Source organism: Arthrobacter sp. 01L42 (genome assembly GCF_056400005.1).
The window spans coordinates 1-50,578 of the sequence record NZ_JBFTSL010000028.1; the positions used below are offsets into that span (position 1 = coordinate 1).

General features: G+C 66.9%; 50 protein-coding genes. 24 read left to right on the plus strand and 26 right to left on the minus strand.

Annotated features, from left to right (window positions below):
* The 3 genes from AC1DN2_RS19620 to AC1DN2_RS19630 all read left to right on the plus strand — a co-directional run.
* On the plus strand, positions 1-131 hold a 131-nt coding region (locus tag AC1DN2_RS19620; RefSeq protein ID WP_476850002.1), incomplete at its 5' end, for an integrase core domain-containing protein.
* Positions 132-318: 187 nt separating this feature from the next.
* A complete protein-coding gene (locus AC1DN2_RS19625; RefSeq protein WP_476851616.1) occupies positions 319-639 on the plus strand; it encodes a hypothetical protein in 321 nt (106 codons plus the stop codon).
* 599 nt (positions 640-1,238) lie between these two features.
* A complete protein-coding gene (locus AC1DN2_RS19630) occupies positions 1,239-2,132 on the plus strand; it encodes a potassium channel family protein (protein WP_476851617.1) in 894 nt (297 codons plus the stop codon).
* Positions 2,133-2,327: 195 nt separating this feature from the next.
* Here AC1DN2_RS19630 and AC1DN2_RS19635 read toward each other — a convergent pair whose 3' ends face one another.
* Positions 2,328-2,708 (minus strand): VOC family protein, encoded by a 381-nt coding sequence (locus AC1DN2_RS19635; RefSeq protein WP_476851618.1) that lies wholly within the window; start codon positions 2,706-2,708, stop codon positions 2,328-2,330.
* Between the two features lie 373 nt (positions 2,709-3,081).
* On the opposite strand from AC1DN2_RS19635, the gene AC1DN2_RS19640 reads away from it, so the two are divergent.
* From AC1DN2_RS19640 to AC1DN2_RS19650, 3 genes are all read left to right on the plus strand, one after another.
* Positions 3,082-3,564 carry an SRPBCC family protein gene (locus AC1DN2_RS19640; protein ID WP_476851619.1) on the plus strand — a complete coding sequence of 161 codons (483 nt, stop codon included), beginning with the start codon at positions 3,082-3,084 and terminating at the stop codon, positions 3,562-3,564.
* A gap of 209 nt (positions 3,565-3,773) precedes the next feature.
* On the plus strand, positions 3,774-4,853 hold the full coding sequence (locus AC1DN2_RS19645; RefSeq protein WP_476851620.1) for a glycerophosphodiester phosphodiesterase family protein: 1,080 nt from the start codon (positions 3,774-3,776) through the stop codon (positions 4,851-4,853).
* A gap of 170 nt (positions 4,854-5,023) precedes the next feature.
* A complete protein-coding gene (locus AC1DN2_RS19650) occupies positions 5,024-6,268 on the plus strand; it encodes a flavin-containing monooxygenase (protein WP_476851621.1) in 1,245 nt (414 codons plus the stop codon).
* Positions 6,269-6,408: 140 nt separating this feature from the next.
* Here the strand turns inward: AC1DN2_RS19650 and AC1DN2_RS19655 are convergent, their stop codons facing one another.
* Together AC1DN2_RS19655 and AC1DN2_RS19660 are read right to left on the minus strand one after the other, a co-directional pair.
* Positions 6,409-6,828, minus strand: coding sequence for an ester cyclase (locus AC1DN2_RS19655; protein ID WP_476851622.1), 420 nt, complete (start codon positions 6,826-6,828; stop codon positions 6,409-6,411).
* A 478-nt stretch (positions 6,829-7,306) separates the two neighbouring features.
* Positions 7,307-7,717 (minus strand): ester cyclase, encoded by a 411-nt coding sequence (locus AC1DN2_RS19660; RefSeq protein ID WP_476851623.1) that lies wholly within the window; start codon positions 7,715-7,717, stop codon positions 7,307-7,309.
* A 265-nt stretch (positions 7,718-7,982) separates the two neighbouring features.
* Between AC1DN2_RS19660 and AC1DN2_RS19665 the strand changes: the two genes are divergently transcribed.
* Positions 7,983-9,047 (plus strand): sigma-70 family RNA polymerase sigma factor, encoded by a 1,065-nt coding sequence (locus tag AC1DN2_RS19665; protein ID WP_476851624.1) that lies wholly within the window; start codon positions 7,983-7,985, stop codon positions 9,045-9,047.
* Between the two features lie 25 nt (positions 9,048-9,072).
* Here the strand turns inward: AC1DN2_RS19665 and AC1DN2_RS19670 are convergent, their stop codons facing one another.
* The 7 genes from AC1DN2_RS19670 to AC1DN2_RS19700 all read right to left on the minus strand — a co-directional run bounded on the left by AC1DN2_RS19670 (position 9,073) and on the right by AC1DN2_RS19700 (position 16,143).
* Positions 9,073-10,434: an MFS transporter gene (locus AC1DN2_RS19670; RefSeq protein ID WP_476851625.1), complete on the minus strand. Its 1,362-nt coding sequence runs from the start codon at positions 10,432-10,434 to the stop codon at positions 9,073-9,075.
* 88 nt (positions 10,435-10,522) lie between these two features.
* Positions 10,523-11,332 (minus strand): alpha/beta fold hydrolase, encoded by an 810-nt coding sequence (locus AC1DN2_RS19675; protein WP_476851626.1) that lies wholly within the window; start codon positions 11,330-11,332, stop codon positions 10,523-10,525.
* A gap of 79 nt (positions 11,333-11,411) precedes the next feature.
* Positions 11,412-12,014 carry a class I SAM-dependent methyltransferase gene (locus AC1DN2_RS19680; RefSeq protein WP_223915647.1) on the minus strand — a complete coding sequence of 201 codons (603 nt, stop codon included), beginning with the start codon at positions 12,012-12,014 and terminating at the stop codon, positions 11,412-11,414.
* Positions 12,015-12,097: 83 nt separating this feature from the next.
* Positions 12,098-12,865: an amino acid ABC transporter ATP-binding protein gene (locus tag AC1DN2_RS19685; protein ID WP_275959779.1), complete on the minus strand. Its 768-nt coding sequence runs from the start codon at positions 12,863-12,865 to the stop codon at positions 12,098-12,100.
* A complete protein-coding gene (locus AC1DN2_RS19690; RefSeq protein ID WP_476851627.1) occupies positions 12,862-13,881 on the minus strand; it encodes an amino acid ABC transporter permease in 1,020 nt (339 codons plus the stop codon). Before AC1DN2_RS19690 ends, AC1DN2_RS19685 begins: the two co-directional genes overlap by 4 nt.
* A 6-nt stretch (positions 13,882-13,887) precedes the next feature.
* On the minus strand, positions 13,888-14,790 hold the full coding sequence (locus AC1DN2_RS19695; RefSeq protein WP_028277463.1) for an ABC transporter substrate-binding protein: 903 nt from the start codon (positions 14,788-14,790) through the stop codon (positions 13,888-13,890).
* Positions 14,791-14,868: 78 nt separating this feature from the next.
* A complete protein-coding gene (locus AC1DN2_RS19700) occupies positions 14,869-16,143 on the minus strand; it encodes an alpha-hydroxy acid oxidase (RefSeq protein ID WP_476851628.1) in 1,275 nt (424 codons plus the stop codon).
* A gap of 149 nt (positions 16,144-16,292) precedes the next feature.
* On the opposite strand from AC1DN2_RS19700, the gene AC1DN2_RS19705 reads away from it, so the two are divergent.
* Positions 16,293-17,906: a PucR family transcriptional regulator gene (locus AC1DN2_RS19705; RefSeq protein WP_476851629.1), complete on the plus strand. Its 1,614-nt coding sequence runs from the start codon at positions 16,293-16,295 to the stop codon at positions 17,904-17,906.
* A gap of 37 nt (positions 17,907-17,943) precedes the next feature.
* On the opposite strand, the gene AC1DN2_RS19710 is transcribed toward AC1DN2_RS19705, so the two are convergent.
* The 3 genes from AC1DN2_RS19710 to AC1DN2_RS19720 form a co-directional block, all read right to left on the minus strand.
* On the minus strand, positions 17,944-19,320 hold the full coding sequence (locus AC1DN2_RS19710; protein ID WP_476851630.1) for a diacylglycerol/lipid kinase family protein: 1,377 nt from the start codon (positions 19,318-19,320) through the stop codon (positions 17,944-17,946).
* A gap of 69 nt (positions 19,321-19,389) precedes the next feature.
* The gene (locus tag AC1DN2_RS19715; protein WP_026538519.1) at positions 19,390-19,725 is read right to left on the minus strand and encodes a cupin domain-containing protein; all 336 of its coding nucleotides are present in this window, start codon (positions 19,723-19,725) and stop codon (positions 19,390-19,392) included.
* 98 nt (positions 19,726-19,823) lie between these two features.
* Entirely contained in the window at positions 19,824-20,141 is a 318-nt protein-coding gene (locus tag AC1DN2_RS19720) for an acylphosphatase (protein ID WP_043436330.1), read from the minus strand.
* A 230-nt stretch (positions 20,142-20,371) separates the two neighbouring features.
* On the opposite strand from AC1DN2_RS19720, the gene AC1DN2_RS19725 reads away from it, so the two are divergent.
* Positions 20,372-20,647, plus strand: a complete 276-nt coding sequence (locus tag AC1DN2_RS19725; protein ID WP_476851631.1) for a YegP family protein — start codon at positions 20,372-20,374, stop codon at positions 20,645-20,647.
* 20 nt (positions 20,648-20,667) lie between these two features.
* Here the strand turns inward: AC1DN2_RS19725 and AC1DN2_RS19730 are convergent, their stop codons facing one another.
* Both AC1DN2_RS19730 and AC1DN2_RS19735 read right to left on the minus strand, forming a co-directional pair.
* A complete protein-coding gene (locus AC1DN2_RS19730; RefSeq protein ID WP_476851632.1) occupies positions 20,668-21,606 on the minus strand; it encodes a hypothetical protein in 939 nt (312 codons plus the stop codon).
* A 15-nt stretch (positions 21,607-21,621) separates the two neighbouring features.
* Positions 21,622-22,413 (minus strand): hypothetical protein, encoded by a 792-nt coding sequence (locus AC1DN2_RS19735; RefSeq protein WP_476851633.1) that lies wholly within the window; start codon positions 22,411-22,413, stop codon positions 21,622-21,624.
* Between the two features lie 218 nt (positions 22,414-22,631).
* Between AC1DN2_RS19735 and AC1DN2_RS19740 the strand changes: the two genes are divergently transcribed.
* Both AC1DN2_RS19740 and AC1DN2_RS19745 read left to right on the plus strand, forming a co-directional pair.
* Positions 22,632-23,879, plus strand: a complete 1,248-nt coding sequence (locus tag AC1DN2_RS19740) for a mechanosensitive ion channel family protein (protein ID WP_476851634.1) — start codon at positions 22,632-22,634, stop codon at positions 23,877-23,879.
* 147 nt (positions 23,880-24,026) lie between these two features.
* Positions 24,027-25,901, plus strand: a complete 1,875-nt coding sequence (locus AC1DN2_RS19745; protein WP_476851635.1) for an alpha-glucosidase — start codon at positions 24,027-24,029, stop codon at positions 25,899-25,901.
* A 304-nt stretch (positions 25,902-26,205) separates the two neighbouring features.
* On the opposite strand, the gene AC1DN2_RS19750 is transcribed toward AC1DN2_RS19745, so the two are convergent.
* A complete protein-coding gene (locus AC1DN2_RS19750; protein WP_476851636.1) occupies positions 26,206-27,003 on the minus strand; it encodes an alpha/beta fold hydrolase in 798 nt (265 codons plus the stop codon).
* Between the two features lie 201 nt (positions 27,004-27,204).
* Positions 27,205-28,128 carry a pullulanase X25 domain-containing protein gene (locus tag AC1DN2_RS19755; protein WP_476851637.1) on the minus strand — a complete coding sequence of 308 codons (924 nt, stop codon included), beginning with the start codon at positions 28,126-28,128 and terminating at the stop codon, positions 27,205-27,207.
* Between the two features lie 344 nt (positions 28,129-28,472).
* On the opposite strand from AC1DN2_RS19755, the gene AC1DN2_RS19760 reads away from it, so the two are divergent.
* A complete protein-coding gene (locus AC1DN2_RS19760) occupies positions 28,473-29,300 on the plus strand; it encodes a CPBP family glutamic-type intramembrane protease (RefSeq protein ID WP_476851638.1) in 828 nt (275 codons plus the stop codon).
* A gap of 27 nt (positions 29,301-29,327) precedes the next feature.
* Here the strand turns inward: AC1DN2_RS19760 and AC1DN2_RS19765 are convergent, their stop codons facing one another.
* The 3 genes from AC1DN2_RS19765 to AC1DN2_RS19775 all read right to left on the minus strand — a co-directional run bounded on the left by AC1DN2_RS19765 (position 29,328) and on the right by AC1DN2_RS19775 (position 31,997).
* Entirely contained in the window at positions 29,328-31,058 is a 1,731-nt protein-coding gene (locus tag AC1DN2_RS19765) for a SulP family inorganic anion transporter (RefSeq protein WP_476851639.1), read from the minus strand.
* Between the two features lie 227 nt (positions 31,059-31,285).
* A complete protein-coding gene (locus AC1DN2_RS19770) occupies positions 31,286-31,711 on the minus strand; it encodes a DUF302 domain-containing protein (RefSeq protein ID WP_476851640.1) in 426 nt (141 codons plus the stop codon).
* Positions 31,712-31,739: 28 nt separating this feature from the next.
* Complete coding sequence (locus AC1DN2_RS19775) at positions 31,740-31,997, minus strand: metal-sensitive transcriptional regulator (protein ID WP_476851641.1); 258 nt, start codon at positions 31,995-31,997, stop codon at positions 31,740-31,742.
* Positions 31,998-32,187: 190 nt separating this feature from the next.
* On the opposite strand from AC1DN2_RS19775, the gene AC1DN2_RS19780 reads away from it, so the two are divergent.
* Both AC1DN2_RS19780 and AC1DN2_RS19785 read left to right on the plus strand, forming a co-directional pair.
* A complete protein-coding gene (locus AC1DN2_RS19780) occupies positions 32,188-33,597 on the plus strand; it encodes an MBL fold metallo-hydrolase (protein WP_476851642.1) in 1,410 nt (469 codons plus the stop codon).
* Between the two features lie 96 nt (positions 33,598-33,693).
* Positions 33,694-34,998, plus strand: a complete 1,305-nt coding sequence (locus AC1DN2_RS19785; RefSeq protein ID WP_476851643.1) for an MFS transporter — start codon at positions 33,694-33,696, stop codon at positions 34,996-34,998.
* On the opposite strand, the gene AC1DN2_RS19790 is transcribed toward AC1DN2_RS19785, so the two are convergent.
* The 4 genes from AC1DN2_RS19790 to AC1DN2_RS19805 form a co-directional block, all read right to left on the minus strand.
* Positions 34,995-35,438, minus strand: a complete 444-nt coding sequence (locus AC1DN2_RS19790) for a universal stress protein (protein ID WP_230007318.1) — start codon at positions 35,436-35,438, stop codon at positions 34,995-34,997. The genes AC1DN2_RS19785 and AC1DN2_RS19790 overlap by 4 nt on opposite strands.
* Before the next feature lie 538 nt (positions 35,439-35,976).
* Positions 35,977-36,741, minus strand: coding sequence for a sulfite exporter TauE/SafE family protein (locus AC1DN2_RS19795; protein WP_476851644.1), 765 nt, complete (start codon positions 36,739-36,741; stop codon positions 35,977-35,979).
* Positions 36,738-37,346 carry a rhodanese-like domain-containing protein gene (locus tag AC1DN2_RS19800; RefSeq protein WP_476851645.1) on the minus strand — a complete coding sequence of 203 codons (609 nt, stop codon included), beginning with the start codon at positions 37,344-37,346 and terminating at the stop codon, positions 36,738-36,740. The genes AC1DN2_RS19795 and AC1DN2_RS19800 overlap by 4 nt, the downstream gene beginning before the upstream one ends.
* Before the next feature lie 153 nt (positions 37,347-37,499).
* Positions 37,500-37,802, minus strand: a complete 303-nt coding sequence (locus AC1DN2_RS19805) for a rhodanese-like domain-containing protein (RefSeq protein WP_476851646.1) — start codon at positions 37,800-37,802, stop codon at positions 37,500-37,502.
* 235 nt (positions 37,803-38,037) lie between these two features.
* Between AC1DN2_RS19805 and trxA the strand changes: the two genes are divergently transcribed.
* Together trxA and AC1DN2_RS19815 are read left to right on the plus strand one after the other, a co-directional pair.
* Complete coding sequence (gene trxA, locus AC1DN2_RS19810; RefSeq protein ID WP_230007315.1) at positions 38,038-38,403, plus strand: thioredoxin; 366 nt, start codon at positions 38,038-38,040, stop codon at positions 38,401-38,403.
* A 302-nt stretch (positions 38,404-38,705) separates the two neighbouring features.
* Positions 38,706-39,680 carry an aldo/keto reductase gene (locus tag AC1DN2_RS19815; protein WP_476851647.1) on the plus strand — a complete coding sequence of 325 codons (975 nt, stop codon included), beginning with the start codon at positions 38,706-38,708 and terminating at the stop codon, positions 39,678-39,680.
* Positions 39,681-39,769: 89 nt separating this feature from the next.
* On the opposite strand, the gene AC1DN2_RS19820 is transcribed toward AC1DN2_RS19815, so the two are convergent.
* A complete protein-coding gene (locus AC1DN2_RS19820; RefSeq protein ID WP_476851648.1) occupies positions 39,770-40,831 on the minus strand; it encodes an adenosine deaminase in 1,062 nt (353 codons plus the stop codon).
* A 48-nt stretch (positions 40,832-40,879) separates the two neighbouring features.
* Between AC1DN2_RS19820 and AC1DN2_RS19825 the strand changes: the two genes are divergently transcribed.
* Positions 40,880-43,495 (plus strand): excinuclease ABC subunit UvrA, encoded by a 2,616-nt coding sequence (locus AC1DN2_RS19825; RefSeq protein WP_476851649.1) that lies wholly within the window; start codon positions 40,880-40,882, stop codon positions 43,493-43,495.
* 294 nt (positions 43,496-43,789) lie between these two features.
* Positions 43,790-44,440 carry a transglycosylase family protein gene (locus tag AC1DN2_RS19830; RefSeq protein ID WP_476851650.1) on the plus strand — a complete coding sequence of 217 codons (651 nt, stop codon included), beginning with the start codon at positions 43,790-43,792 and terminating at the stop codon, positions 44,438-44,440.
* A gap of 118 nt (positions 44,441-44,558) precedes the next feature.
* Here the strand turns inward: AC1DN2_RS19830 and AC1DN2_RS19835 are convergent, their stop codons facing one another.
* Positions 44,559-45,086 carry a hypothetical protein gene (locus AC1DN2_RS19835; protein WP_084476203.1) on the minus strand — a complete coding sequence of 176 codons (528 nt, stop codon included), beginning with the start codon at positions 45,084-45,086 and terminating at the stop codon, positions 44,559-44,561.
* 305 nt (positions 45,087-45,391) lie between these two features.
* On the opposite strand from AC1DN2_RS19835, the gene AC1DN2_RS19840 reads away from it, so the two are divergent.
* The 6 genes from AC1DN2_RS19840 to AC1DN2_RS19865 form a co-directional block, all read left to right on the plus strand.
* Positions 45,392-46,288 carry an MSMEG_6728 family protein gene (locus AC1DN2_RS19840; protein WP_230008990.1) on the plus strand — a complete coding sequence of 299 codons (897 nt, stop codon included), beginning with the start codon at positions 45,392-45,394 and terminating at the stop codon, positions 46,286-46,288.
* A 127-nt stretch (positions 46,289-46,415) separates the two neighbouring features.
* The gene (locus tag AC1DN2_RS19845; RefSeq protein WP_476851651.1) at positions 46,416-47,363 is read left to right on the plus strand and encodes an SDR family oxidoreductase; all 948 of its coding nucleotides are present in this window, start codon (positions 46,416-46,418) and stop codon (positions 47,361-47,363) included.
* 37 nt (positions 47,364-47,400) lie between these two features.
* Positions 47,401-47,790: a DUF1622 domain-containing protein gene (locus AC1DN2_RS19850; protein WP_476851652.1), complete on the plus strand. Its 390-nt coding sequence runs from the start codon at positions 47,401-47,403 to the stop codon at positions 47,788-47,790.
* 40 nt (positions 47,791-47,830) lie between these two features.
* Positions 47,831-48,619: an isocitrate lyase/PEP mutase family protein gene (locus AC1DN2_RS19855; protein ID WP_476851653.1), complete on the plus strand. Its 789-nt coding sequence runs from the start codon at positions 47,831-47,833 to the stop codon at positions 48,617-48,619.
* Between the two features lie 172 nt (positions 48,620-48,791).
* Entirely contained in the window at positions 48,792-49,481 is a 690-nt protein-coding gene (locus AC1DN2_RS19860; RefSeq protein WP_476851655.1) for a YqjF family protein, read from the plus strand.
* Positions 49,482-49,589: 108 nt separating this feature from the next.
* The coding region (locus AC1DN2_RS19865) for a DUF222 domain-containing protein (protein ID WP_476851654.1) at positions 49,590-50,578 on the plus strand (989 nt) is incomplete at its 3' end.

A 50,578-nucleotide genomic window follows, 5' to 3' on the forward strand; every position in this document is an offset into this window, starting at 1 on the left:
CCTACCGGCAGATCTTCACCAGCAGCAACCACCGCCAAGCCGCACTTGCGCCCTGGCTCCAGCACTACAACACTGAACGCATCCACACCGGCATCGGAACCACACCCATTACCCGGGTGTCACCAACCTGATGGCCCAGTACACCTAGGGCGCTGCGCGACTGAGGTGACCGGCATAGGACAAGTGCCGTCCACGTTTCCTTCGGGAACGCGGACGGCCCTCTTCGTTTTGAGCACCTCGCCGGGCTCGGCCCCTTGTGTGTTCACCCCAGGTCCAGCTCCCCTTTGACCTGCAGTCCCACCGAGGAGGCCGCGGTGAGTGGACCGAGGAATCCCTGGCCGCCTTCGCCAACTCGGTGAAACTCGGCGTGACCACGCCAGACTCGAGACCCACCTGACCTCCGGCGGCAAGGTCATCGTCTGGCACGACGACACCATCCAGGCGGACAAGTGCTTGGACACCGCGCCGGCCGCGCCGGGCGACGTCGACTTCCCGTATATCGGCGACCGGGTGGCCGACCTGTCACTCGCCCAAATCAAGACCCTGGACTGCGGGTTCACCCAGCTCAAGGGATACCCGGAGCAGGACGTGATCGAGGAGGGAAAATGCATTTCCCCGTGGCAGCGTCGAACTGCATAATTTTGGCGTAGATGACCATGGTTTTTCCGGAATGGCTGTCAGGGCTTTTGACTAGAAGCGCCAAATCGCGCTCACTAAGCTCTTTCGCTGCGTCGATTTGAGCCTGCGAAACCGCAGACCGGCTCTTCGACTCAAGCTGTGATTCCGTGGACGACGAACGCACGCTCGACCCGATAATTGCGCATCCTGCAAAGAGTGCGAGCACGACGGCCAAGAGAACCAGCCCGACTCTTCGCTTCTTTTTCTTCGGTGGATACGGCGTAGCGGAGAAGGGCGACGTGGAACCATAGGCGCCGTGAGTTCCAACCGCAGGTTCATCCACCCAGAGCTGCCACCCTTCTGGCGGCGGGCCCCCGTGACTGTAACGGAAACTGCCACGGCGACTGTAACGGCGACTGTGACAGCAGCTGCCGTACCTGCCTCCACGGCCGAGACAGCCGTAATTCCGGCCGCACTTGAAGGCATGCAGGACCCAGGCGCCGCCGTCGACGTCGGCCAAGCAGCATAACAGGGGAACCCGCCCGTCGGGGGCAATCCTGCGGGTCCGCTGCCCGGACCGTGCGGCTGCTCCCCAAAGAGTGCGGCCTCTAAGATGAGGCATGGACTTCGAGGACACGCTCTGGACGGTTTTGGGAGCCGGGCTGGTTCTGCTGATGCTCGTCGACGTCTTTCGTACACTCCTCTATCCGCACGGTTCCGGTCCTCTGGGCCGGGCGATCATGCGCGGATTCTGGCTTGTATCGAGAAAACTGCGGGGCCGGGGTTCCTTCATCGCAGCACCCTTGGCGATGGCCGCTGTCATTGGTGCCTGGGCAGGCTTGGCGGCCATCGGCTGGGCTCTGCTATACCTGCCCCATCTGACGGACGGCTTTGTTTACGGAGCCGGGGTTCCAGTGCGGGCCGACTTCGCCGAAGCCCTCTACATCTCCCTGGTCACTCTTTCCACCGTGGGGTTTGGCGATATCGTGGCAACGCAACCACTGCTCCGGCTGGTTGTCGCCCTCGAGGCCGTCACCGGATTCGGCTTGCTGACAGCAACGGTCACTTGGATCCTGCAGACTTTCCCGGCCCTGAACCGCCGCCGGGCCCTGGCCCACCAGCTGACCCTGTTCCGGGAGGCTGCAGGTCCGGCAGGTGTCTTGGCCATGGATCCCAGTCACGCTGCCGGGCTGTTGGAGGCAATTGCCGGAAACGTGGCTACGGTGAGCATCGACCTGCTTGCGTTCCACGAAACCTACTACTTCCGTGAAATTGAGCAGCGCGGCTCCCTACCCGCCACGGTGGCCTACGCCCAGGAGCTGGCATCCCAGGCCCAGCGCAGCGAGAGCCCTGAACTGCAGTTCGCCGGACGGATGCTCCACGCGGCGCTGGACGGACTCGCGGAGGTCCTCCGAGGCAAATTCGGCCATTCCGGAGCCACCTCTTCCGATGTGTTCGACAGCTACGAGCTGCACCACCGGCACCGGCGGCCGGGGGAAGGGCACACGAACTAGCGTGCGGACAGCCGCTACCGAGTACCCTGCCGTTCTGGCCGCGCTCTTTTCCCTGTCCAGCGGTGACGTCTGGCTCGAGGCCGGCCAGCCGGGCGCTGAAACCGGATCCCGCCTTGGTGGCGGGGTCCGGTTCTCTCCGGCTTAGTGGCCGGTGGCAGCGATGCTGTGCGTCGTTGACCGGGGTCAGGCTCCGGCCTACGCGCGCTGCGAGATGTTGAAGATGTTGTCCTCGCTGTCCAGGAACCAGGCTGCCTTCCCCCAGTCAGCGGTGGCGACGCCGTTCTCCGTCTTCAGGCCGGGAAAATCGTAGTCTTCAAAGACGACGCCGCGGCCCCGCAGTTCTTCCATCTCGCGTTCCAGATTGTCCGTTTCCCAGCCGATCTGGGTGTTCTTCGCGGTCCCGGCATTCTCTGTCTGGTAGACAAGGAAGCGGGTTCCCTGCCCGCAGCTGTACATGACGCTGCCCTCCTCCATGGATTCGGAGGGTTCGATTCCCAGCTTGTCCCGGTAGTACTCCTTCGCCCTGTTGATGTCCTTCGCGGGGAGGACAGCGATGATGTTTGAATCCTTGAACATGATGATTCCCTTCAGTGCGTTGATGACCGCAGCGATGGCGATGCTCCCCCGGTTTCGGTCCCCGGAGTACCTGTCCGGGGCCCGTGACCGCCCCTGCGCCGAGCCGGGGGCAGCCACCTGGGACTCTTCAACGCCGCGCCACCCATCACCAGCGTGAGGGGTCCCCGAAGTTATGTGGCCATTATGGACCGATTTGGTCTTGCGGAAACAGGGGTCACTGGCATTGGGCTGAAGGGACGCTCTTCGAACAGGGAGCTACAAGGCGCCGGTCCAACAGGGCGTGACGGAAGGGAGGCTGCTGACGCTCGCGGCGTGACGGGCGGCGGCCGCCGGTCCACTTCCGCCGGTGGCCGCACGATGTCAGAGTTGAAGGATGAATGCGGAGTCCGTTAATGAGGGAACCGGGAATCAGGAAACTGGCGGCCTGGTCCTGAACCTGGAGTGCACGCTCGCCGCTCCCCCGGAAGAAGTCTTCAGGATGCTGACGGAATCGGTCGAACTGGTGAAGTGGTGGGGTCCGCACGGCTTCATCATCCCTTCAGCCGAAGTCAACCTCACCGAAGGCGGCCGCTACCGATTCAGCATGACCCCACCGGACGGTGAACAGTTCCACCACTCAGGCGAGTTTCTGGAGATCGATCCCCCTTGGCGCCTGGTGTACACCTTCCGCTGGGAGGAACCGGCGCCGGATGACCGGGAGACCGTCGTCGACCTTTCACTCGGGAGTACCGGCACAGGCACGCGCCTGGTGCTTTCGCAGGGACCGTTCCTGACGGACGAACGCCTCGAACTGCACCGCAACGGGTGGACGGAGTCGTTCGAGAAATTGCAGGCGGTCCTGGGTGGCGGCACCTAAGGAAGCCTGACCCGCTGCGGAGTACCTGCAGGGTCATGACCCGTCCGGAACACGAACGGTCTTTCGCGTCTCCAGGCCCGTCACCCTGCCCGGTTTCCTCGTGTTCACTCCCGGTCCAGCTCCCCGCACACAACAGTCCATCTCACCTCCCTACGGTGGTCGGGTCGCCGGCACGACGCCGGTAACGTCACCCGGGAGGAACCATCACCATGCGCACACCCCTGACAGCCGTGGCCGCCGCCGCGCTCATCGCCTCGCTGGCGAGCCCCGCCGTCGCCGCTTCAAACCCCGAAGCCGGCTCGCCGTCGTCGAACGCCGCCACAACAAAGGCCGCGGAGGCAACAACGGCAATCAAGACCAACGAGAGCAACGGCTCCTTTGACCTGCAGGCGCACCGCGGCGGCCGCGGCGAATGGACCGAGGAATCGCTGGCCGCGTTCGCCAACTCGCTGAAGCTCGGCGTGTCCACGCTGGAACTGGACACCCACCTGACCACCGACGGCAAGGTGATCGTCTGGCATGACGACACCATCCAGGCGGACAAGTGCCGCGACACCGCGCCGGCGACTCCCGGCGACGCGCAGTACCCCTACGTCGGTGACCGGGTCGCCGACCTGTCGCTCGCGCAGATCAAGACCCTGGACTGCGGGTTCACCCAGCTCAAGGGGTTCCCGGAGCAGGACGTGATCGAGGGCAACCGGATCGCCGAGCTCAAGGACGTCTTCCAGCTGGTCCGCGACGCCGACGCCAAAAAGGTCCGCTTCAACATCGAAACCAAGGTGGAAGACGGGAAGTCCGGCGGCGAGGGCATGGTGGCCCTGACCAAGGCCGTCGTCACCGAGATCTACACCGCCGGGATGGCCGGGCGCAGCACCGTGCAGTCGTTCGACTGGTCCTCGCTGAACCTGACCAAGAAGATCGCCCCGCAGCTGCCGCTCGTCGCCCTGTCCAGCGGCGACGCCTGGCTCGAGGTCGGCAAACCCGGCGCCAGCCCCAACCTCGGCGGCATCGACATCGACACCTACGGCGGCTCGCTCGCCAAGGCAGCGGCTGCCCAGGGCTACGACGTCATCTCGCCCACCTTCAGCTCCGTCACCCCGGGCATGATCAAGGAAGCCCACGAGCTCGGCCTGCCGGTCATCCCCTGGACCGTCAACACCACGGCGGACATGACGCGGCTGATGGACCTCGGCGTGGACGGCATCATCAGCGACTACCCCACCCGGCTGCGCACGGTCATGGAAGAGCGCGGCCTGAAGCTCCCCAAGGCCTACCCGGCTATGAGCTAGCACCTCGATAGACGGGGCGGCCACAGAAGTGGCCGCCCCGCCGTCGTCAAAACCCCTACGCCTGGACCCTAGACCCGGCGTAAGCTCCTCGCATGGAGGCCTCCGCGGGCCAGGATTCTCCCGGGATCGCGCTCCTCCCGCATGTGCACTGATCGAGGTGGTGGGCGGAGATGGACGCTGAAGTGGACACGCTCGTTGTGGGCGGAGGCCAGGCGGGTCTGGCCATGAGCTACTGGCTCGACCTGGCCGGCGTCGCGCATCAGGTACTGGAACGGCGCGCCGCCCTGGGCGGTGCCTGGCAGGACCGGTGGGATGGGTTCTACCTGAACACCCCGAATTTCTCGCTGTCGCTGCCGGGCATGCCCTTCTCCGGTCCGGACCCGGACGCCTTTATGCCGCGCGATGCCGTGGTGGACTATTTCCGGCACTACGCGGAGGCCATCGGCGCGCCGGTCCGCACCGGCTCGGACGTCACGCGCATCGCCGCCGCGGACAGCGATGCCTTCGATGTGGAAACAACCCAGGGCAGCTGGCGCGCGCGCAACGTGGTGCTGGCCACCGGCGGCTTCCAGAAAGCGAAAATCCCCGCGTTGTCCCCTCGGCTGCCGGGGCACATCGTGCAACTTCACACCGACGAGTACCGCAACCCGGGCCAACTGCCGGACGGCGCTGTGCTGATTGTGGGCACCGGCCAGTCGGGCGGCCAGATCGCCGAGGAGCTGCTGGCGGCCGGCCGCGAGGTCCATCTGGCGGTGTCCACCTGCCCGGAGGCGCCGCGCCGGTACCGCGGCAGGGACACCTTCTACTGGATGATGCAGCTCGGACTGCACGGTCCCGAGCACGGGCTGAACGGACTTTCCGTGGAGCGGCTGCCCTCACCCGCGGCTCGGTTTGCCTGCAACCCGCTGTTGTCCGGCGCCGACGGCGGCCATGACATCCACCTGCGGGATTTGGGCCGCCGCGGCATCCGGCTGCACGGCCACCTGGACGCAGCCGACGACGGCGACCTCGTCTTCAGCGATGACCTCGCCGAACGCCTCGCCACCATTGAGGCCGGCTTCAGCCAGCGCCTCCGACCGATGCTCGATGCGTACATTGCCGCTGCTGGGATCGAAGCGCCGGAGGCGGAACTCCGGCCGGCCGACGACTGGGTTCCCTCAGAGCCGGCGCGGCTGAACCTGGCAACGGAGGGCGTGACGTCCGTCCTGTGGGCCACCGGATACCGGCTCGACTTCGGCATCCTCGACATCCCCGTACTGGACGAATGGAACTACCCCCGCCACAGCCGCGGCGTCACGGACTACCCGGGCCTCTACGCCGTGGGCCTGCCGTGGCTCACCGGGCACAGCTCGGCGGTCGTGGCCGGTGTGGGACGCGATGCCGAGTACATCGCCGGGCACATCGCCGGGCGCTGACAGCACCTCTGATCGAACCGCCGTCGACGTCGAACGGCTGTCCGCGTTTCCCTGTGGGGAACGTGGACAGCCTTTTTATTGAGTGCTGATATTGCGTGTTCCGGCCGCGATCGCGCCGGCCCTGTTGTTTGTCGCCTGGTTCAGGCAACGGCCACGGCACCAATCTGCTGCATGAGGCCCAGGTTGTCCGTCGTGCCCCAGTGCTCGGCCACTTTTCCGTCCTCGACACGGATGATGTCAGTGCAATCGAACTCGACGCTCTTGCCCGTTGCCGGGATGCCGGCCAGTTCCCCGCGATGCGTACCCGTGAGAATCACATGGCATGCCTCCAGGTTTCCAGCCATCACCTTGGGCTCGATCTCTTTGACCTTGATGTCCGGGAAAGCCGACCGCATCGTGTTCACGAAGAACTTGACGCCGTCCTTGCCCGGCGGTTGCCCGGGCAGGGCCTCTTCGTGATCCACATAGCTGTCCGCGGCCAGCTCATCAACGAGGGCGAGGTTTCCGCTCTCAATGACGTCCCTGTAAAACCGCTCAATCAATCCAACACCTTCAGACATTTCCGACTCCTTGTTGGCGCGAGACCGAATTTAGATCCCCCCAGCGCAGTGCCCCGGCAGCATGCACAGACCACCCCGGAGGGACCCCGCGTATTGACTCAGCAGGCAGGTTTGGCTCCGCAGGCAGGCATCAGCGATCCGCATAGAGCGCCGAGCAACAGTGTGAAAATTCGAGTGAGGAACGGGCGAAACGCCTCGTTAAGGCAGAAGATATTCCGGTGCTTCGAGGGTGTCAAGATGCCTCGGCCGGCGCCGCTCCCAGCCCTGCCGACGCCGTCACCCAAGAGCAACGCGGGGTCACTTTGCGCCCATCCCAGCTGCCGGGATGGGCCGTAAGTGACCCCGTGTTGCTGTTGGAAGGCAGCAGGCGCCGCACGCCACGTTCCAACCATCCGTTGCACATTCCCGTTTTATGCGCACGCCCGGAAAATACTCGACGCCTAATCGTCCCGGGCCAGCGAGAACATGGCGTCGGCTGTTATTCCGGCAGGGCTCCGATCTGCTGCATGAGGCTCATGGTGTCCGTGCTACCCCAGTGCTCGGCGATCTTACCGTCCTGGACGCGGACGATGTCGGTCCCGCCGAATTCGACCGTTTTGCCGGTCGCCGCAATACCCATCAGGTCGCCCTTGTGGGTGCCGGTCATCACAACATGGGCAGCCTCAAGGTTTCCATCGGAGAGAGTCGGCTCGGCTTCCTTGACCGAGATGTCGGGGAATGCGTTTCGGATGGCACTGGCGAAGAACCGTGCGCCCTCTTTGCCGGGCGGCTGTCCGGGAAACGCCGGTTCATGGTCGATGAAGTCGTCCGTGATCATTTCATCGACGAGGGCGAGGTTGCCGCCGGCGAGAACTTCCGAGTAGAAGCGATTGATCAACGTGCTGGACATTGTGGGCTCCTTCAGGTGCAAGAGACCGTTGTGGCTGTCCGCCGGCACTATCCATGGGCCCCGGCAGATGCGCCCGGGCTGAGCGCTGAAATTGATGGGAAACGGGGCGAATTGCCTCGTTAAGGCAGAAGATATTCCGAGGCTTCAAGGGTGTCAAGATGCGCTGATTACCCCCGTTTGTTGTGCCCGCCCCTGCCACCCGAATATTGTCACACCGGCCACGTAGTCTGCCTTCACGAGCATGAACCGTCCGGCAGGGGATGACATGGCTGACCCAATCCACGGGGCAATCGGCAGGGCACCGTCCCTGCCCGCGGCAGGTGCTTGGGTCCCTGAAGCGTTCGATTCGGATGACGCTGGCCGGGCGCAACATCTGCAAGCCGGTGGCGGGTTGACCGATGACGCCGTCGCTGACTACCTGCGCCGCCTGGGCCAATACGATTTGCTCACCGCCGAGCAGGAAGTGGAACTGGCGCAAGAAATCGAGGCGGGGCTATTCGCGGAACGGCTCTTGGTGGATGGCACATCGCGGCCCGGCCAGGATACAGCCGACCTTCGGACCATCATCCTTCTGGGCCAGCGTGCCGCCGACACGTTGTTCCACTCCAACCTCCGGCTCGTCGTGTCGATCGCCAAGCACTACACCCACCGGGGCCTCGACTTTGAGGACTTGATCCAGGAAGGAAACCTGGGACTCCATACGGCTGTCTGCAAGTTCGACTTCACCAAGGGTTTCAGATTCTCCACCCACGCCACATTCTCCATCCGCGGCGGCATCCTCAAGGCGCTGACTGAACAGGCACGCCTGATCCGGCTGCCGGGCAACGTCGTCGACCAGCTGCAGAAGATACGGTCAGCGCAACGGACGGCCGCCATGACAGGGACCGTCTGCAACAAGGAAGATCTCAGCCAACTGACCGGAATTCCAATCGGAAAGGTTGAGTGTCTGCTTTCCGTGGACCGGCCGGCCTGTTCCTTGGAATCGTGGGTGCCCGACGGCCGGGGCGGGACCGAAGCCCTCGCCGAACAGCTGTTGGTTTCCTCCGACCACGACGCAACCGATGCGCTCTTCCATCAACAGATGAAGGCACAGGTACACGCCGCACTCAGCACGCTCGAGGTCCGGGAAGCCCAGGTCATTGCGATGCGCTTCGGCATCACGGGCGGCGGAGCGAAAACCTTAGCCGCGGTAGCGGAAACCTACGGCATGACCCGAGAACGCATCCGCCAGATCGAGGTCACCGCGATGGAGAAGCTAAGACACCCGTCCCGGTCCGACGCCCTGCGGCAGTATCGGATTGACAGTCAGGGCCTATCCGGCGGGGAGTAGACGTCGGCTCGCGCAGCGCCGGACCTCAGGCCCGCCGCTCCCGCCACTGCAGCGACACGACAAGCACCACCGCGCCCAGCCCCAGCATCACGAACACCATCAGCCCCCAGTTCGCCTGCGTCACGCCGCTCCCGTAGAAGATGCCGATCAGCACGGTCGCCGTGATCGCGCCGAGGTAGCGGCAGGTCTGGAAGATCCCGGCGGCCACCCCGCGCTCCTCCGGCCGGGTGGACACGTACATGCCCTGGCTTGAGGAAATGGCGACCACGCAGTACGGAACACCCAGCAAAGCGGTCAGCACGAGCACCAGCGGGGCTGCGAGGGACACCGTCAGCAGCCACATCGCCGCAGACGCGACGAGGAGGAGCACGACGCCGGCGATCAGCACCCGCCGCACGCCGAACCGGTCGATCGCGCGGACCGCGAACGGCGTCCCGACCACCGAGATCGCGGCGAGCGGCAGCATCAGCAGGCCGACGACGCCGGGATTGTAGCCTCCCGCGGTCTGCAGCAGCTGCGGCAAACCGAAGAACGCGAAGTAGTAGACGCCGTTGAACAGCGCGAAGCCCAGGTAGACCAGCAGCAGCGGCCGGTTGCGGCCCAGCAGCCGCAGGTCCAGGAAGGGCGGGCTGAACCGCAGCTCCCGCCACGCGAAGAGCGCCGCAAGGGCCAGCCCGCCGCCCAGCAGCCACCACCGGTAGTCGGGCAGCACATTCAGCATCGCCATCATCACCAGCACCAGGGCACCGATGAAGGCCCCAATCCCGGGCAGGTCAGAGTCGCGCACCAGTTCCGACACCCGGCCGCGTTCCCGGGCACCGTCGGCCGGGGCAAAGCGCCGGACCACAAGGATCGCCAGCAGCGAGAGCGGGACGTTGATCAGGAACAACGCCTGCCAGCCCACCAGGCTCACCAGCAGGCCGCCCACCACGGGCCCGACGGCGGCCGCCGACGTGTTCGCCATCTGGATCCGGCCCAGCGGCCGGGTGGACTTCACGTTCGCCTCCCGCGCCAGCGCGGCGACCATGACGACGGCGCTCGGGTACGCCGTCGCGGTGCCGAGGGCCATGAACGCCCGCGCTACGCAGAGCAGCGCGAAGTTGGGCGCAAAAGGCGCGAGCGCGCAGGTCACGGCTACCAGGGCCATGCCCAGCAGGAACAGCCGCCGCGGGCCGAAGCGGTCCGCCAGCCGGCCCATCAGCGGCTGGCCGGCCGCGGAGGTGAGGTAGAACGCCGTGATCACCCAGGTGACCGTGGCGACGTCGAGCCCGAAGTCCTCGCGCAGCACCACCAGGGCGACAGCGATCATCGACGAATTCAACGGGTTCAGCGACGTGCCGAGGCTGAGGCCGGCGACGGCCAGGCCTGCACGGGGAGAGTTGCTCACGGCAACAGTCTGTCCTACGACGCCGGCCGAAATCGAACCGGACGACGCATGCCGCCGTCGTCGTCGATCTGGCGCCAGCCCTCCATGTCTAGCCGTTGTTCCCCGCGCTGACCGCCGAGGTGATGAATGACGTGACCATGCTGAGGACCGGGCCGGCGGGAACCAAGGTCTGCCCGTGGTTGCGGCCAGGCAGTGCCTGAAATTGGGCCCTGGGCATGAGCTGGGCCGCCCGTTCCGAGTCCGCATACCGAAGCGGGTCTTCCGTGCCGGCGAGCAGCAAGGTGGGGGTGTCCATTGTCCGAAGGACCGCCTCCGGGATTCCCGGTTCGTCCTCACTCCGCCGGAAGTAGGCGCGCAAGGCCGGGGGGTCGTTGGCCAGCAGCGCGGCGGCCGTCTGCGGATCCAGGTCACGGCCCGTGGCGATACTCCATTGGCGCAGAAATTCCGGCATGCCGCCCCGGTCCAGGGCCTGGTCATATCCGGGGAAGAAGATCGATTCGATTTGCCCGGCCGGGGAGCGGTACGTGCCGCCCGCAGCCGTAAATATCTTGACACGCTCGGGGCTGCTGGCCAGCAGTGAGAATCCGACTCTCGAGCCGGCAGAATACCCCACGTAGTGGGCTGCCTGCGCGCCGGCGGCGTCCAGGACTGCCACAACATCCCCGACGAGCAGGTCCATGCTGTAGGCATCTTGATGCTGCGGCTTGTCGCTGCGGCCGTGTCCCCGCAGATCCAGAGTCACCACGTGAAAGCGCTCCTGCAAGGCCTTCGTGTAGCCCAGTCCCCGCCAAATGGCACGGGACAGCCCTGAACCGTGCACCAGAACGATAGTGGGGCCGGCGCCCTGCTCCTGAAAGGAAATTCGGACACCATCCACGGCGTTGAAGGCATCACCCATAACGTACTGCTCCTCTCGGAGACCTCTTCGGTCGATCAGGTCAGGCGGAAGTCCTGCCGGATAAGGGTCTTGCCCGGCGTCAGGGTTTCCGGGCAATGACGTCGAAAATGTGCCAGTGCTTGGGACCGCGGAAGGATTGGCCGTCGGCATCGTAGATCTCGAACGTGAGGATATCCAGTCCCTCGAACAAGCCCCTGGCCTCCGCTTCGGTGTGGAAGTTCCATTCGGGAATGGCGGCCCAGGAGTCCCGCTCGCCGAACAGATTCACGGCAATGACGCCGGAAGGGCCCAGCGCCCCAAGCAGCATCCGCCAAAGCCGGGCGAAGTTTTCGGGGTGGACGAATGGCAGCGAATAGCTGGCCAGGATGAGCCCCGCCTCCGGGAGCGGCGGAAGGTCCTCGAACGGGCTTAGCTCGACGTCCAACTGTTCGGCGAGCGCCGCGGGCACAGTTGCGAGCAGCTTGTCCCGGGTGTCCGGCTGTGAATCGACGGCGAGGACCCGCCAGCCGCCGTCGAGCAGCGCCAGTGTTTCCTTGCCCGCGCCGCAGCCCAGATCTATGGCGCGGCGGCCGTTCCCCGGGCCGGCGAAGGCCATGGCGTCGAGGCACAGCGTGCGCACCCCACGGGTTGCCTGGGCGGCGTTGTAGTCCGCCCAGATCTTGCTGTCCGCGAGGCTGTCCACGGATTCAGTGTTGCACTGGCGCGGCGGCGAAGCCACCGCGCCAGAGAGGCCAGGGCTCACCGCCGCGCCGTCGACCCTCGGCGTCACAGCACCTTGGAGAGGAACGCCTTGGTCCGGTCGTGCTGGGGATCGCTCAGGATCTGGCGGGGAGCCCCGGCCTCCACCACCACGCCGTCGTCCATGAAGACCAGGGTGTCGGCCACCTCGCGGGCGAACCCCATCTCGTGGGTCACCACAATCATGGTCATGCCGCTCTTGGCCAGTCCCTTCATGACATCGAGGACCTCTCCCACCAACTCCGGGTCCAAGGCACTGGTCGGTTCGTCGAAGAGCATCAGCTTGGGGTCCATGGCCAAGGCACGGGCAATGGCCACCCGCTGCTGCTGGCCGCCCGAAAGGTGCGCCGGATAGGCGTCGCCCTTGTCCCCCAGCCCCACGCGCTCCAGCAATTCCATGGCCCTTGCCGTGGCAGCGGCCTTGGAAATCTTCTTCACCCGCATGGGAGCAAGAATGATGTTCTCCACCGCGGTCAGGTGCGGGAACAGGTTGAACCGCTGGAACACCATTCCGATTTCCTGGCGCTGGAAAGCAGCTTCCTTGAGCTTGAGTTCGTAGAGTTTCTCGCCTTTTTGGCGGTAGCCGACCAGCTGTCCGTCGACCGACAGCCGGCCGCCGTCAACCACTTCCAAGTGGTTGATACACCGCAGGAAGGTCGACTTACCGGAACCGCTGGGCCCCACGATGCAGAGAACTTCCCCGGGGTCGACCTCCAGGCTGATCCCACGCAGGACCCTGTTGGATCCGAAATTCTTGGAAACCTTCTCCGCAAGAACCATTGGCACGCCCGTCATCCCTTACCTCCAAAATCTGTGCCGAGCGGTGCACCCGGCGCGCCAGGTCCGGCCGTCGGCGCCGGTTCGGGCGCGGCGGGTGCCTTGCCTGTCTTAATCCGTCCGGTTCCGCGGGAGAACCGCTTTTCGATGAAGTGCTGCCCGACCATGAGGACGGAGGTGAAGAGCAGGTACCAGAGCGAAGCAACAATCAGCAGCGGGACGGGGGTGAACGTCACGGCTGAAATGCCGCGGGACACCCCGTAGAGGTCGATGCTCAATGGGATCGCGGCCACCAGGGAGGTGGTCTTGAGCATTGAAATCACTTCGTTGCCGGTAGGCGGAATGATGATTTTCATGGCCTGCGGAACCACCACATACCGCATGGTCTGGCCCCAGGACATGGCCAGGGCCGTTGAAGCCTCCGCCTGGCCCTCGTCCACGGACAGCAGGCCGGCACGCACGATTTCAGACATGTAGGCGGCCTCGTTCAAGGCCAGACCGATCACGGCGGTAATGAACAGGTTTGTGAAGATCTCGTTCGGGATGGTGACCCACGGCGTCGTGAACGGAATCCCCAGCGTGAACACCGGGTAGATCAGGGCCACGATGCCCCAGAACACCAACTGCACGTAGACCGGGGTTCCGCGGAAGATCCAGATGTACAGCCAGGCAATGCTCTTGAGCACCGGGTTCGGTGAGAGCCGCATGATGGCCAGCAGCAGGCCGATGACGATCGCGCCGATCATCGAGTAGATGGTCAGCCACAACGTCACCCACGCGGCCTGGCTGATCCGGCGGTCAAAAATGTACTTGCCCACATCCGGCCAGCCATAGTCCGAGCGCTGGGCGGCGTCCAGGACAAATACCGCCAACCCCAGCAGCAGAACCACGGCAATCACGATCCGCCACGGGTGCCGCAGCGGGATCGCCACGATCGCCTCCGCCGGCGAGGTGTCCGTGTCCTGCCCACCCCGGGCCCGCAGCTTCCTGTCAGGCTCCGACTCAATCATCCTGTCGGATTCCGGCTCGCTCATTTGCTATCACCCTTTGGCTGCCACGTTGAGAGTTGCTGTCTTGACGCCACCGGACTCGACGCCCCACTTGGACAGGATCTTGTTGTACGTACCGTCGTCGATCAGTGCCTGCAACGCCTTCTGCAGGACCGGGGTAAATTCGCTACCCTTGGCCACGGGCATCCCGTACGGCGCCACCTCAAAGGCGTCGCCGGCGGTCTGCAGCTTGTCCTTGGTCTTGGAGATCGCATACAGAGTCACGGGCGAATCGGCGCTCATAGCATCGACCTGCCCCACCACGAGGGCGTTGGTTGCCTGGTCCTGCGCGTCGTACTTGAAAATGGTGATCGCCGGCTTGCCTGCATCCGTGCAGGCCTTCGACTTGGCCGGCACCTCATGCGTGTCCTCATAGGTGGTGGCCTGGACGGCGACTTTAAGCCCGCAGGCGTTGTTCGGGTCCACATTCTTGCCCTTGGGCGACGCCCACTGGATGCCGGCTGAGTAGTAGTTCACGAAATCCACCTGCTTTTCGCGTTCCAGCGTGTCGGAGAACGACGACATTCCCATGTCATCCTTCCCTGCCTTCACCGCCGGCAGAATGTTATCGAAGGTGCCGATGTCGAAGTTGACCTTCAACCCCATAACCTTGCCCAAGGCGTTGGTGAGGTCCACGGACCAGCCTGCCGGTTCGCCGTTATCGTCCTTGAACTCGTTGGGCGGGTAGTTGTTGGCCATGCCGACGTTGAGCACGCCGGAGCTCTTCATTTTTTCCGGGAGCGAGGCGGCAATGGAGTCATTCTTTTGCACGTCGATGGCGTCAGCGGTACCGGATGCCGAGCCGGTGGCGGCGGGTTCGCTGTTGTTGACACAGCCCGAGAGCGAGAGCGCCGTGGCTATGGTGAGAACGGGAAGAAGGTATCGGGTGCGCATGGCTTCCTTAGCTGTTCAGGGATTCTCTAGGCTCCCGCAACGCTGCGGGAGGGCACTGCATGACTGCTTATTCAAAACTCAAGAATTTGTGTTTTCCGACGCTCTTGTCTCAAGAAGTTCTCCGGAATGACGAATATCCCGAAGAATTTCCCCGCCCCGGGCCTTCAACTCGGAAATACTGGAGACGCCCACTAACGTCATCGTACGCCGCAGTTCATCCCCGAAGATGTCGATGATGCGTCCGACGCCCGGTGAGCCGGCCGCCACCAATCCGTACAGGTAGGCCCGGCCGATCGAACAGGCATCGGCCCCCAGCGCCAGCGCCTTGAGGATGTCGCTCCCCCGGCGGATGCCGGAGTCCACGTAGATCTCGATCGAATCGCCCACCCGTTGCCGCGATTCCTGGAGGACGTCCATGGGGCTCAGCATGTGATCGAGCTGGCGGCCGCCATGATTACTCAACTGGACGGCGTCCAGGCCAATCCGGGAGGCCTTCGCGACGTCGGCCGGGTTGACGCAGCCCTTGAGTACGATTTTGCCGTGCCAGGCCTGCCGCAGGGCCTCAAGTTCCTTCCAGCCGCTGCTGGCATCCGAGTGGCCCAGGATGTGCTGCCACATGGTCGGGGTCACCACGGAGGAGGCGGCGGGGCTCTGCGGATCCAGGTTCGGGAAGCTGATGCCGTCCGACTTCAAAAAGTTGACCCACCAGGAAGGGCGCCGGGCGATGTCCGCGATGGTTGACAGCGTGAGCGCGGGAGGGGCGGTGAATCCGTTGTGGAGGTCCCGTTCCCTGGAACCCAGTGCCCGCGTGTCGACGCCGACAATCAAGGTGTTGAATCCGGCTGCCTTGCAGCGGGCCAGTTTGTTCTTCATCGCCTGGGCGTCGGAGGTGAGGCCAAAGTTGAACCAGCGGTCAAGGGACGGGTGGTGCTCTGCGATGGTTTCCATGGGCACGGTGCTCAGCCCGGCCAGCCCATAGGGGATGCGGGCCCGGTCCGCGGCGGCCGCGACGGCCAGCTCGCCCTCGGGATGGAACAGCCGGGTCGCCCCGGTGGGGGTCAAGGTCAGCGGCAGCGCGCTTTCTTCTCCGAGCAGGGTCGTCGTCGTATCGGGTCCGGACACCGGGCCCCAGCTGGGCATGAGGGCCCAGGCATCGAAGACGGCCCGGTTGCGGCGCAGCGTCACTTCATCTTCGGATCCCCCGTCGAGATAGTCGAAAATCCCGGCAGGCAGGACCTTGCGTGCCGCTTTCCGGAATTCCTCGACGTTGTAGGCGCCCGCCAGCACGCGCCGTTGGCGGGACAGGACGGGGGCCTTCACCTGGACGAGTTGCCTGGCTTCGCTGATTTTCAATGACGGCCTTCCGTTGAACTGTGCTGCGTTATGGTTCAGCGTAGGAAATGAAGCTCCGCATCACCATGGAGTTATCGACAAATTGAGGGGCCAATCATTAGTAGCGAATACCAAACGGCTTCCTGGGTGTCCCGGTGACGGCGCCGGAGGTGAAGACGCACGCGCTGCCTACCCTGGCCGACGTCGCCCGCTCGGCGGGCTCGGAAATACTCAGCCTCGTGGAAATGCCGTCAGATGACCGGCAGATTGTCGCCGGCTCGGTTCTCTACGACTCGACGGCGCGGCCCGCCAAGTTCCCGGGTGCCGTTGCCCTGGCCATTGGTTTGTCCCTTTCCGGGAAGCGTCTGGGCGCGAAAGTGCGGGAACTCAGCGACGCCGGGTACGTGGCGATCGTCTACAAATCCAACGGCACCTCGGACGAAGTCCTGCGGGCAGCCGCCCGGGACAACGGGATGGCGCTGTTCCGGGCCTCCGACTCGGTGCCCTGGAACCAGCTCGCGGAGATCATGGACGCCGCAGTGGTCCCGCACCGGCAATCGGGCCGGACCCTGGTGGACATCCGGCCCGGAGACCTGTTCGACCTCGCCAACACGGTGGCGGCCCAGGCCGGCGGCGCCATCGCGATCGCCGATCCCGAGCAGACGATCCTGGCGTATTCCACCCTCCCGGACCAGCCCATTGACGAGACGCGCCGGAGCTCCATCCTGAGCCTGCAGGTGCCGCATTCGTTGGAAACGGACAACGATTACCGCCGTGTCCATGCCGCCACCGATGCGCTGGATGTGGCCACGCAGGATCCCTCGCTCCGGCGCACGGCCATAGCGATCCGGGCCGGCGACTCCGTTCTGGGCTCGCTCTGGCTCCTTGAATTGGCGGACCACCACAACGAGGACGCCAACCGGATCCTGCGCGAAGCCGCCAACGTGGCCGCGCTCCACATCCTGCACAAACGGACCACCTACGTCTCGAACCTGACCCGCCAGATCGATCTCGTCCAGCCGCTGCTGTTCGATCCGAAACGCGCCGAACTGGCCGCCATCAGGCTCGGGATCTCGGCGCCGTCGATCCGGGTTGCGGCCCTGGGCGTCTGGCCGTCCGAGGCCATCGCGGCCGAAACGCTGCAGTCCCGCCTCCGGCTCTTCGACACCATCCGGACCGCCTGCGCCATCCGGCTGCCCTCGGCCGTCTGCGGGCTCTCGGACAACATCGTGTACATCGTCCTGCCGCAAACCACCGAAACCTCACGCCACTTCCAGCGCACCGCGCTTCTGAAAATTGTGCAGAATGCGCGGCGGCTGCTCGCACGCCCGGTCCTGGCCGCGCTCGGCGCCGCGGCGACGATCGACCGGCTGGAGGACTCCAGGGTCAACGCGGAACTGGTCTTGTCCGAACTTGTGCGCAACGTCGCGGAGGGGCGCATCGCCGCGGATTCGGATGACATCGTGGCCAACGACGACTCCCTCGGCTCGCGTCTGCTGCTGCGCCAGTTCGTCTCGGCGCTGACGGCCGCCGGCCAACTGCCCGGGGCGCACGCGCTGAGCATCGCGGCGTACGACGAACAGCACAGGAAGTCCTTCGAGGAGACCATCTACGCCTACCTCAGCTGCGGCGGAAACGCGATCGACGCCGCCAAGTCGCTGGATGTGCACGTCAACACGGTCCGGTACCGATTGTCCCGGGTGGAGCCGCTCTTCGGCATAGACCTCGACGACGCCGAAACGCGCCTGCTCGTGTGGCTGCAGTTGTGGGCACGGCACAACTAGTCGCCGTCGTACACCGTTCAGGCCAGATCTGCCGAGGCTACGATCCCCCGCCGGCGTGCGGAGGAACGGCGGACGACGGCGCAGACGGCGCAGACACGTGCCGGCCCCACGCCAGCTCGCGGAGCCGGACCAGATCCAGCGCCGGTTGGGCCGGCGGGACGCCCGGACGGTTCCGCGGAACCAGTACCCGCAGTGCGCGGGGTTCGATGGTGCACCGTACCGGTGTGCTCATCAGCAGAGCCTCACCGTCCACTCCGACGGGGATATCGGGCACGTCGGCGTCGACCACCACCTCCGCCGCGGTGCGTTGGATCAGGCCGCGCTTCGTGGCACGGCGCAGCAGGCCGACCGCTTCCCGGGTGTTGGCGGCGGAAATCGCCACCGCGCCGAGCACGCCGCGGTCCAGCCGGGTTCGGCGGCCCAGGCCGGCGAGGTCATTGCTGCCGTACGGACCGTTGCTCACCAGCACCGCCTGCGGGCCGTCCACCGTCTCCCCGTCAGCCTGCGCCCGCAGCCGCGCACCCTTATCGCCCCTGATCAGGTCCGGAAGCATCTCCAGCACGGTACCGGCCTTGTCGTCCCGGTACGCAGGGCTCTGCACCACCTCGGCGTACACCCCGAAGGATGCGTTGTTGACGAAGGTGCGGCCGTTGATCTTGCCGAGGTCGACGTGAAGCTCCACCCCGTCCCGGAGGGCATCGAGGCAGCCTGTCGGGTCCTCGCGGTCCAGCCCGAGATCCAGGGCGAAATGGTTGCGCGTGCCGGCGCTGATCACCAGGAACGGAAGGTTGTGCTCGGCCGCAATGCCGGCCACCAGCGCCTGGGTTCCGTCCCCACCGGCGACGCCGAGCAGATCGGCCCCGCGCTCCACGGCCTGCCGGGCCAACGCGTCGACGTCGACCGGCCCCGGTCCCTCAAGAAGCGCCACCTCGGCGCCGAGTTCTTCCGCCTTCCGCTGGAGGTCGAACTTCACCACCTTGCCCCCGCCGGAACGCGGATTCATCACCAGGAAAGCATGCTGCCAGGCAGGGGCGGGGTGCTCGGGCATGGCTTTGCCCTCACTCCTTTCCCGGAGCGCGGCGCGGGCACAGACCAGGGCAACGAATGCCAGCGCAACGGCAATCGCCACCTCCCGGAGCAGGCTCCCCTGGATGTAGAGGGCCACGACCACAAGGGGTGCGAGTACCGCCAGCGCCAGCGCAAACCAGCGCAGAAGACCGCGGCTGATGAGGAACCAGTAGATCGCTGCCACGGCCACCAACACGGCGCCCAGGCCGGTCGTGACCAGCGCAATAGTGCCTGCCAAACCCGCCGCCACCAACGGGACAGCCACCGCGAGGACAACTGCGGCGAAGGCCCCCCTGGCCCACCACCGCCGGGTCTTTGGGACCTCGTCGAAAGGGATGACAGTCATGTCCTGCTCCTTGCGGTAATCCGGCCCCTGGAGTGGCTTCGACCGGTCTCGCCGCCTGCGGCTGGGCCGTCAGGTCTTGATTTTCGCCACGGTCATGAGGATCGCCGAATCTTCCTCGGCCTCCAGGCTGTGCAGCCCCTCGGGCACGATCAGCAGATCGCCGGTCTTGCCCTGCCACGATTCGTTGCCGGCCCGCAGGCGCACACAGCCGCGGAGCACAAACACGGTCGCCTCGCCGGGGTTCTGGTGCTCGCTCAGCTGCGTCCCCGCCCTGAACGCCATGACGGTCTGGCGCAAGACTTTCTCATGCCCGCCAAACGCAGTGTCCGCAGCCCGTCCGCTGGGTGCCGCAACCGCGGCAGCCAGCTGCTGCCGGGCAAGGGCATCGAGCGATATCTTCTGCATGGGGCCACCCTACTCAGAAACCGGGCCCCTGCCGAGGGTCCTTCGCCCCGGACCGGCCACGGACCGGCCACGATACCGGCCACCGGAAAGCTGCAGCCCTAGTAGGCCACGTCGAATCCGCCGAACTCCCCCGTCGCGGCCGAGACGGATTCTTCGACGTCCTCCACCCGGCCGGGCGCCTCCGGCGAGCGCAGCCAGCGCCGCAGTTCCAGCACCACGGACTGCGGCCCCTCGGCCACGATGCCCACGGAGCCGTCGGTGTTGTTCCGGACCGTGCCGCTGAGCCCCAGTTCCTCGGCCTTCCGGACCGTCCAGTAGCGGAAGCCGACCGCCTGGACCACACCGGACACCCGCGCGTTCAGCCGCACCGGCTCGCCGGAATCCGCCGGAAACTGCACAGGATGTTTGCCCGCCATGTTCCCAATGTAGCGCCCATCCGGGCGCCCGGTTTCGGCACACAGGGTTTGGTGCTGCCGCCCCAGTCTCATCCGCCAGACACCAAGGGACCTTTGCCTCTTTCCCGGGGGCGCCGTCCACGAAAGGGTGGCTACCGGCACTGCAGCGATTTGTCGAAGACCCGGCAACAGCACAAAGAAGTGCTCTTACCCTCCACCGGCGGTCACCACCGCTAGACAAGGACAAGACAATGGCTGGACAGTTCGAAATCTTCACCGACGCGGAATCCAATGTACGGTTCCGGCTCCTTGCCGCCGACGGGACCGTGTTGGCGATTTCCACAGCATTCGACGACAAGCGCCAGGCGGCGGACGGCATCATGGCCGTGCGCGAGTGCGCCGGCACCGGGCTGATCCGGGAGGTCGGCAGCAACCCGTGGACCGGGCAGCGCGGCGGCAGGAACGCCTCGCCGACACCTGCGGTCCGGGAACACCGTCACCGCCACCGGCACCTGCCCGCTGTCTAACCCAGCGTCGTCTAACGCAGCTACTTCGCCGGTTCCGTCACGGCGCCAGTCCCCGTGCCCGTGGCCGCGCCGTTGCCCGCCGGACGCAATGACGTGATCATCTTCCGGACGTCCTGGTACTCCGCCGTGCTGGCGTAGAGCTTCGCCTTCTCCAGGTACGGCAGCCCGGGGTCCCCCGGCGTCGTGTTTTTCCCGGGGTCATACGCCTGCCCGAACAGCGCGCCGCTGGGCGGCCAGAGGAAGAGCTGAAACATCGGACACGACGTGGGCCCGGTCTCCTCCGGCATCATGGTGATGCCGTACGACGCGTAGGTGGGCGGCGAAGCCTCCGCCGCCCCGAAGTCGCCCCGGGCCTCGAAGACGTAGCGCGGCGGGCTCTGGTCCGCCGCACCGGGTTCGGCGAGCGACTGCATCGGCTGAGAGTCGATGAGCAAGTAGGGCTGTTGATCGCCGCATTCGGCGCCCGTGACGATGTTCGTGCGCAGCGCGGCCATCTGCTTCCCGGCGGCGTTCACGACGTCCACGAACTCACCGCCCAGCGGCGCCTCCCCCGCAGGGTCCCGGATCTCCCACGCGGCGGGGTAGTCGAAACTCAGCGTCCCGTCCGACGTCGTGAACGTCTTCCAACCGGACGACGACGGCGGGAGGGCCGACGTCGTCGGGGTTGCCGCCGCGGTGCTCCCCGGAGCCGTTCCCGATGCTGTGTCCGTGGCTGACTCCGACGGCGTGGTTCCCTGTGTCCCCTGCGAAGAGTCTTCCGACTGGGTGTTTCCCGGCCGGTCATTTCCCGGCTGGGTGCCTCCGGCAGGCGGACCTGCGGACGTTGCCTCCGGCGCAGCGCCGGATGTCACAGGGGGCGCCGCCGGTGAGCCGCAGCCGGCCAGCAGCAGGGCCGCGAGCACCAGCGCCGAAACAAACGGAGCCGGAACCGCAGCCGCTGTGGGCCGTCGCCTCGCCATGAGACCGGGCCGGCCCTACTGCCCCGCCGGGCGCAGCGAGGTGATCATCTTCCTGATGTCCTGGTATTCGGAGGTCTCCAGATAGGCCTCCGGGGTGTCGACAAAGGGCTCGTTGCCCGGGGTGGTGTCGAAGGGGTTATAGACGCCCCCGAACGACGCTCCGCTGGGCGGCCAGGTGAAGAACTGGAAAATCGGGCAGGCATCGGGCCCGGACGGCTTGGGCGCGGAACTGATGCCGTAGGCCATGACGTTGGCCTTCGCTGGGTCCTTCTCGGCCGGATACAGCCGCAACTCAAAGATGAAGTGCGGCGTGACGCCCTGCTGGGCCAGGGCCGGAACCTGCACCAGATCGAGCACCTGGTAGGGGATCCGCTGCGTGCATTCCGCGCCCGGGGCGACGTTGGTCTTCAAGGTGGCCAGCGACTTGCCGCCCGCGTTCAGGACCTCCAGGAACACGCCGCCGGGTGCCGCCTCGGCGCCGCGGTCCTTGACGGTCCACTCGGCGGGGTGATCGAACTCGAGCTTCCCGTCCGGGGTCTTGAGGCTCTGCCAATCCGCCGCCGTCGGCGCCGGAGTGCCCGGCGCCGACGGCGGCTCGGTCGGCGGGACATCGACGGCGCCGCTGCTGGCCGGCGCGGACGTCAGTGGGGGCACGGTGGGCATCGACGGCGACGTCGGCCCCGGGCCGGCGGGCGCACCGCAGGCGCCCAGCAGCGCCGCAACCAAGAAGCCGGCCGACGCTGCCGTGCCGAACGCCGCGAGTCGACGCATGTCACCCTCCCCCTGGGATTCAAGTGGTTCGACCATTCTGGAGCGTCCGTCGGCAAAATCAAGAGGCAAAAGTCCCGGAGTGGCGGGCCGAACTCTGTCCGGGCCCGCGGCCGGACTGCGCTGGACTGCGATGGTCCGCGCCGGAACCTGCCGAAGACTTGCCGTGCCCGCCGGCTCCTGCAGCGGCGTGAGGAGACCCACGTTGACATCCCGGCGATTTCAGTTGCCCGTGGAAGCTTGCTAGAGCTTAAGTAATGCAAGAGTTCCTCACCCAAGCAATGCCGTTCCTGGCCATGGCCCTCGCCGTGGTTGCCGGGCTCGTCCTGTCCTGGCTCGTGCGCAAGATTGTGCTCCGGCTCAACCGCAGCAAGCCCGAACTGCGCGAGACCTCCCGCGTGGCCCGCCTGCCGCTGCGCTTGTCGCTGTGCCTGATCGCCGTCCGGATCGCGCTCGCCACGAGCGGCGGGGATCTTGAATGGCGCCACGGCCTGGACCATTTGCTGCTGATTGCGCTCATCGGTTCGCTGGCCTGGCTGGCCATCGCCATGCTGCTCATCATCGAGGCAATGGTGCTGACCCGGTACCGGGTGGATGTCGCGGACAACCGCCGCGCCCGGCGGCTGCGCACCCAGGTGATCCTGGCCCGGCGGATCGGCGTCGCACTGATTGCGGTGGTGGCCCTGGGCAGCATGATGCTGACGTTCCCCGCGATCCAGGCGCTCGGCGCCGGGCTCCTGGCTTCCGCAGGCGTGATCTCGATTGTCGCGGGCCTCGCCGCGCAGACCTCGCTGGTCAACGTCTTCGCCGGCATCCAGCTCGCCTTCACGGACGCGATCCGGGTGGACGACGTGGTGGTGGTCCAGAAGGAATGGGGCCGGATCGAGGAGATCACCCTGACCTACGTGGTGGTCCACATCTGGGACGACCGCCGGCTGATCCTGCCCTCGACGTACTTCACCACCACCCCCTTCGAGAATTGGACCCGGCGGCAGTCCGAGGTTATGGGCACCGTGGAGTTCGACCTCGACTGGCGCGCTCCCGTCGAGGCAATGCGCGGCGAGCTGAAGAAGGTCCTGGCCGATACGCCGTTGTGGGACAAGCGTGTGGGGATCCTGCAGATCACGGACGCCACCGCCGGCTTTGTCCGCGTGCGCATCCTGGTCAGCGCCGCGGACAGCGCCTCCCTGTTCGACCTCCGCTGCCTGATCCGCGAGGAACTGGTGCTGTTCCTGCAGCAGGACCACCCGACGGCGCTCCCCCACGTCCGCCTCGAATCGCTGCCGTCGGCACTGGCGGCGTCCACTTCCGGCAACGCGTCCGACGCCGTCACGGGCTCCAAGCGCCCCGGCAAGGCTACGGCCGAGCACCACCGGCACCCGGATCCCCACGACTCCCAGCTGTTCACCGGATCCATCGAGGCGATCCAGCGCTCCAAGGCCTTCTCCGGACCGGGCGAGGACGTCTTCGAGGACCGCGACAACGCCATCGCCTCGCAGAACTAGCCGGGCCGGGCGGCCGCGCCTGGACAGCACGACAGCACAGCCGGACCGGGCAGGTCTTCCCAGCCCCCGCCAACTGGTCAATAATCAGACGTTGGCGGGTCAGCAACGCGCTGCCCCCTTGTCTGCCGGACCAGCTGAGGAGTCCCCATGACGGTCGAAGAAGCCCCCACGGAAACACCCAAGGCGACTGCCGGCGACTGGTTCCAACGCGCCGTCGTCTATCAGATCTATCCGCGCAGCTTTGCCGACTCCAACGGCGACGGCATCGGCGACCTCCGCGGAATCATCGGCAGGCTGGACTACCTCCAGCGCCTGGGGGTCGACGTCGTCTGGCTCTCCCCGATCTACACCTCCCCGCAGGACGACAACGGCTACGACATCAGCGACTACCGGAACGTGGACCCGCTGTTCGGTACCCTCGAGGAGCTCCGGGAACTGACCGACGGGCTGCACGCGCGCGGCATGAAGCTGGTGATGGACCTGGTGGTCAACCACACCTCGGACGAGCACCCCTGGTTCGTGGAATCCCGGTCCTCGAAGGAGAACCCGAAGCGCGACTGGTACTGGTGGCGGCCGCCGCGGGACGTCGACGCCGGCGCCTCCCCGCGGCGCAAGGCGGCGGAGCCGACCAACTGGGGCTCGGCGTTCTCCGGGCCCGCGTGGGAGTTCGACCAGGCCACCGGGGAGTACTACCTGCACATCTTTTCGAAGAAGCAGCCGGACCTGAATTGGGAGAATCCGGAGGTCCGCGCCGCGGTCTACGAGATGATGAACTGGTGGCTGGACCGGGGCGTGGACGGGTTCCGGATGGACGTCATCAACTTCATCTCCAAGGACACCTCGCTCCCGGACGGCCCGGTGGCCGACGGCAAGCTCTTTGGTGACGGCTCCCCGTTCTACATCGACGGCCCCCGCATGCACGAGTTCCTGCAAGAGATGCACCGGGAAGTCTTCGCGAAGCGCACCGGCGAACTGCTCACCGTCGGCGAAATGCCCGGCGTGACCGTGGACGACGCCATCCTGTACACCGACCCCGCCCGGGCCGAGGTGGACATGGTGTTCCAGTTCGAGCACGTGGCGCTGGACCAGGAGGACGGCGACAAGTGGCGGCCCAAGAAACTCCTGCTCACCGAGCTGAAGCGGACCCTGGGCCGCTGGCAGGACGGGCTGGCCGAGACGGGCTGGAACAGCCTGTACTGGGGCAACCACGACCAGGCCCGCGCCGTGTCCCGCTTCGGCGACGACAGCCCCCGATACCGCGAGCTCTCCGCCAAAATGCTGGCCGGCGTCCTGCACCTGCACCGCGGCACGCCCTACGTCTACCAGGGTGAAGAACTGGGCATGACCAACATGACGTTCGGCGCGATCAGCGATTACCGCGACATCGAGGTCCTCAACCACCACCGCGAAGCCACCACGCACCTGGGCCACACCGACGCCGAGGTCCTCGCCGCCCTCGCGCCGCTGAACCGGGACAACGCGCGGACCCCAGTCCAGTGGGACGCCTCCCGGCATGCCGGCTTCACCACCGGGGCACCCTGGATCGCGGTGAACCCGAATGCCAACCACATCAACGCCGCCGCCCAGGTGGATGATCCGGATTCGGTCTACAGCTTCTACCGCCAGGTGATAGCGCTGCGGCATGCAGAACCGGTGGTCTCGCACGGGAACTTCACCATGCTGCTGCCGGATGACCCGCACGTCTATGCGTTCACCCGGGCCCTGACCGGTTCAGATGTTTCCTCCGGCAGTCCCTCAGACAGTCAGTCGGACGGCGCCGGGATTCCGGAGCTGCTGGTGCTGGGCAACTTCTCCGGCGAGGTGCGCGACGCGGACCTCGGGGACGAGGCCTGGGCTGACGCGGAACTGGTCCTGGGCAACTATCCGTCCGACGCCGACGCCTCCGACGGCGGCTCTGCCGTGGGTTCAGCCGCGGGTGCGGTGCGGGAGGGCCTTTCCGCGGGCGCGGTGCGCCTGCGGCCCTGGGAACTGCAGGTGTTGCGCCGGCGCCGCGGCGCCTGATCGACGATCCCGAACGCCAGCCCACGAAAGGAAGCCACGCATGACTATTCCACCACCCCCCGGGCCCGATCCGTTTCCGCCAGAACCCGGCCCCACGACGCCGCCGCCGGAGCCCGGAGACCCATTTCCGCCGGAACCCGGTCCGGTCACGCCACCGCCGGTTCCGGGGCCCGAGCCGGTACCCGGTCCCGCGCCCACTCCGTCACCGGAACCGGGTCCGTTCCCGACGCCGCCCGGCCCCCTCCCGATTCCGGATCCCGGCCCGGTGCCGCCGCGGCCGGACCCGACCCGGTTCTAGCGGGCGTCACCGCGCGGAGAGTCCGTGCAGGAACCGGCGCACCTCCGCGTTGAAGGCAGCCGGCGCTTCGACGGCCGCCATGTGCCCGACGTCGGGAATCATCACCAGCGTCGCGCCAGGGATCCGCCGGTTCATCTCGCGGGCCACGCTCTGCGGCGAGCGAACGTCGTCCGTGCCGTACAGCAGCAGGGTGGGCACCGCGATGGTGGGCAGCACATCGCGGTAGTCGGCGTGGGCGTTCGCGTTCAGCAGTGCCCGCATGCCGCCCGGGTGGAAGTCGGCCATGATGGCGCTGGTTTCCTGCACCGCCGCCGGATCAGCTTGTTCCGTGAACAGCGTGGGCAGCCATACGGGGATGAATTGTTCCGCCGGCTGATCGAGTTCGGCGAGCACCTGCGCATAGCGGCGCTCGACTTCCTCGGGCGGCAACGATCCGGCCCAACCGGCGTACGCCGAGACCAGCAGCAGCGACGCGGGCACTGACGGGTGTGCCCGGTAGAGCTCCAACGCAATGCCGGAGCCCATGGACAGCCCGAGGACGTGCGGCCGGCCGGGAACCGCTTCCCGCAAAAAACCTGCCAGGGCGTCGCCCAGGTCCTGTCCGGTGAAGTCCGGCGGCGGATCGTCCGAGCCGCCGCACCCCGGTGCATCCCAGGCGAAAACCGTGAAGTCAGCCGACAAATCCTCGAGCTGCCGCCGCCAGATGCGGCTGTCTTCGTAGGCGCCGTGCAGCAGGACCAGCGGCGGACCCTGGCCCGCACGCCGGTACCGGATGCGCAGGCCCGCAACCTCGACGGTCTCCATGAGGCAATGCTAGGCCGGGCCGCCGCCGCCCGGCAGGGTCAGGTGGGGCAGACCCTGCCTTGGCGGACTCAGGGGGCAGGGTCAGGCGGGGCAGGGTCAGGATGCGCAAACCCGTCCGAGGCGCGCAAATGACCCTGCGAACACCCGATTTCGGGTGTCGCAGGGTCATTTGCGCGTCGGCAGGACGGTTGCGCGTCGGTGCTACGGCTGGACGATGTCCCGGGTGCGGTGATCGTACTGGATGACCAGGAGGCCGCCGCCGTGGTGGACTTCGTGGTTGGGTCCGTCGAAGACGCCAAATGCACCGTAGTTTTCGTCCCAGGACCGGTTCAGGGCGATCTTGAAGGAGTAGAAGCCGGCGGGAATGTCCGCGGCGATCTTCCAGAGCTGATCCACCTGGTCCAGTTCCATCTGGACTTCGTCGTACTGCGGCGCCCAGTTGGCGGGCGCGCCCAGCAGAATGCTGAAGTCGCCGGCAACCGCGACGGCGTCCGGCTGGTCGATGGTGTCGACGCTGACAGCAGAGGCTGCCGCCGGGGCTTCCGCCGGAGCTGCCGCGGGCTGTGCGGCCTTCGCTGCGGGCTTGCGCTTGCGCACCGCCTTGGCCACGGGGGCCACGGCCTCCTCGATGAGCTTGGCGGCCTTGCCGGCCACCTTGGATGTGGTCGACGGCGCTTCCTCAGCCGTGGCGGCCGGCGCCGTTTCTGCCTTTGCTGCTGTCTTTGCTGCCTTCTCCGGCTTCGCCGGCTTTCCCGCGGGAGCAGTCGGCAGCGGGGTGCCCGCCGGAACGGGAGTGCCGGCGTCGATCGCTGTCGCGAAGATGGCAGGCTCGGCGAAAGCCACCGTGGCGCGCTGGCCGTCGTCGGTGATGGACCAACCGGAGCGGCCCTTAACCAGCCAGCCGGCCTTGACCAGCTTGGCCGTGGCGGTGGTCAGCGTCTTGTGGCCGCGGGGAATGCCGCCACTGAGGAGTTCGCGTTCGTGGTCGTTGAGCGGCACCCGTGCGATTGCCTCGCCCAGCACGGCTCCGGCGTTCAGCTTCTCGCCCGTCCATACCTCCTCTGCCAGAACATCCAGCACGGCCTTAAGCCGAAGGTTGGTGTTTTCCGCGGTGTTCGCGCCCATGGGTCTCCTTTAGAAGCAATTGATCCACCTGCATTTTGCCAAGGAAACCATGGTTTTTGCGAGCGGATCCGGTTAACTCTGTGTGTCGTGACCCACTATGACAGGGCTGGGCGGGGGGCGCGAGGGACCAACTCGGCCCTACCCGCGAGTAGAAAACAACGCGGGGTCACTTATGGCCCATCAAAGCGCCTCGGACCGGCCGTAAGTGACCCCGCGTTGTTCTAGTGATGCCAGCGGAACGCCGGCTGCGGTCCGCGGAGGGTGCCCGTTTCGGCATTGCTGGATTCGGGGGCGCCCGCGGGCGGACAATGAGCCGTATCCGTCCCTGCTCCCCAGGAGCCGTCATGCCGCGTTTCAAGGTCTGGCTGCAGCGTCACCGCCTCCCGGCGTTCTTTGTCCTGGCGTTCGCGATCTCCTGGTGCTCCTGGCCGCTCTATGCGGCCGGGCTGATGCCGCAGTTCGAATTCCTGCCGATCGGTCCGCTGGCTGCGGCCCTGATGGTCATTGGGCTCGCCGAGGGCAGGGCCGGCTTCCGGGCGTGGGGCCGGCGGCTCATCCGGTGGCGGGTGGGCTGGGTCTGGTACGCCGTGGCCCTCCTCCTCCCGCCGTTGATGGCCTTGGTCACCGGATTCGCGAACATGGCACTCGGCGCCCCTGCACCGGGGCTGGCCCAGGTGACGTGGTCCGGGCTCCTGGCCGTTTTTGCCGTGCGTCTGGTCAATCCGCTGGACGGACCTCTGGGAGAGGAACCCGGTTTCCGCGGGTATGCCCTGCCGCTGCTCCAGGCGAGGTGGGCGCCGCTGCGGTCCGCGGCACTCCTGGGCGTTGTGGTGGCCCTCTGGCACGTTCCACTGGTCGTGTTCGGGCAGCTCAGCCTGATCGGGCTGCCCACCACCTTCGCCATCACCTTCCTCTACGTGTGGCTGTTCAACCGCACCGGCGGAAGCGTGCTGCTCACATACCTCTTCCACGACAGTCAAGGCACGTTTACGGTGGGTTCCTTCGGTTTCTCCGGTGCCGAGGCTGGCCGGGCGGAACTGATCTACTTCGCCGTCGTGGTTCTGGCAGTCCTGACCACAGTGGTCCTGGACCGGGGTGCATGGCGTGCGGCGCCTGCCTCCGCCGTCGACTCCGTGCTGCTCACTTCAGGGTCAGATCGTATTCACCGCTAAGGAGGAACCACGTCTGCTCCCCTGCCGTCACTCTTCGGCGCTCCATTGGGCACCGGTCTGGGCCATGTAGGCGGCGACCGCTGCCTCGGTGGTGGGATAGAAATGCTCCGGCTCGATTTCGCGGGTCAATCCGTACTTTTCGATCTTCTCCCGGGTCCTGTGCTTGACCTCGGCGAACACCAGGGAGATACCCTGCGCGTTCAGTTCGACATCCAGATCGAGCAAGACGTCCGCGGCGGTGGTGTCCACGTCCGTGATCGGCTCGGCCGCGATGACGATCCACCGCGGTTTGGGTTCCGTCCGGGCCAGGTGCCGGATGTTGTCGCGGAACGGCCGGACGTTGGCGAAGAACAACGGGGCGTCCCACCGGTAGATCACCAGGCCGGGCAGGTGCTTCGCATCCGGGTGGACGCGGATGTCGTGAAACCCCTCATAGCCGGGCACCCGCCCGATCACGGTCTCGTACGGCCACCACGCCCGGCGGAAGATGTTCAGGATGGACAGCCCCACCGCAATGCCGATGCCGGGCAGGACGCCCAGGAACGCGACCCCAAGGAAGGCGGCCATGCACAGGTAGAACTCGGTGCGCCTCTGGTGCCAGAGCCGAACCGTTCCGGGAATGTCGGCGAGGGAGATCGACGCCGTCATCACCACGGCCGCCAGTGCCGGCTGTGGCAGGTTCCGGAACAGCCCCGGCAAAAACACCAGCATGAGGAGAATCAGCACGGCGCCCGTCACGCCCGTGAGCTGCGACTTCGAGCCGGAACGTTCAGCGACGGCGGTCCGGGATCCGCTGGTGCTGACCGGGAAGCCCTGGAAGAGGCCCGCGGCCAGGTTCGCGGCACCGATCCCGATCATCTCCTGGTTGCCGCGGATTTCCTGCCCGGTGCGTGCGGCGAACGCCGTCGACGTCGAGATCGTGTCCGTCAAGGACACCAGCGCAATACCGAGGGCCCCGGCGAACATCAGCCCGAGGTCCGCGAAGTCCACCTGGGGAATGGTGAACGGCGGGAATCCCCGCGGGAGTTCCCCGACCAGCGAGACGCCCTTTGCGGCCAGATCGAAGACCGCCGTGGCCGCGATCGCGGCGACCACCATGACGAGTACCGCCGGGACCTTGGGCAGCCACCGCTGCAGAACCAGTATCAGCACAATCCCGCCGATGCCGACCGCCGCCGCGGCGACCACTGTCTCGCCATTGGCCACGCCCTCGACGAATCCGACCAGGTCGCCAATGAAGTTTTCGCTTTCGATCTTGAACCCGAAGAGCTTCGGGAGCTGGCCCACCAGGATGGTGATCGCGAGACCATTCATGTAGCCGATCATCGTCGGCTTGGAGATGAGGTCGGCGATGAAGCCGAGCTTGGCCACGGACGCCAAGACCATGATGGCGCCGACCATGAGGGCAAGCATCGACGCGAGCGCGATCGCCTTCTGCGGGTCGCCGTCGGACGCGACAAGGGGCAGGACCGTCGCGGCGATCATGGGCCCGAGGGCAGAGTCGGGCCCCAGGACCAGGATGCGGGACGGGCCGAAGACCGCGTAGGCGAGCAGGCAGAGGATGCTCGTGTACAGCCCGGTGATCGGCGGCAGCCCCGCCAGCTCGGCATAGGCCATGCCCTGCGGAACGAGCAACGTCGTCAGGACAACCCCGGCGACGATGTCCTTGCCGAACCAGTCCTTATGGTACGTAGCCACGGCATTGAGTCCGGGCGCCGCCTGGCGCAGCCAGCCCTTGCGCTCGCGGGTCTTCGTCATATCTGCACTCTGCCGCCCGCCCCCGCCCCGCGCATCCCCCGGCAAGGGTGAGCCGGGGCCAGCCGTGGCGGCGTCTACTGACAACGCGGGCGTGCACGCACAACTCATCTACCCTCGGATCCCCCCGGAACAACTCCAGAGGCTGACATCCAAACGGTAGTGTTGATGACTCAGCACCGGCCGGCGGCCCGGCCGGGCATCTTGATGCCGTCGAGGCGTCGGGTGCTTCAGTTCCCCGGGATTTCTGCGCCGCTGAGTGTGCGCAGAGCTGCCCGGAGCCGGGTGTCGGCGTCGTTGGCGACGTCGCGGACGGCCGGGCTGTTGCTGAGCTTGACCATGGTTTGCGGGTCGATGGCCTGGATGGTGGTCTCGGCGGCGTCCTTGCCCCGGCGGACGACGACGTTGCAGGGCAGCAGCGCGCCCATGTCCGGTTCTGCGGAGAGTGCCCGACTGGCCAGGGCCGGGTTGCAGGCGCCCAGGATCATGTAGTCGCCGAGCTCCTCGGCGGCACCGGCGCCGAGTTTGGCCTCAAACGTGGCTCGGACGTCGATCTCCGAGAGAATGCCGAAGCCTTGTCCGGCGAGGGCCTCGCGGGTGCGCTGCACAGCCTCTTCCCAGGTCAGCGGGACCGTGACGGTATGCGTATAGCTCATGGCTGCTCCTGCGGTAATAGTGGCGGCATCAGGCAAGGGACAGGAAGAGCTTTTCCAGATCCTTGGTATCCATGCTCGTGTCCCCGCGGAGAAGGCACTGCTCGAGGCCGGTCGCGATGATGGCGAAGCCTGCCCGGTCCAAAGCCTTCGAGACAGCGGCGAGCTGGGTGACGATGTCCTTGCAGTCCTTCCCCTCCTCGAGCATGCGCGTGACGCCGGCGAGCTGTCCCTGGGCGCGCTTGAGCCGGTTGATGATCGGGGTGAGTTCGGTCGAATCAAGTTCCATGGCGGGCTCCAAAGGTGGGCGGTACTTTGCCAATTGTATACCCCGGCGGGTATAACGGCCAGCAGTGGGAAGCCGGCAGCCAGCCTGCCGCATGCCGGTTGCAAGATACCCCCAGGGGTATTATCGTTGTGGGTAGACCGACGGAGAATCCCCTCCCGGAAACTCCCCCCGCCCAGCGAAAGAGAGCCCCATGCTTATCGAGCGTATTTACGACGAAGACCTCGCCCAGGCCAGCTATTTCATTGGCTGCCAGGCCAAGGGTGAGGCGGTCGTTGTTGACCCGCGCCGCGACATCGCCGTGTACCGCTCCCTGGCCGCGGCCAACGGGATGAAGATCGTGGCCGTCACCGAGACCCACATCCACGCGGACTTCCTGTCCGGCACCCGCGAACTCGCCGCCGCGACCGGCGCCACCGCCTACGTCTCCGGCGAGGGCGGGGACGACTGGCAGTACGGCTTCCAGGCCGAACGCCTCAACGACGACGACGTGATCACCCTGGGCAACATCACCGTCAAGGCCCTGCACACTCCGGGCCACACCCCGGAACACCTGTCCTTTCTGATCACCGACGGCGCGTTCGCCGACACCCCCGGCTATCTGCTCTCCGGTGACTTTGTCTTCTCCGGGGACCTGGGGCGCCCGGACCTGCTGGACGAGGCCGCGGGCGGCATCGACACCCGCTTCGCCGGCGCCAAGCAGCTGTTCGCCAGCCTGCGCGATAAGTTCCTGACCCTGCCCGACCACGTCCAGGTGCACCCCGGCCACGGGGCCGGCAGCGCCTGCGGCAAGGCCCTCGGCGCCATCCCCTCCAGCACGGTCGGCTACGAACGGCTCTACGCCTGGTGGGGACCCTACCTGGCCGCCAACGACGAGGAGGGCTTCATCGCCGAGCTCCTCGACGGCCAGCCCGACGCGCACGCCTACTTCGGCCGGATGAAGCGCGAGAACCGGGAGGGCCCAGCAGTGATGGGCAAACGCGCCCCCCTGAGCGAACTCGCCACCGAAACTGTTGCCCAGGGCCTCGCCGCTGACGCCATGACGTTCGTGGACACCCGCTCGAACGCCGAAGTCCACGAAGGCACCGTCACCGGTTCCCTGAACATCCCCTTCGGCAAGTCCACCGCCAGTTTCGGCGCCTGGGTGGTCAACCCCGAAACCGACAAGAACCCGCTCGTACTCCTGGCCCCCAGCCAGGCCGCCGCGCAGGAAATGTGGGACCACCTGGTCCGCGTCGGCATCGACGACGTCGCCGGCTACGTCACAGGCCTCGAAGGCCTCCCCGCCAGCACCCCCAAGCTCATCCAGCCTGAAGAACTGGATGGCTTTGAGGCCGCGATGGTCCTGGACGTCCGCAACCGCACCGAACACGCCGCAGGACACATCCCCGGCTCCCACCAGCTCAGCGGCGGCCGCGTGATGTGGAACCTGGACCAGCTCCCCTCCGAAGGCACCATCGCGTCCTACTGCCAGAGCGGGGTCCGGAACTCCGTCGCGGCCAGCGCCCTGCGCCGGGCCGGCTACGACGTCGTCGAACTCGACGGCAGCTACGCCGGATGGGCCGCCTGGCAGCAGGCTCGGGAATCTGTTTCCAGCAACTGATCGCGGCACGACCCGAAGTAATTAATTGACAGCGTTGGCGGCGGCCGGGACACCCGGCCGCCGTCGACGCATGTCCCGGACAACTGGAGTTCAGAGATGACGCCCGGCAACACCCCGTCACCGCAAGGCCGCGCAGTCCGGCGGGAACGCCCACAGCGCACCGGCATCACCCTGGGCCTGCGTCAGAACCTGGCCCAGTTCATACTCCTGGTCGCCGTCAATGCCCTAGTCGGCGGCACCCTCGGCCAGGAACGCACCGTGCTGCCGCTGCTGGCGGACCAGGTCTTCCACCTTGACCTCTACACGTCCGCCCTGACCTATATCGTGGCCTTCGGACTCGCCAAGGCCGGCACCAATTACTTCGCCGGCACGCTCTCGGACCGTTACGGCCGAAAACCCGTCCTTGTGACCGGCTGGCTCATCGCCATCCCCGTGCCGCTACTGCTGATCTTCGGAACCTCCTGGGGCTGGATCGTTGCCGCCAACGTGATCCTCGGCATCAGCCAGGGCCTCACCTGGTCCACCACTGTGGTCATGAAGATGGACCTCGTCGGACCCTCCCGGCGCGGCCTGGCGATGGGCCTGAACGAGGCTGCCGGCTACCTCGGCGTCGCCGGGACCGCTCTGGCCACCGGCTACATCGCCACCAACTACGGGCTCCGCCCTGGGCCGTTCCTGCTCGGCGCCGCCTACATCGCCTTGGGACTGGGCCTGTCCGTTCTGGCCGTGAAGGAAACCCGAGGCTACGCCAGAGTGGAGGCCGCCAACCACACGGCCGCCCACGCTGCCGCCCACGGGGAACTAAGCAACCGGGAGATCTTTACCCTCACCAGTTTCCGGGACAAGTCCCTGTCCTCGGTCAGCCAGGCCGGCATGGTCAACAACCTCAACGACGGCCTCGCCTGGGGCCTGTTTCCGCTCCTTTTTGCCGCCGCCGGGCTGAGCATCGAGAAGATCGGCATCCTGGCCGCCGTCTACCCTGCCGTCTGGGGCGCCGCGCAGCTCGTCACCGGAGCCATGTCGGACAAATACGGCCGTAAAAGGCTGATCGTCGGGGGCATGCTAGTCCAGGCCGTAGCGCTCGGCATCGTTGCCCTCGGCACCGGCTTCGGGGTCTGGTTCGCCGCCGCCGCTCTCCTCGGTCTCGGAACAGCCATGGTCTACCCCACCCTACTCGCCGCCATCGGCGACGTCGCCCATCCGCAGTGGCGCGCACGCTCGGTGGGAATCTACCGGCTCTGGCGCGACGGCGGCTTCGCCGTCGGCGCCCTGCTCTCCGGCATTCTCGCGGACGCCTACGGCATCCCCGCTGCCGTCGCCGTCGTCGCGGCGCTCACCGCGTTGTCGGGAATCCTCGTGGCCGTCCGGATGCGCGGCACCGACCACAAACCTGCAATCTAAGGAACCGCCCTGGCACCGGTACGGACCACCAGCACAGGACAATGGGCATGGTGCACCGCATGGCTCGATACCGACCCCAGTCGCATTTCGGCGAAGCCGCCACGACCCCGCGATCCGACCACCAGGAGATCGGCCCCGGCCGCAGCCTTCAGGAGCACCTCCGCGGTATGCCCCTCCTTCACTTCACCGGTGACCGCAACACCGGACCCGGATGCCCGCCGCAGCGCATCAGCGTGCACATTCCGGGCGTTGTCGCCGAAGGCTTCATGGTCCTCAGCCTTGCCAGCGGCATCCCCGAGGAGGGGGTAGTGCCATGCTGTGACAACGTGAACCTGCCCGGCTCTCAGCCGGGCTTCCTGAAGGGCCCATTCCAGAGCTGCCAGTGACGAGTCCGACCCGTCGACCCCAACAACAACCCGGAAGACCGCCTCTGCCGCCATCGAGCCTCCCGCTACGCGTCTGCCTGGCACAACGTCGTGCCGCACGGCCCACGATCCTCCCGCTGCGCAGTGGAATCAAGGGGATAACTCGGCTGGAACCGGACGCGGTGGCGATGCTGCGCCCAGACCGTTGGCGGCCTCAAAACACTCCCTCGAAGGCTGCCTTGGCGCCGGCCCGCGGGGCTGCCGCTCTATCTCGCGGTGAAGTCTTCATCCGCACAAATACCCTAGGGGGTATACTGATGAGACTATCCACTTATGCAAGGGAGCAACCAGATGTGCCGTGCGGTGACATGTAAGAAATGCCAGAAGACCACATGGGCAGGCTGCGGCCAGCACGTCGACCAGGTCATGCGCGGGGTTCCGAGCTCCCAGCGTTGCCGCGGGCACGAGCAGGAAAAGTCGACCGGCAAGGGCTTCTTCGCGAAGCTGTTCGGGCGGTAGGTGGACCCTGCCGGCGCCCAAGCACAGGCGTTGAGGAAGGGAAAGCGCCGGAGGACATGTCCTCCGGCGCTTTTTTCACGTTCCCTGGCGCCCCTCAGGACAGGAGCGCCTGCACAGCGACGTAGGCGGCGATCACCAGCACCAGGATTCCAAAGCCACGCTTGAGGACCCTGTCCGGGATGCCGGTGCCGATCCGCCCTGCCGCGAGTGAGGCGGCCATCGCGGTGACGGCGAAGGCCGCCGTGACGGCCCAGTCGATCTGCAGATCACCCAGGTGGGCGGCGAAGCCGGCGGCCGAGTTGATCACGATGATCACGAGGGAAGTTCCAACGGTCAGCGCCATCGGGAGTCCGAGAGCCAGGGTGAGTGCCGGGACGATCAGGAAGCCGCCCCCGACGCCGAGCAGACCGGTCAGGAACCCGACGACGGCGCCGGTAGCGATTGCCTTGGGCAGGCAGCTGCGCCAGTTGACGCCGCCGCCGGGCAGCGCGCAGGCGCCGCCGACGGATGTCGACGGCATCAGCATCCGGATGCCGGCGAAGACCATGATCGCGGCAAAAGCCAGCAGCAGGACCTTCGGGTCCAGCAACCTGTTGACCATCGCGCCGAGGTAGGCCGTCACGGTGCCTGCGGCGCCGATGATCAGCGCCAGTCTCCAGTTCACCCCGTTCCGCAGCCGGGGCAGCACCGCGACGGCGGAGGATGCGCCGACGACGACCAGCGACGTCGGGATCGCCGCCGCAAGCGGCAGCCCCACGCCATAGACCAGGGCGGGCACGGCGAGGATGGATCCGCCGCCTCCGACCAGGCCCAGCAGGCCACCGACGATCAGCCCGAACGCCGCCGCGGAAATGATCATGCCTTCGCGTCCAGGCTCTTCAGGGCCTGGTGCGCGGTGGGCTCGTTCGCGGAGCGGTTCCACGGCATCTTGGAGAGCATCTGACCCATGGCACAGCTGTTAGTGGCCGCGGAGAACGTCAGGCCGGCACCGATGCCGCCGGCAATTAGGCCTAGTTTGGGCGAGATGAACTTGCTGCCGAGCATGCCGGCAAGGACAAGGGAGCCGGCGGTCATCCGGACCTGGCGTTCCAGGGCCCAGGTGCCACGGCCGCGGACGACGTTCCCGCCGGCGGCCGCGTAGGCGGGGACCCCGCCAGACAGAACGCTGGCACTGGCCAGGCCTACGGCGTCCAGGTGCTTGCGGGCCTGCTCGGCCCGGTTACCGGATTGGCAGACGAGGACCACGCGGGTACCCATCTTGGCCGCGAATTCTTCCGCGTGTTCGCTGAGCATGGACAGCGGCACATGGTACGAGCCATTGATGTGCATGGCATCGAACTCTGCGCCGCTGCGCACATCAATGACCATGAGATCGTCGTGGTTATCTTCCCAGGCCTTCAGGGTCGAGGCATCGATTGACTTGGGAGCGCTAAGAACAGGGGTGGTCGTATTCAAGGAATTCATGATCTCTTTCGGTATTTCTTGGAGCATTTCTTGTGGCGGCCCGCTACTACGCAACGCCCTCCACCGCCCGGTTCGCCACGTCAGGGACACGGTCCGGGCAAATGGAAGCCCGGGCGGCGCTTGGGGGCGCGCCGCCCGGGCAGTCTGGTGGGGTCAGGCGGTCGGGAATCCCGCGGCAGTCCAATCAAGCATTCCGCCGGGCACGGTGTAAGCCGTGTAGCCTGCGGCCGCCAGCTGGTCAGCGGCTGCCGCACTGCGGCGTCCGCTGCGGCACACGGCGATGACCGGACGGGACTTGTCCAGGTCGCTGAGGCGGCCGGCCAGTTCGCCCAGGGCAATGTGCGTGGCACCGGGGATCATGCCTTCGGCGATTTCAGCGGGTTCGCGCACATCCACGATCTGGGCATCGCTGCCGGTCTTGAGCTGTTCCGCGAGCTGCTGCGGGGTGATTTCCATGTGCTGGACCTTTCGGTAGGACTGGCCTGTTGAGCGGCAAAATGTTGAGCGGCAAAATACGGGACCAGGGGTTGCCCGGGAAAGACCCGCGCCGGCGTAGGTCAGGCGCAGGAAAAGTGTGCGGATATCCTCCCGGGCGGCCATCTTTCCCTCTCCATCATGATACCCCCTGGGGTATAAATGCAAACCCGGTGCCGCGCTTGCTGATATACCCCAGGGGGTATAATATTTTGCCATGGCAACCATCGACATTTCCGAGAAAACCTTCAACGACACCATCACCGGCAACGGCATCGTGCTGGTGGACTTTTGGGCAGCCTGGTGCGGCCCGTGCCGGATGTTCGCCCCCACGTTCAGCAAGGCGTCCGACAACCACACGGACGTCGTCTTCGCGAAGGTGGACACGGAGGCCGAGCCCGGCCTCTCCGCCGCCGCCCGCATCACCTCCATCCCCACCCTGATGGCCTTTAGGGACGGGATCCTCGTCTTCTCGCAGCCCGGGGCAATGAACGCGGCCGGGCTGGAACAGCTCATCACCGCCATCAAGGACCTGGATATGGACGAGGTCCGGGCGAAGATGGCAGCCGCCCCGGCGTCGTAGGGATCAAGCGGCCCCCAGCCATTGCCTGGGCGATCGCCCTCGCATGCTCGTACTGACGATCCGCGGGTCCGGAAGTCTGCAGCCGTTCTGGCTGGGTCGGATGGCATACGCCGTTTTCGCTCCCGGGCCGGACCGGCATTACGCGAGCCATTGAGCACCGAGCCAAAGCGGGCCTCCCGTTGTGTCCCCGGGCCGATGGGCCTAAAGTTGCGGTCTGCCCACTGCGCGCCCGCCCGCCGCTGAACATGCGCCGGATCAGGTGCCGGACAGGGCGTCCAACCGTTCCCGTTGAGGAGATATCTATGGAAACCCGCACACTCGGTTCACTCACCGTCTCAGCCCTGGGATTGGGCTGCATGGGCATGAGCGAGTTCTACGGCCACGGCGAGGACAACGAGTCCATCGCCACCATCAAGGCGTTTCTCGACGCCGGCGGAAGCCTGCTCGACACCGCTGACATGTATGGCCCTTTCACCAATGAGGAGCTTGTGGGCCGGGCCATCGCGGGCCGGCGCGACGACGTCGTCCTGGCCACCAAATTCGGCAACGAACGGCGGCCCGACGGATCCTGGGTGGGCATCAACGGCTCCCCCGACTACGTGCGCGCCGCTTGCGATGCCAGCCTGCAGCGGCTGGGCGTGGACCACATCGACCTGTACTACCAGCACCGGGTGGACAAGACCGTCCCGATCGAGGAAACCGTCGGGGCCATGGCTGAGCTGGTCCAGTCCGGCAAGGTCCGGCACCTTGGCCTGTCCGAGGCCAGCGCCGACACCGTGCGCCGGGCCCACGCGGTGCACCCCATCACCGCCCTGCAGACCGAATACTCGCTGTGGGAGCGCGAGCCGGAGACCAAGGTCTTCCCTGTCCTCGCCGAGCTCGGCATTGGTTTTGTGCCCTACAGCCCGCTGGGCCGTGGATTCCTGACCGGCCAGTTCCGCAGCCCCGAGGACTTTGCCGCAGACGATTTCCGCCGGCACTCCCCGCGCTTCCAGGGCGAGAACTTTGACCGCAACCTGCAGCTCGTGGACCGGGTCAAGGAGTTGGCGGACGCGAAGGGCTGCACCCCGGGGCAGCTGGCACTGGCCTGGCTGCTGGCCCAGGGCGAGCACATCGTTCCCATCCCCGGCACCAAGAAGGTCAACCGGCTGCGGGAGAACCTGGGCGCTGCCGACGTCGAACTCTCCGCCGAGGACCTGGCCCGCCTGGACGAACTGGCTCCGGCCGGGGTGGCAGCCGGAGCGCGGTACCCGCACATGGACTCGATCGACGTCTAAACCGGCCGTTCGACAGCCAACGCGGGGTCACTTACGGCCCGTCCGGGGCCTCCGGATGGGCCGTAAGTGACCCCGCGTTGCTTGGGTGGTTAGTGTCCGGACGCGGCGAGCTCGGCCAGCAGCTCGGCCTTGCGCTCCTCGCTCGCGAAGGAGGACCGGATCGAGTTCGCGGCCATCCGGACGCAGTCGAACTCGGACAGGCCGATCACCGATTTCAGCTGCGCGAAGTTGTCGTCCACGTACCCGCCGAAATACGCCGGGTCATCCGAGTTCACGCAGACGTTCAGCCCCGCCGCGAGCATCGCCGGCAGCGGGTGCCCGGTCAGGGCGTCCACCGCGCGGAGCCTGACGTTGGACAGCGGGCACACGGTCAGCGGCATGAGCTCGTCCACCAGCCGTTCCACGAGCTCCGGGTCCTCCATGCAGCGGATGCCGTGATCGATCCGCTCCACGTCGAGGAGGTCCAGCGCGTCGATGATGTACGACGGCGGGCCCTCCTCGCCGGCGTGCGCGATCCGGTGCAGCCCGGCGTCCTTGGCCCGGGCGAAGAGCCGCTCGAATTTGGCCGGCGGGTTGCCCACCTCGGCGGAATCGAGCCCGATGCCGGCGATCGGGGCGCCCATGGCGAGCAGCTGCTCCAGCACCTCGAGAGCGGAGTCCTCGGTGAGGTCGCGCAGGAAGGCCGCGATCAGGAGGGTGGAGATGCCGAACTCTTCGCGGGATCCGGCCAGCACCGAGGCCACGCCGTTGACGCACGTCTCCAGCGGTATCCCGCGGGACAGGTGGGCCTGCGGGTCCAGCATGATCTCCGCGTGCCGGACCCCGGCGAGCGCCGCCCGGGCCAGGTAGGCGCGGGTCATGTCGGCGAAGTCCTGCTCCGTCTGCAGCACGGCCATGTTGGCGTAGTACAGGTCCAAAAAGGACTGCAGGTCAGTGAATTCGTAGCGCGAACGCAACTCGTCCAGGTCCGCATAGGGCAGTGCGATCCCGTTGCGTTCGGCCAGCGCGAAGATCAGCTCCGGTTCCAGCGTTCCCTCGATATGCAGGTGCAGCTCGGCGACCGGGAGCGGGAGCGGTTCGCCCGCCTCCGGCTCTTCCGGTTCTTCCGGCTGTTCCGCTGTCAACTGGGCATCGCCGTCGTGTGTTTCCATCCGGTAAGGATATGCCCGGCGCTCCCCGGAGCGGATAGAGTCGAACCAATGCAAAGTAAACAGCATGCTTCCCATTTGCCGCGCCCGGCCGGCCGGGACCTCATTCCTGATCTCGCTCCAGGCAATCCGACGGACGGTTTTGTCCGGGTGCGCGGCGCCCGTGAGAACAACCTGCGCAACGTGGACGTGGACGTGCCCCGCGACGCAATTGTCGCCTTCACCGGCGTCTCCGGCTCGGGCAAGTCCTCCCTCGCGTTCGGCACCATCTATGCCGAGGCGCAGCGCCGCTACTTCGAATCCGTGGCCCCCTACGCCCGCCGGCTCATCCAGCAGGGCCACAACCCCAAGGTGGAAATGATCACCGGGCTGCCGCCCGCCGTCGCGCTCCAGCAGCGCCGCGGGACGCCGAGTTCGCGCTCCACGGTGGGCACCCTCACCACGCTGTCCAACTCTTTGCGCATGCTCTTCTCCCGCGCCGGCAGCTATCCGGACGGCGCCGGCCCGCTGGACTCGGACGCTTTTTCGCCGAACACGGCCGCCGGCGCGTGCCCGGAGTGCCACGGCCTGGGGATCGCGCACACCGTCACCGAGTCCTCCCTGGTCCCGGACACTTCGCTGAGCATCCGCGACGGCGCCATCGCCGCCTGGCCCGGGGCCTGGCAGGGCAAGAACCTGCGCGACATCCTCACCCACCTGGGCCACGACGTCGACACCCCCTGGCGGAAGCTGCCCAAAAAGGACCGCGACTGGATCCTGTTCACCGAGGAACAACCCGTGGTGGAGGTGACGCCCCAGCGCGACCGCGTGGCCAAGCCGTACAAGGGCCGGTTCTGGAGCGCCAGGAGCTATGTGCTGCATACGCTCGCCGATTCCAAGAGCACCACAATGCGCGAGAAGGTGCTGCGCTTCATGGAAACCGGCCCGTGCCCGGTCTGCAGCGGCAGCGGCCTGACCCCGGCCGCGCTCGCCGTCACCTTCGCCGGGCACACCATCGCCGAGCTCAACGCCGTCCCCATGACCGAACTGGCGGACATCATCCGCCCCACCACCGAACTCACGGAGGCCGGCACCGCCTCCCGGAAGCAGTCCTCCGGCGAGGGCAACGAGGTGGCCGTCGCCATCACCCGCGACCTCCTGCAGCGCGTCACGGTGCTGCTGGACCTCGGCCTGGGCTACCTGGCGCTGGGCAGGTCCACGCCCACGCTCTCCCCCGGGGAAATGCAACGGCTCCGGATCGCCACCCAGCTCCGCTCCGGGCTGTTCGGCGTGATCTACGTGCTGGACGAGCCCTCCGCCGGACTGCACCCCGCCGACGCCGAGCCCCTCCTCGCAGTCCTGGACCAGCTCAAGTCCTCCGGCAACTCGGTGTTCGTGGTGGAACACAACATGGACATCGTCCGCCGCGCCGACTGGCTGGTGGATGTCGGTCCCCGCGCCGGTGAAGGCGGTGGCGAGGTGCTTTACAGCGGCCCCGTGGCCGGCCTCGCCGCGGTGGACGCGTCCGTGACCCGGCCGTTCCTGTTCCCGGACGGTTCGGCGGATTCGGGCGACGGCGGCGTCCGCCACAGCGCGGACGACGGCGCCCGTTCCGCCGCCAGCGGTACCCGGCGGGAAGCTGCCGGCTGGCTGGAACTGCGCGGCATCAGCCGCCACAACCTGCGCGAACTCGACGCCGACTTCCCGCTCGGCGTGCTGACCGCGGTCACGGGCGTCTCCGGCTCCGGCAAGTCCACGCTGGTCAGCCAGGTCCTGGCCGAGGTGGTCGGCGCCAGGCTGCACCCGGAGCCAGACGCTGCCAAGACCCCCGAGGACCTGGAGGCCGACGCCGGTGAGTCCACCGGGCCGCTCTGTGTCGGACCGGTCTCAGGCCTCGACCAGCTGGACCGGCTCGTCAAGGTGGACCAGAAACCGATCGGCCGCACTCCGCGCTCCAACCTCGCCACCTACACCGGCCTCTTCGACGCGGTCCGCAAGGAGTTCGCGGCCACGGACGAGGCCAGGGCGCGGGGCTTTGGTGCCGGCCGCTTCTCCTTCAACGTTGCCGGCGGCCGCTGCGAGACCTGCCAGGGCGAGGGCTTCGTCGCCGTCGAACTGCTGTTCCTGCCCGGCAGCTACGGCCCCTGCCCCGAGTGCCATGGCACGCGCTACAACCCGGAAACCCTTGAGGTGACGTACCAGGGCAAAAACGTGGCGGAGGTGCTGGGCCTGACGGTCAATGCCGCCGCAGAGTTCCTCGAAGGGGTACCGGCAGCGGCGCGCAGCCTGCAAACACTGCGCGAGGTGGGCCTGGGCTATCTCCGCCTCGGCCAGCCGGCAACCGAGCTCTCCGGCGGCGAGGCCCAGCGCATCAAACTCGCCACCGAACTGCAGCGTGCCCAGCGCGGCCACTCCCTCTACCTGCTGGACGAGCCCACCACCGGCCTGCACCCGGCCGACGTCCAGCTCCTCATGGCCCAACTGCACCGGCTCGTGGACGCCGGCAACACCGTCATCGTGGTGGAACACGACATGGATGTGGTGGCCGCAGCGGACTGGGTGATCGACCTCGGCCCGGCCGGTGGCGACGCGGGCGGCGAGATCGTGGCGATCGGGACCCCGGCCGCCGTCGCGGGCTCCACGGCGAGCCGGACGGCTCCGTACCTGGCCGCAATGCTCGGAAGCTGATCCACGCGGGCCGCGGGCGTCGGCGTCACTGCGGGCCGGGGCGCGGGCGTCGGCGTCGATGCGGGCCGGATGATAACGGCAGAAGCAGGGAAAGTAACGTCTTGATAACGGCACGGGGCTGACTTAGCCTAGTGTCCATGCCCGGCAACCGGGTATTGCATGCCCGGTGCTACCACCACCAGATACTGCCCGACCGGTAGACACCGCTATGACCTCTATTGTCAGGGGCGGGCAGTGGCGTAAAAACGTCCGGGGACGGACCGAGCGCTGGTGGGCCTCAGGAGCATCTAAACCATGAAGAAATCAACCTATGGCACTGCCGCGCGCCGCGGCGTCACTTTTGCGGCCGTCTCAATTGCAGGCGTCGCCCTGTCCGCCTCGGCCGCGAACGCGGCCGTACCGGCCACAGCCCCCGCCTCCACGTGGGACTCACTGGCCCAATGCGAAAGTGGCGGGAACTGGGCCACCAACACAGGAAACGGATACGCGGGCGGGCTGCAATTCAGCGCCAGCACGTGGGCTGCCCATGGCGGCACGGGATCTCCGGCCAATGCCAGCCGTGCGCAACAGATCGCCGTCGCCGAGAAAGTGCAGGCCAGCCAGGGCTGGGGCGCGTGGCCAGCCTGCGCCGCCAAGCTGGGACTGCGCGGCGGCGCCGCGGCGCCGCAGAGTGCGGCCACGTCACAGCGGCCCGCCGCGATTCCCGTCGCAGCCAAGGCTCCCGCCAGATACGCCCCTAAAACAGCCGTGCCGGCACCCCGCCACGTTGCACCGGTGTCCCTAAGCGGCCAGACCTACACCATCCGGAGCGGCGAAACCCTGAGCACGATCGCCGGGAAGCTCAACATCGCCGGAGGCTGGCACGCGCTGGCCGACGCCAACACGGCGACCATCAGCAACCCCCATCTGGTGTTCCCGGGCCAAATGCTGCAGCTGCCCGCATAGGGCGGTTACAGCACTTGGCGTACAGCACGACACACAGCACGACGCCGGAGCGATCCCGCAAGGGGAGGCTCCGGCGTCGTGGTGCTTCAGTGAGCTGTGCGGACTCAGACGTGCGGGCTCAGGCGGCCTGTGGGATTTCGCGGATAATCCGCACTTTCCAGGCGGCGTCGTCGCTCGTGTCCAGCAGGGCCACTGTGCCCATGGCCAGATGCAGCGCTACCCGTTTCGCGGCGAGGAGCTCAAGGTAAAGGCTTTCGTTCATCCGGGCCGGGGCGTCAATGACGTACTTCACGGCGTCGCGGACTTTGCGGTAGTTGGCGCTCCGCTCCCGGTGAAGGTGCAATTCCAGCATCCGGCGCTGCTTGATCCTGGGCTCGTGGCGGTTCAGCCAGGACACCGCGGCGTGGACGGCTACCACCAGGGTCAGTGAGATGACGTAGATCTCCCAGCCGCTCGAGAGCAGGAACAGGGGCAGGTTGGCGATCGCCACCGCGGCGATGAAGAGGCGGAGGGCCACCAGGCGCCGCATGGTGAGGGCCACGCCGGCCATAGCCGCGCGGAATCCGCGCTGCTCGTCGCGGGCGGCAACCGGATCCAGCGTGAATTCCTCCAGCACCACTATCCCGTGGGCGTCGGGGCTGAGCATTTGTCCGTACCTGGGCACGAACGGCGCCGGTGCCACCCTTACTGTTGGTGGCTCTGCTGTAAAAGGCAAGGCAGTAATGGGCTCCGCTGACTTAGGCTCTGCTAGAGATGGTTCTGCTGAATAGGGCTCTGCTTGATAAGGCTCTGCTTGATAAGGCATGGGCGTGTCTTCCGTGGCGGCGGGAGTGGTTCATGTTATTTTAGCCGCTCTCCAGCACGCCTGTCTGCCCTGTTCCGTCATGTGAGCACCCTCACCGCCGCGCGCCAGCAATTGGCGCATTTGGTCCGTGGCCTCAAACTGGAGAGATGCAGACTTTCCTCCCCTTCCCTGATTTCCAGCAGAGCGCCGCGGTTTTGGACCGTGTGCGGCTCGGCAAGCAGCGCGTCGAAGCGCTGCAGATCCTGCGTGCGCTGGTGATCCCGGAGTACGGCTGGCAGTCGCACCCGGCGATCAGGATGTGGATGGGGTACGTTCCTGCGCTGACCATGTACGGCCTGGCCATAGTGGATGAATGGACGGCCCGCGGCGGCGAGGACACCATGCGCGAGAAAATCATGGAGTTCGCCCCGCAGGCGGCCCACCCCGACTACGCCGCCAAGATCCCGATGCCGCCATGGCTTGGCAATGCGGATTTCCACCTCAGCCACCGGTCCCGGTTGATCGCCAAGGATCCGCGGTTCTACACAGAGGTATTCCCCGGCACGGACCCGGACCTGGAGTACATCTGGCCCGAACCGAAGCACGAGCTGGTGCCCGAGGATCCAGCCGGGGACCGCATGTGGGTCCTGCGCCTGCCCCTGGGCGACACCGAGCCCGCACAGCTGAAAACTGTCAGCCTGCCGCCTGTTGGCCGCAGCAAGGTCCCCGCGGACGACGACTACCAGTTCGTTTACGCCGACTCAGGCTCGCGCCGTCCCAGCAAGGTGCGCAAGCTGCCCCCGAAGCAGCTCGTCAAGAAGCCCACCCGCAAGCGCCAGCAGCAGGAGGAGGCGTTCACCACCCTGCCCGGCAACTCCGTGGTTGCCATCCCGGTCAACGACGGCGCCGCCTTCGCCGTCGGCAAGGTCCTGGGCCGTCCGATCACGGTTGATGGCCAATTCGCACGCAACTTCCAGGTCGACGAGATCGTGGACCGCTCCGCCTTCGATTACCCTGCCCTGATGCAGGATCCGCGGGCGTTCTTCCCGATCCCGGCGAGGTAGCAAAGGGCCGCACTGAACGACGCCGGGCGGCCCCGGGCGTCGGGTCGGATACTTCAGCCGCAATTGGAGGTTCAAGATTTTCTCAAGCCTGTCCGTGGCGCTTCCCGAAGGCTGGCAGACTGGCTTCATGACTGTTCTGCTGGCCGGTTGCGGCGATCTTGGCACCGAGGCCGGGCTGCGTTTCGCGGCGGCTGGCCACCGCGTGGTGGGGTGGCGCCGCTCGCCGGAGAAACTCCCTGCCGCCATCGAGGGAGTCGCCGCTGACCTGGGCTCCGCTGAGCTGCCGCCCATCCCGGCGGACACCACCGCCGTCGTCGTCGCGATTGCCGCGGATTCCCCGACTGAGGAGGCGTACCGTGCCGCCTACGTGGACGGGCTGTCGAACGTCCTGGACGCGGTCCTCGCCTCCGGGGCAAACGTCCGCCGGGTCCTGTTTGTGTCTTCGACCGCCGTCTACGGAGATGCCGGCGGCGGCTGGATTGATGAACGCACGACGCCGGAACCCGGCGGGTTCTCGGGCCGCATCATCCGCGAAGCAGAGGAACTCCTCCACGGCCGCCTGCGCGGCACCGGCATCACCCCCGTAGTGCTGCGGCTCGGTGGAATCTACGGCCCCGGCCGGACGCGATTGATCGACCAGGTACGCGGCGGAACCGCGGTCATTCCTGCTGTTTCGCGTTTCACCAACCGGATCCACCGCGACGACGCCGCCGCCGCGATCGTCCATCTGTGCACCATGGGCACGGTTCCGGCGGCGGTCTATCTGGGCGTGGACAATGAACCGGCCGAACTCGGCGACGTGCTGGAATTCCTGGCCGCGGAACTGGGACTCCCTGCGCCGACGGCAGAGTCCACTGGTGCAGCGGCGGGCGGCACCACCGGCACATCGGCGTCGGGCGGCACCACCGGCACATCGGCGTCGGGCGGCAAAGCGGCGGGCGGCGAACCCTCCCGGGGCGGAAATAAGCGGGCCAGCAACGGGCTGCTCCGCAGCACCGGTTTCGAGTTTCAATACCCCAGTTTCCGAGAAGGCTACCGAGCCGTTCTCGCGGGTATCGGCGCCCGGCACCCCTAAAGTTTGAATCTCACCGCCCACTTCTCTGAGGGGAACCATGGATTTTCAGCACATTATCGAGTCGGTCGGGGGCTTCATGGACTTCGCCGGTGTGGCCGTCATGGTGGTCGGCGCCCTCGTCTCTATCCCCTTGGCGCTGCGCGGATTCCAGCCGGAACGCCAGCCGGCGGGCTCCGCACCGCTCTCCGTGTACCGCTCGTACCGGCAACTGCTGGGCCGCTCCATCCTCCTCGGGCTCGAGCTGCTCGTCGCGGCCGACATCATCCGTTCGGTCGCCGTCGCGCCGACCTTCGAGGGCGTCGGCGTGCTGGCCATAATTGTGCTCATCCGGACCTTCCTGAGCTTCTCGCTCGAGCTGGAAATCACCGGACGCTGGCCCTGGCAGACTCAGCGCGAGGGATCACCTGACTCTTCCGCGGCAGGCTGAAACCCTTCCGGCTGGCACGGTGCCCCGCTAGGCTCGCGGCATGACAGACCACGCGCGTTCCCGTGCCTCCAAAGCCACCGAGCTGCTCCATCTCCACCACGCACCGGAAATTCTCCAACTCGTCAACGTCTGGGACGCGATCACCGCGAAGGTGGTTGCCGGCGTTCCGGGGACCAAGGCATTGGCCACGGCCAGCCACTCCATCGCTGCGTCGCGCGGGTACGAAGACGGCGAGAACATCCCGGTGGACGAAATGATCGCCGCCGTCGGGGTGATTGCCGCCGCCACGTCGCTGCCCGTCAGTGCTGATCTCGAAGCGGGCTACGGCAATCCCGGCGAAACTGTTCGCAAGGCGATTGGCGTCGGCGCTGTCGGAGCCAACATCGAGGACCAGATGCGCCCGCTCGCCGACGCCGTTGAACAGATGAGCGCTGTAATCCGCGCCGCCGAGGCCGAGGGCATCGACTTCGTCCTCAACGCCCGCACCGACGCCTTCTTGAAGGGCAAGGACCGGGACCCTTCTGCGGTGCTTGCGGACGCCATTGAGCGCGGCCGGGCCTTCCTCGACGTCGGTGCGACCGCGGTGTTCGTGCCGGGCCTGCTGGACGAGCCGACTGTCACCGCGTTGGTGGAAGGCATTGGGTGGAACAAGATCTCGGTCATCAATGTGCCCGGATCCTTGGCACCGGCCAAATTGCAGGAACTTGGCGTGGCGCGCATTTCCTACGGCCCGTGGACCCAGCGCGTGGCGCTGACAGCGTTGGCCGATGCGACGGCGGCAGTATTGGCCGGTGGAGCCCTTCCGGAGGGCACCCGGGCATTGAACTGACCCTGCTTCCGCGAACCTTTGCCGATGCCAAGTGACTCCGCCGGCCGACCGATTCTCATGGTGCCGACTGGCTCGTACACTGCTGACCGAAGACCCTGCCGACTGAAGGGAGCTGATCCGATTGGGCGTTGATCTGTGGCCGGCTGCACCCGAGCTTCCGGCGCCAATCATCATGGACCAGCGTTGGCTGGATGCCGTCTTCCTGCACTGGCGCATTCCTGAGGCAGTGGCGGCGCGGTTCATGCCACCGGGCGTCGCGCCGGATGTGTTCGACGGGTCCGCGTGGGTGGGGCTAATCGGCTTTCGTATGCAGGGTGCCGGAGTTGGTCGCGGTCCCGGCATCCCCTATTTCGGAAGCTTCAACGAGATCAACGTACGCCTCTACTCCCGCGAGCCGGACGGCACCCGCGGTGTCGTTTTCCGCAGCCTCGATGCCTCACGCTTGGCGGTGGTGCTGGCCGCGCGGGCGGCCGGGATACCTTATGTGTGGTCGCGGGCGAGCTACGTGGGTGCCGATGGATTTACCGGATCGGCGTCGGCTGGGTATTCCGTGCGACGCTTTCGAGGCGGCACCCGGAGCGATTTCTCGGTCGTCCCAGAGCCCGACGTCGCAGCCACCGACGCGCTGTCGATCCACCTCACGGCGCGGTTCGGTCTGCATTCACGGTTCAGGGGCAGGACCATCTATGTGCCCAACACGCACAGTGCATGGCCGCTGTACCGCGCGCAGCTGTTCGGCCTTGAGGACCAACTCGTGCGCGCCGCGGGAATCGAAGTGGCCGGGCCACCCGAATCCGTACTTTTCTCGCCCGGAGTTCACACGCAGTTTGGCCGCCCACGGGTCCTGCACAGCACGATGTGAAACCTGCCTGATCGCCCGTCGATCCGTGGGCAGGTGGCGCCGCGGTCTGAGAGTGATCACGCACGGTGCCCTCCTAAAATTGTCGGAGCCCTCAAATAGACTCGAGCCATGGAAGCCGTCAGGGATTTCATCAGGGATTTCACCGCCTGCGGGGACGAGGCGGAGGGCACGGACCGGGGTGCAGCCCCGGTCGGGCAATCCGGTATGGACGCCGCCCTGGCCGCGCTGCGGGCGGTGGGTTCGACGGCCGCGGAGGATGCGGGGTCGTGGGGCTTCCGGGCCGCGTCGGACTTCGCCGGCGGCGTGGAGGAAGTCTCCCGCGCGGTGGAGTATCTGCAGCTCGTCGCGGCGGCCGCCGTGGACCGGACCAGGAAGCAGTCCGCGGCCGCGGCCGCGGGGGTCGCGGCGGGGGCGGTCACCGGGTGGACCACCGGCTGGCGTGAGAGCGGCGGCGGGTGGCAGACCGGCGCACCCGGAACCGCGGAACCCGCCGGCGCCTCCTTGGCCTCGGCTCCCGCGGGCAGGTCTGTTGCGGCGGCGCCCGCCGGCACCCCCGGAACGGGTGAGCCGGCCGCGCCGGAATCGGTGCTGGATGACGGGTACCGGAACACGGTGGAGTTCCTGCGGGCGCGGCTGCGGATCAGCGCCGCGGAGGCCAGGCGCCGGCTCTGCCTGGCCGACACGCTGCTGCCCCGGCAGGGACTCGCCGGCCGGCCCATCCCGCCCGTGCACCCGGAGCTCGGAGCCGCCGTCGCGGCCGGCGAGGTCGCCTCCCGCGCCGCGACCGTCATCACGCTCGCCCTGGACCGGGTCCGGCACAGCTGCCTCCCGGAGGCCGTCGCGGCGATGGAGCACGCCCTGACCCGCACCGCGGCCGAGAACGACGCCGACTTCCTGGCCCGGGTCAGCCGCAGCTGGGCCGAGGCACTGGACCAGGACGGCGCCGAACCCTCCGAGGAACTGCTCCGCCAGCTCCAGGGCGCCTTCCTCCGCAAACCCCGGCACGGCCTGCAGCACCTGGAAATCTTCGCCACCACGGACCAGTTCGAACACCTGATCACCGTGATGAACACCGCCACCAACCCCCGCACCGGCCC

What these genes read in the sequence shown, in the direction of transcription:
- AC1DN2_RS19855 (WP_476851653.1), top strand. Translation starts at nt 47,831, where the DNA reads ATGACAGACCACGCGCGTTCCCGTGCCTCCAAAGCCACCGAGCTGCTC.
- AC1DN2_RS19835 (WP_084476203.1), bottom strand. Translation starts at nt 45,086, where the DNA reads ATGCTCAGCCCCGACGCCCACGGGATAGTGGTGCTGGAGGAATTCACG.
- AC1DN2_RS19640 (WP_476851619.1), top strand. Translation starts at nt 3,082, where the DNA reads ATGAATGCGGAGTCCGTTAATGAGGGAACCGGGAATCAGGAAACTGGC.
- AC1DN2_RS19745 (WP_476851635.1), top strand. Translation starts at nt 24,027, where the DNA reads ATGACGGTCGAAGAAGCCCCCACGGAAACACCCAAGGCGACTGCCGGC.
- AC1DN2_RS19795 (WP_476851644.1), bottom strand. Translation starts at nt 36,741, where the DNA reads ATGATCATTTCCGCGGCGGCGTTCGGGCTGATCGTCGGTGGCCTGCTG.
- trxA (WP_230007315.1), top strand. Translation starts at nt 38,038, where the DNA reads ATGGCAACCATCGACATTTCCGAGAAAACCTTCAACGACACCATCACC.
- AC1DN2_RS19850 (WP_476851652.1), top strand. Translation starts at nt 47,401, where the DNA reads ATGGATTTTCAGCACATTATCGAGTCGGTCGGGGGCTTCATGGACTTC.
- AC1DN2_RS19770 (WP_476851640.1), bottom strand. Translation starts at nt 31,711, where the DNA reads ATGAGCTATACGCATACCGTCACGGTCCCGCTGACCTGGGAAGAGGCT.
- AC1DN2_RS19725 (WP_476851631.1), top strand. Translation starts at nt 20,372, where the DNA reads ATGGCTGGACAGTTCGAAATCTTCACCGACGCGGAATCCAATGTACGG.
- AC1DN2_RS19765 (WP_476851639.1), bottom strand. Translation starts at nt 31,058, where the DNA reads ATGACGAAGACCCGCGAGCGCAAGGGCTGGCTGCGCCAGGCGGCGCCC.
- AC1DN2_RS19720 (WP_043436330.1), bottom strand. Translation starts at nt 20,141, where the DNA reads ATGGCGGGCAAACATCCTGTGCAGTTTCCGGCGGATTCCGGCGAGCCG.
- AC1DN2_RS19730 (WP_476851632.1), bottom strand. Translation starts at nt 21,606, where the DNA reads ATGGCGAGGCGACGGCCCACAGCGGCTGCGGTTCCGGCTCCGTTTGTT.
- AC1DN2_RS19780 (WP_476851642.1), top strand. Translation starts at nt 32,188, where the DNA reads ATGCTTATCGAGCGTATTTACGACGAAGACCTCGCCCAGGCCAGCTAT.
- AC1DN2_RS19775 (WP_476851641.1), bottom strand. Translation starts at nt 31,997, where the DNA reads ATGGAACTTGATTCGACCGAACTCACCCCGATCATCAACCGGCTCAAG.
- AC1DN2_RS19655 (WP_476851622.1), bottom strand. Translation starts at nt 6,828, where the DNA reads ATGTCTGAAGGTGTTGGATTGATTGAGCGGTTTTACAGGGACGTCATT.
- AC1DN2_RS19845 (WP_476851651.1), top strand. Translation starts at nt 46,416, where the DNA reads ATGACTGTTCTGCTGGCCGGTTGCGGCGATCTTGGCACCGAGGCCGGG.
- AC1DN2_RS19825 (WP_476851649.1), top strand. Translation starts at nt 40,880, where the DNA reads ATGCAAAGTAAACAGCATGCTTCCCATTTGCCGCGCCCGGCCGGCCGG.
- AC1DN2_RS19800 (WP_476851645.1), bottom strand. Translation starts at nt 37,346, where the DNA reads ATGAATTCCTTGAATACGACCACCCCTGTTCTTAGCGCTCCCAAGTCA.
- AC1DN2_RS19790 (WP_230007318.1), bottom strand. Translation starts at nt 35,438, where the DNA reads ATGGCGGCAGAGGCGGTCTTCCGGGTTGTTGTTGGGGTCGACGGGTCG.
- AC1DN2_RS19695 (WP_028277463.1), bottom strand. Translation starts at nt 14,790, where the DNA reads ATGCGCACCCGATACCTTCTTCCCGTTCTCACCATAGCCACGGCGCTC.
- AC1DN2_RS19860 (WP_476851655.1), top strand. Translation starts at nt 48,792, where the DNA reads ATGGACCAGCGTTGGCTGGATGCCGTCTTCCTGCACTGGCGCATTCCT.
- AC1DN2_RS19830 (WP_476851650.1), top strand. Translation starts at nt 43,790, where the DNA reads ATGAAGAAATCAACCTATGGCACTGCCGCGCGCCGCGGCGTCACTTTT.
- AC1DN2_RS19760 (WP_476851638.1), top strand. Translation starts at nt 28,473, where the DNA reads ATGCCGCGTTTCAAGGTCTGGCTGCAGCGTCACCGCCTCCCGGCGTTC.
- AC1DN2_RS19805 (WP_476851646.1), bottom strand. Translation starts at nt 37,802, where the DNA reads ATGGAAATCACCCCGCAGCAGCTCGCGGAACAGCTCAAGACCGGCAGC.
- AC1DN2_RS19750 (WP_476851636.1), bottom strand. Translation starts at nt 27,003, where the DNA reads ATGGAGACCGTCGAGGTTGCGGGCCTGCGCATCCGGTACCGGCGTGCG.
- AC1DN2_RS19785 (WP_476851643.1), top strand. Translation starts at nt 33,694, where the DNA reads ATGACGCCCGGCAACACCCCGTCACCGCAAGGCCGCGCAGTCCGGCGG.
- AC1DN2_RS19650 (WP_476851621.1), top strand. Translation starts at nt 5,024, where the DNA reads ATGGACGCTGAAGTGGACACGCTCGTTGTGGGCGGAGGCCAGGCGGGT.
- AC1DN2_RS19815 (WP_476851647.1), top strand. Translation starts at nt 38,706, where the DNA reads ATGGAAACCCGCACACTCGGTTCACTCACCGTCTCAGCCCTGGGATTG.
- AC1DN2_RS19755 (WP_476851637.1), bottom strand. Translation starts at nt 28,128, where the DNA reads ATGGGCGCGAACACCGCGGAAAACACCAACCTTCGGCTTAAGGCCGTG.
- AC1DN2_RS19710 (WP_476851630.1), bottom strand. Translation starts at nt 19,320, where the DNA reads ATGACTGTCATCCCTTTCGACGAGGTCCCAAAGACCCGGCGGTGGTGG.
- AC1DN2_RS19735 (WP_476851633.1), bottom strand. Translation starts at nt 22,413, where the DNA reads ATGGTCGAACCACTTGAATCCCAGGGGGAGGGTGACATGCGTCGACTC.
- AC1DN2_RS19740 (WP_476851634.1), top strand. Translation starts at nt 22,632, where the DNA reads ATGCAAGAGTTCCTCACCCAAGCAATGCCGTTCCTGGCCATGGCCCTC.
- AC1DN2_RS19635 (WP_476851618.1), bottom strand. Translation starts at nt 2,708, where the DNA reads ATGTTCAAGGATTCAAACATCATCGCTGTCCTCCCCGCGAAGGACATC.
- AC1DN2_RS19645 (WP_476851620.1), top strand. Translation starts at nt 3,774, where the DNA reads ATGCGCACACCCCTGACAGCCGTGGCCGCCGCCGCGCTCATCGCCTCG.
- AC1DN2_RS19630 (WP_476851617.1), top strand. Translation starts at nt 1,239, where the DNA reads ATGGACTTCGAGGACACGCTCTGGACGGTTTTGGGAGCCGGGCTGGTT.
- AC1DN2_RS19840 (WP_230008990.1), top strand. Translation starts at nt 45,392, where the DNA reads ATGCAGACTTTCCTCCCCTTCCCTGATTTCCAGCAGAGCGCCGCGGTT.
- AC1DN2_RS19685 (WP_275959779.1), bottom strand. Translation starts at nt 12,865, where the DNA reads ATGACGGGCGTGCCAATGGTTCTTGCGGAGAAGGTTTCCAAGAATTTC.
- AC1DN2_RS19665 (WP_476851624.1), top strand. Translation starts at nt 7,983, where the DNA reads ATGGCTGACCCAATCCACGGGGCAATCGGCAGGGCACCGTCCCTGCCC.
- AC1DN2_RS19820 (WP_476851648.1), bottom strand. Translation starts at nt 40,831, where the DNA reads ATGGAAACACACGACGGCGATGCCCAGTTGACAGCGGAACAGCCGGAA.
- AC1DN2_RS19715 (WP_026538519.1), bottom strand. Translation starts at nt 19,725, where the DNA reads ATGCAGAAGATATCGCTCGATGCCCTTGCCCGGCAGCAGCTGGCTGCC.
- AC1DN2_RS19690 (WP_476851627.1), bottom strand. Translation starts at nt 13,881, where the DNA reads ATGAGCGAGCCGGAATCCGACAGGATGATTGAGTCGGAGCCTGACAGG.
- AC1DN2_RS19675 (WP_476851626.1), bottom strand. Translation starts at nt 11,332, where the DNA reads ATGGGTGATGCCTTCAACGCCGTGGATGGTGTCCGAATTTCCTTTCAG.
- AC1DN2_RS19660 (WP_476851623.1), bottom strand. Translation starts at nt 7,717, where the DNA reads ATGTCCAGCACGTTGATCAATCGCTTCTACTCGGAAGTTCTCGCCGGC.